Annotated in this window: 23 protein-coding genes; 19 read left to right on the top strand and 4 right to left on the bottom strand. The window is 35.3% G+C overall.

Features of this window, described 5'->3' with window-relative positions; translation table 11 throughout:
* The 5 genes from ACFX4W_RS01205 to ACFX4W_RS01185 form a co-directional block, all read left to right on the top strand.
* The coding region (locus ACFX4W_RS01205; RefSeq protein WP_483879981.1) for an Alp7A family actin-like protein at positions 1 to 294 on the top strand (294 nt) is incomplete at its 5' end.
* Positions 295 to 311: 17 nt separating this feature from the next.
* Complete coding sequence (locus ACFX4W_RS01200; RefSeq protein ID WP_165574643.1) at positions 312 to 686, top strand: hypothetical protein; 375 nt, start codon at positions 312 to 314, stop codon at positions 684 to 686.
* A gap of 352 nt (positions 687 to 1,038) precedes the next feature.
* Complete coding sequence (locus tag ACFX4W_RS01195) at positions 1,039 to 1,710, top strand: hypothetical protein (protein ID WP_377559095.1); 672 nt, start codon at positions 1,039 to 1,041, stop codon at positions 1,708 to 1,710.
* A gap of 594 nt (positions 1,711 to 2,304) precedes the next feature.
* The gene (locus ACFX4W_RS01190; RefSeq protein ID WP_377559093.1) at positions 2,305 to 2,832 is read left to right on the top strand and encodes a spore coat protein; all 528 of its coding nucleotides are present in this window, start codon (positions 2,305 to 2,307) and stop codon (positions 2,830 to 2,832) included.
* A gap of 727 nt (positions 2,833 to 3,559) precedes the next feature.
* Positions 3,560 to 4,567, top strand: coding sequence for a sialidase family protein (locus tag ACFX4W_RS01185; protein ID WP_377559091.1), 1,008 nt, complete (start codon positions 3,560 to 3,562; stop codon positions 4,565 to 4,567).
* Positions 4,568 to 4,855: 288 nt separating this feature from the next.
* Here ACFX4W_RS01185 and ACFX4W_RS01180 read toward each other — a convergent pair whose 3' ends face one another.
* Positions 4,856 to 5,704, bottom strand: coding sequence for a transcriptional regulator (locus ACFX4W_RS01180; RefSeq protein WP_377559089.1), 849 nt, complete (start codon positions 5,702 to 5,704; stop codon positions 4,856 to 4,858).
* 1,029 nt (positions 5,705 to 6,733) lie between these two features.
* On the opposite strand from ACFX4W_RS01180, the gene ACFX4W_RS01175 reads away from it, so the two are divergent.
* From ACFX4W_RS01175 to ACFX4W_RS01165, 3 genes are all read left to right on the top strand, one after another.
* The gene (locus tag ACFX4W_RS01175; RefSeq protein ID WP_377559087.1) at positions 6,734 to 8,122 is read left to right on the top strand and encodes a replication initiation protein; all 1,389 of its coding nucleotides are present in this window, start codon (positions 6,734 to 6,736) and stop codon (positions 8,120 to 8,122) included.
* 185 nt (positions 8,123 to 8,307) lie between these two features.
* Complete coding sequence (locus tag ACFX4W_RS01170) at positions 8,308 to 9,240, top strand: tyrosine-type recombinase/integrase (protein ID WP_377559085.1); 933 nt, start codon at positions 8,308 to 8,310, stop codon at positions 9,238 to 9,240.
* Positions 9,241 to 10,286: 1,046 nt separating this feature from the next.
* Positions 10,287 to 10,862, top strand: coding sequence for a MerR family transcriptional regulator (locus ACFX4W_RS01165; RefSeq protein ID WP_377559084.1), 576 nt, complete (start codon positions 10,287 to 10,289; stop codon positions 10,860 to 10,862).
* A gap of 128 nt (positions 10,863 to 10,990) precedes the next feature.
* Here ACFX4W_RS01165 and ACFX4W_RS01160 read toward each other — a convergent pair whose 3' ends face one another.
* Positions 10,991 to 11,695, bottom strand: a complete 705-nt coding sequence (locus ACFX4W_RS01160; protein ID WP_377559082.1) for a hypothetical protein — start codon at positions 11,693 to 11,695, stop codon at positions 10,991 to 10,993.
* Positions 11,696 to 11,748: 53 nt separating this feature from the next.
* Entirely contained in the window at positions 11,749 to 12,294 is a 546-nt protein-coding gene (locus ACFX4W_RS01155) for a hypothetical protein (protein WP_047749683.1), read from the bottom strand.
* Positions 12,295 to 12,802: 508 nt separating this feature from the next.
* On the opposite strand from ACFX4W_RS01155, the gene galE reads away from it, so the two are divergent.
* The 11 genes from galE (at position 12,803) to ACFX4W_RS01100 (ending at position 45,869) form a co-directional block, all read left to right on the top strand.
* Positions 12,803 to 13,816, top strand: a complete 1,014-nt coding sequence (gene galE / locus ACFX4W_RS01150) for a UDP-glucose 4-epimerase GalE (RefSeq protein WP_377559080.1) — start codon at positions 12,803 to 12,805, stop codon at positions 13,814 to 13,816.
* Positions 13,817 to 14,073: 257 nt separating this feature from the next.
* Entirely contained in the window at positions 14,074 to 35,328 is a 21,255-nt protein-coding gene (locus ACFX4W_RS01145; RefSeq protein WP_377559078.1) for a carboxypeptidase regulatory-like domain-containing protein, read from the top strand.
* Positions 35,329 to 35,828: 500 nt separating this feature from the next.
* Positions 35,829 to 37,229 carry a glycosyltransferase gene (locus tag ACFX4W_RS01140; RefSeq protein WP_377559077.1) on the top strand — a complete coding sequence of 467 codons (1,401 nt, stop codon included), beginning with the start codon at positions 35,829 to 35,831 and terminating at the stop codon, positions 37,227 to 37,229.
* A gap of 137 nt (positions 37,230 to 37,366) precedes the next feature.
* A complete protein-coding gene (locus ACFX4W_RS01135) occupies positions 37,367 to 37,990 on the top strand; it encodes a GNAT family N-acetyltransferase (RefSeq protein ID WP_377559075.1) in 624 nt (207 codons plus the stop codon).
* 24 nt (positions 37,991 to 38,014) lie between these two features.
* On the top strand, positions 38,015 to 39,142 hold the full coding sequence (rffA, locus tag ACFX4W_RS01130; RefSeq protein WP_377559074.1) for a dTDP-4-amino-4,6-dideoxygalactose transaminase: 1,128 nt from the start codon (positions 38,015 to 38,017) through the stop codon (positions 39,140 to 39,142).
* Between the two features lie 287 nt (positions 39,143 to 39,429).
* Entirely contained in the window at positions 39,430 to 39,672 is a 243-nt protein-coding gene (locus tag ACFX4W_RS01125) for a hypothetical protein (protein ID WP_377559073.1), read from the top strand.
* Complete coding sequence (locus ACFX4W_RS01120) at positions 39,666 to 40,136, top strand: hypothetical protein (protein ID WP_377559071.1); 471 nt, start codon at positions 39,666 to 39,668, stop codon at positions 40,134 to 40,136. Before ACFX4W_RS01125 ends, ACFX4W_RS01120 begins: the two co-directional genes overlap by 7 nt.
* 735 nt (positions 40,137 to 40,871) lie before the next feature.
* Positions 40,872 to 41,279, top strand: coding sequence for a DDE-type integrase/transposase/recombinase (locus tag ACFX4W_RS01115; protein WP_377559069.1), 408 nt, complete (start codon positions 40,872 to 40,874; stop codon positions 41,277 to 41,279).
* Between the two features lie 500 nt (positions 41,280 to 41,779).
* Positions 41,780 to 42,790, top strand: coding sequence for a beta-propeller fold lactonase family protein (locus ACFX4W_RS01110; RefSeq protein WP_377559067.1), 1,011 nt, complete (start codon positions 41,780 to 41,782; stop codon positions 42,788 to 42,790).
* Positions 42,791 to 43,686: 896 nt separating this feature from the next.
* Positions 43,687 to 44,532 carry a DUF7164 domain-containing protein gene (locus ACFX4W_RS01105; RefSeq protein WP_377559065.1) on the top strand — a complete coding sequence of 282 codons (846 nt, stop codon included), beginning with the start codon at positions 43,687 to 43,689 and terminating at the stop codon, positions 44,530 to 44,532.
* Positions 44,533 to 44,657: 125 nt separating this feature from the next.
* A complete protein-coding gene (locus tag ACFX4W_RS01100) occupies positions 44,658 to 45,869 on the top strand; it encodes a glycosyltransferase family 2 protein (RefSeq protein ID WP_377559063.1) in 1,212 nt (403 codons plus the stop codon).
* Between the two features lie 120 nt (positions 45,870 to 45,989).
* Here the strand turns inward: ACFX4W_RS01100 and ACFX4W_RS01095 are convergent.
* The coding region (locus ACFX4W_RS01095; RefSeq protein WP_377559061.1) for a hypothetical protein at positions 45,990 to 46,280 on the bottom strand (291 nt) is incomplete at its 5' end.

Raw genomic sequence — 46,280 nt, 5'->3', positions numbered from 1 at the left:
GCTCAAATTACATCTTCTCTAAAAGACTATGTAGAGATTTTATTAGCGAAGTTAAATGATGTAGCGCCACCACCAGCCAATAAAATTCGTAAATATGTATATAGTGGCGGTGTCGCTCCTACACTAGAAGTAGCCATTATGAATAGCATGAATGAAAAAATCGGTGAAGAACGCACAGAGAAATATCATAAAGTTCCAGAAGATAGTCGTCACTTGAATTTATTCGGCTTAGAAATTCGAAGCATTGGATATCTTCAAAAGAAACAAGCAGAGAAGAAAGCCGTTAAATCCTAACAGCGTAGGTGATAACCATGTCAGAGCGTCAGAACGCCTTTACGATTAAAACCAATCAGTTGAGTGATGAAGTCTATGACATCCTTGCAAAATATGCAAAGTCTCGAAAATTAGGGGACTATATTTCATCTTTAATTGTTCGGGACCTCCATCGTACATCTAACGACCAAGTAGATACGAGGCACAGAACAGAAGAACTTCTTGAGCATATCAATTCCGAATTACGGGAGTTAAAACAATTAGCTCAGGCTAATGGGTTCGCGGGTAAACGAGAGGATATCGAGGAGAAGCCTTCAGAAAACCACACTATCAAAGAAGGAAAAATTGCAGATTTAGAACACGTGTCCGGATCTTTAGATGATGATGACCTCGAAGAATTTAACGATTTCTAAAGGGGAAAGCACTAGATATATTAATATGCGAGTGCTTTTATGCGCTACATTGAATCTTTGCTATTAAAGTTTAATTATATTAGTACTATATATAAAAGCTATCCATTAAATGGATAGCTTTATTTTTTTACTCACCATAATAAATGTTCTAGTTTTAGATAGAGATGTAATCAAAAAAAGTATTTGATTCACAAGAATTCTTTTACTTTTTCAATAAATCGTTTAATACGGGTTTTTATACATTCAACTCTTACTAAATAAAAGGAAATGAACAAGTTCTCTAGAATTTATATAAATAAAATTTCATTATATAGCAAACACAAAGAGAACATATTAGGAACGGGGGCCAACTATGGATATCAAGCAGGATACAATAAATGCTGAAGAAATGGCCAAGCGATTAAATACAACTTCCAGCAATATTAGAAAATGGTGTATTGAATTAGAAAAACAGGGTTATGAGTTTGTCAAAGATACTAGGCGGAAACGTTACTATTCTAGTACTGATCAAACTTTATTATCAAATTTAAAATATGCTATTCAAGAGAAAAAACTGCCTTTAGAAATAGCTGCCATGACTGTTGTAAATGGGTTTGATAGGAAGCGTTCCTCCTCAAGCACACAAGAAGAACACATAATAAATAAAAAAAATAGCCTTGAGCTTACTGTTTCCCAAGAACATAATAATCACACAACAGATGCAGTATTAAATACAATAAAAGTACAATTTGAACAACAACAATCCATTAACAATAAATTATTAGAAATGCTAGACCATTATAAAGATGCTCTAAAAATATTAAAAGACGAAAGAAAAATAGAACAAGAACAGATGAACAAACAGTTAAAAGGATTAGAAGAACGTTTGGCTAAAGAAATAAGTCAACAAATTAATAATAGAGATAAATCGATAATGGATTATATACATCAGTCACAAAAACAAAATCAACAACAATTGTTAGAAATTGCAGCTGCAAAAGAAGGGAAAACAAAAGGTTTTTTCACTCGTTTATTTAGTAAATAACCCTTTGATTATGTATGAAGTGTTCTTAACCAGGCACACAAGAGGACTTACTTTCTCATTAACAAGAGGTTGACCTGGCCGCCTTAAGGCGGCCTTTTAGCTTTTATGAATAAAAAGTTAATATCCACAAACAATCGCAACTTTCAAATCAAAGTCGTATGTAATGTAAAATTGAAAGACTAATGACTGATGATTATTATGGCATATTATTTAGTTGTTTCATTTCCTCCAATAAAAAGCCCTTGTCATTGCTTCTTATTCAATCCTCCTCCATGGATTATAGTCTCAACTCTAGAAATGCGATCATGTATCTTATCCCCTTTTGAACAATTCACTGATAAAGTCTACTCAATGTATTACCCCAATAGAAAGTAGTATTGAAAAATAAATGCAAGGGCTCCAATAATTTAAAATTCCCCCCCTCCTTCAAAGAAAATCTTATATTTAATTAATAAGAACAAAAGATATATTTACTCATACAAAAATTTATAAATATTTAAATTCAAAAAGAAAAAAGTAAAAGGGACAAGCATACAAGCAATTTTTTAAATTTTTCATATTAATAAAATATCAATATATAAAGGAGGGTAAACTTTGGGTTCTTCCAAAAAGGGAAATCGTCACCGTGGTTCTCATAAGTGCTCCGATCACTGTTGTTGTCTTACTCCAAAGTCTTCAAGAAAAAAAGAAACAGGCTATAGGAAAAGAAAATCAACATGCTTTGAAAAAGATACATCATTTCACAAAAAAGATAATAAACCCCATTCACTTGTTGGATTTGAAGCAAACCAAGAATTTCTTAGCAATCAACTTTCTGATTCAATAATTATTGTGAAAAATTCTTGTAATGTTGATGTTAATTTGACAGATAGACAAACGATATTAATCTTTCAAACATTTATACAATTGTTAGCGATCTTTTTGCTATTAATAGGTTTAGATACCAATTCAATTAAACTATTTATAGAGGAAGTTTCGCAAATTGTAAAAGTGATACAGGAAAGCGAACAAAAAGTAATTATTAAAAATAGCTGTCATGTTAATGTCAGGGCAACGCATACAGATACAGTAATTTTTTTACAAAGTTTTTTGCAAGCCTTAGCAGTTTTATTAGCTGTCTAAGATTATTTAAAAATTTAATTTATATATCTAAAAATAAGCTTTTGACTAAACTATAACGCAAAAACAATGGAAGTTAAGGAATTTAATACTATACTCTATATCAACTAAAAGCGTACAAGCTAATAAAAAAAGGAGAAAAAGCCTTTAGAATTATAGAAGCAGACAACTGTTTATTTTAAGGGCTTTTTTAATTAAAAATGTAATGATATCGCCAGATAAATATAAAAGCCTTAAAAATGTTAGTTGAATAAGTTATAACGTCAATAAAGAAAGGAAGATTGAGATAAAAAAGTCTAAAAGAATTTACATCACTGATCCAACAGACAATGGAATTTCTGAGTATTCTAATCCTATTAATAATAATGAGTGTAAGTGTAATCATCCAAAAATTGAAAGACAGGTCAATACACCTGATGATGGAACTACCCAAAGTGAAACAAGTTTAGCATATTTTAAAAATTTTATACTATATGGATTTAATGACCTTTCCGGAGAAAATGGAAATGTTTCAGCGTATGCCTTCTCAAACGATTTAGGTAATACCTGGTCTAGAAGTAGAATACTACCCCATAACCCAGGTGGAACAAATGGCGGAGACCCTGTAATAGCTGTAGACAAAAATGGTATTTTCTACTATGGCCAAGTTGGAGTAGAGACCATAGACGGTAATGCAGAAGGAGTAATTAGTGTATCTACAGGAACTGTTAATCGTAAAGGAAGAATAAGTATGAACCCTCCTCAAATTGTAGGGAGAGGCAAAAATCCAAAAGCTGACGCTGGGTCTCAAGATAAAGAATGGATTGCTGTAGGTCCTGACAGAAATAATCGAGGAAATGAAGCACTATATATTGCATGGACGGATTTTACTCCAGGAAGGGATACTACTAATATTCGCTTTTCAAAATTTACAACGGGACGACACATAACTCCAATTATTGAAAACAAGGATATTGTTGTCGGAAACGGTAAATTTGTTTCAGGTTCGTTTGTCGTAGTAGACAAGCGCGGTACAATTTATGTTTTTTATGAAGAAGTAGCTAAGAATGGATTTGGTGTACTAGGTCAACCTAACAGGACAATTCGCATGACTAAATCAACTGATGGTGGAAATACGTTTCCTATAGATGTAGCCGTTTCAACACCATTTGCAGCTGCAGCTACAACAACAAGACCATGTAATCGACCATCAATAGCCGTTAATAGTTCTAGACAAATTCGTATGAATGAATTCCCCCATGCTGCCATCGGTCCAGATGGTACTCTATACGCAGTATGGAATGCCGGTAGAGTTATAGGCAGTAGAACCTTTATCAATGTATTTTTAGCCTATAGTAAAGATAAAGGAGCTAGTTGGAATCAAGTTAACGTTAGTCAAAATATTGCCTATTCATTTTTCCCAAGTGTAACAGCTAATTGTGTAGGTGCCCATATTCAATATAGTCGCTTTAACGATCCGAATTTAGTAGGAGGCACGGGCAATGGAACATTCGGCATATTTATGAAAACCTTCTCTCTTCAGACAGGAGTAAGCAACGAAAAAGTTATAAGTAACCCATACTCTCGAGTACCTGTTACAATTAATTCGGAATGTTATATGGGAGACTATAATCAGATTATATCCGGCCCTGGCAGCTGCTTATTACATTCTTGGGGAGATAATCGTAATATTGTAAATGGTCAACTCAATCCCGATGTTTTTTTTGCATTAACCTCTCCAAATAAAAATCCCCAATAATGTAACTCCCTTTTAAAAAGAGTTTAATCCTTCCAAACCATACTATATAAGATAGACGCCCAATAAAATTTATTATTTAAGATTATGTAAAGTTGATTACACCCTACATTATGGACAGCAAATTATGATATTTATTTACCTTTCACTTAGGAGGAACAATACTCCCTGTTTCTCCTATTAATGCATAATATACAACTCTTTAATTACATAAAAACATCCCTTTTAAATAATTCTTCCGCAAAATTCCTATGTTAAAACCACTCTACTAAGTTAACCTTCAATTAGCTTTTATTCTAAAAAGTTATAAAATAGTGCACTATTAGAATTTCGCTGAACTTCTCTTCTACGTTCCACCGCAAATAAACCTCTAAGTGTTCCATAAAAATAAGCTGTAAAAGTGTTCTTTATTCGCTTTTTCTTGTAAGCGAAAATTGTCTCTTTAAATGCTTGAATAGCCACAAAATCTAGATGTTCTAAAGGTTGCTGAAGACCGCTTATTCTATAAGCCACTCGCACTTTCCCCCATAATTCATAAATATGGTCTGCGTAAGGAAAAAAAGGTCTTACAGCATCTTTAAAAGCTGTTGGAATAAAAGACGGTACATAATCCGATGAGAGTTTATAATTAATATTATTACGTATGTATTTATTTAAATCTTTTAAAGATAAATTATAGGTAGACTGTTTTTTTGTATCTTTATTCTTACTCTCCCAAGTGTTCTCATTATTTTCTGTTTTAACATCTGCTTCAACATTAGACTCTAAATCAAGCTGTAAATACTTAACCCAATAACTAAAATAAGGGTGATTTACAAATAAGTGCACTGGATTTCCCTTTCCATTGTTACGAGGACAGCGACGATAAACGGTAACAATTTGTCCTTGTTTTCGTAATTCTTTTAAATGACGATCGATTGTGCCTTTTGACTTTTCGTAGGTTTTACCTAAGTATGTACTGCCTGGGAAGCAAAATCCTTTTTCTGCAGCAAACCAACAAAGGCGGTCTAAAGCTTTTCTAGTTCCTTCGTGGAGACGATAAAATTTCTCTCCATAAAGGTTGATAATTTCTTTAAGTAATTTTCGTTTCATTGATTGATGTTGAGAACGGTTTTCTGTGAAACTCTGATAACTTTTCATATAATCAAATTCTTCTGTCGTAAGCATACGCGTAGTAGACATTAGTCTATCCTCTCCTTTTCAGGAACAAAAAAAGACATCGCATCCCAGAAAATAGGAAAACGATGTCGGATTTTTTGACAGACTACGCCCTTGAAATAAATCTAATTATCCGATAAAATAAAGGCGTAATTAAATTTATGTATTAGGACTTCGACAGGTGTTTTCCCTAGGTGTTTTAGGGTTAACGGTGTAAGGGTGTTGGCGCACCACTTGCACACGTTGGAGTCTTTTTATATTCCGCACTGTTTTGGTGACTCTATTATACCGTCTATTAATCTTATAATTCAATAAGAATTCATGAACTCCTCATAAAACCTCTGTATTTTAACTATGATTAAAAGTTACTTCGTTTGGATATACTCCTAATATTCTAAAAAACTCACTACAAATGTATCTGTTTACTTAATTATTAATCTTGAAAGTTGTAAAGTAAAAAAACAACTACTCTCTTATGTTGTTTTACTGTTTTACATATTGTTTTATATATTTGTTTTATTGTTTTATTGTTTTAGACCGTCTATAGACACTGGTATTACAACGTTTATAAGCCTAAACTATCACTAATTTTGCGCGAACTATCACTAATTTTGCGCGAACTATCACTAATTTTGCGTGAAACTATCACTAATTTTGCGTGAAACTATCACTAATTTTGCGCGAACTATCACTAATTTTGCGTTGGAAATGCAAATATGGCTTAAGTATCACTAATTTTGCGTGGACAATCTAGATGTGCTTTAAGTATCACTAATTTTGCGTTGAAAATGCAGACATGCCTCAACTATCACCAATTTTGCGTATTAAAATGAAGATTGAGTTTAATAAATCAAGAATGAGTAAGGTTTCTAAAGTCAACAAACCTCATGAAGTATCACTAATTTTGCGTGATATTTAATTTCTAAGGACAGATTGCTCTTTAACATGCAATTTACACAGTATCACTTTTATGATATTTTAGTGATAGTTTAGAAAAATATGGGGGATTTTATGAAGAAAACGACTGTCGTTCAACCATATGATCTGGAAAGTATAAATATAAAAAATTGGGTAACTAAATCAAACATCCTCATTGAGAGTACATATAAATTGTCTTTACAAGAGCAAAGAATTCTTTTAATCATGGCATCTAAAGTGCAGCCGAATGATGAAACGTTGAAGACCTATAGATTTCGAGCGAAAGACTTTATCGAAATCGTAGGCAATAAGAAAGGAACAGGTTTTTACTCTTATTTAAAAGAAATCGTGAATGGCCTTCAAACAAAAATTCTTACGATAAAAGAAAAAGGCAGACAAAGAAATTACAACTGGGTAATTACATCTATTTATGAAGAAAACGAAGGATACATAACATTACAGTTTCATCCTAGCTTAAAGTATCTTTTTTTAGAGCTTAAGGAAAAATTTACATCGTATCAATTAGAGAATGTAGTGAGGCTCAATTCGGTCTATTCCATTCGTATTTATGAACTGCTTAAGCAATATGAGCGTCTGCGAAAAAGGGAATTGACTCTTGAAGAATTACGTCATTTTTTAGCTATTGAACCTACTAAGTATAAACAGTATGGCCATTTTAAAAGTAAAGTATTAGCAGTAGCTCAAAAAGAAATTAATAATAAAACAGATATCCACTTTGAATTCGTGGAAGTAAAGACCGGTAGAAAAGTAACATCCATAGAATTCATTATTACCAGTTCCCCTGCATTGAATGATTCTAGCTCTATTCAAGAGAAAAAACTAGAATTAAATCAATCCTTATCGAAGTTAGAAGACAATACAAACAGCCTTGAGGATGATTTAGCGGGCTTAGGGGTTAAGCCGGAAAAAATAGAGTGGCTTTTATCAGAATTTACAAAAGAACACCTAGAAAGAAATATAAGATACACACAAGATCGTTTAATTATAGGAGATGTGACTCATCCTCATTCCTACGTAGTAAAGGCGATTCAAAAAGATTATGCCAAGCTTTCACACGAATCAAAGCTCCTTCAGTCTAAAAAGATTGCAAAAAAAGAGTTAGTTCCAGATTTTATGGTAGCAGCTAGAGAAAAACAACAAACTTTTAACGAGTCTACATTAAAAGACAAGCAAGAATTGTTCCTTGAAGAGGTTGGAACTCAAATAGAATTTGAAGAGAGGCTCCTTCAGTTTCAAGAATTAAAAAGAATGCTAATTTTAAGTTCAGATGAACCTAATCAAGAAGAAGTTAAAAAAGCTCAAGAAGCAGGTTTACAAGAAGTCATTCGGAATATAGAAGAGGACTTAAAAAAGCGTCAAGCCTTAGAGCTAGAGCCAAGGCTTGTTAAGGATTTTAAAAATAAAGAACTAAAGAAAATCTATAAAGAATTTTTGCAAAGTAAAATTTCAAATAAAACTTAGATCAAATATAGAAGAAATCAAAAAGCATGCCTTTAAGGGTATGTTTTTTTGTTTATTTTTTTAAACAAAACGGTAAATTTAATATATCGAATGTAATAAGAGAAGCTTCTATTTAGTGAGCGTGTTAATTATTTTTGTTATAATAATAGTATATTAAATTTACCTAAAGAAAGGATGTGTTTTATTTGGATAGGTTTCTTCTCCTTCAGAAATTCCTTTGTCATTTGAACGAATCTAAAAAAAAAGCTTCCACAATTTCAATGTATAAACATGATTTAAAAAGTTTTTTTGAATGGTTAAATCATTATCATCCTAATATCCCCCCGAAAAGCTTACCGCAGGACAAAAAATATTACGATGAGTACTTTAGGTATCTAAAAGAAAAAAACTTATCAGAAGCCAATCTGAGGCGTGTGGCATCACATTTGAATGGATTGTTAAAATATTATAACCTCACAAGTTATATTGGTCTTTTACAAGGAACAAACAAAAAACAACGTGAATTAACGGATACTGACTTTATAACTGAAGCTGACACGTTGCTTCTTTTAGATTCTATTATAAGCCATAAACACCTGAGTGATATTCAATCCCAAATACACAAATATATAGGGCCTCGTAATCATTCCATGTTTGTCCTTATGATTCGTTACGGCCTAACTGTTAATGAGGTTGTATCTCTCAATATAAAAGACATTAATTTTGGACAAAATACATTAATGGTTAAAAGTAGTAAAACAAATCGTATATTAGAGCTTTCTAAAGATGATAAAAAAATCATATATAATTACCTATCAACAATACCTTTGCTATTTAGACCTAAAGACTATACAGATGATCCATTATTTATTTCTTTTCATCCTCAAAAAATGGTTTATTGGTATGATTACAGTTTAGATAGACCTAAAAGGATTAGTGTAATTGGCACAAAACGTATGATTGAAAGAGAAGTTAAACGTTCAGGTATAAAATCAAATGTAAGATCTACTCACTTCCGAAACAGCTGTATTCTTAACAAGATTCATGAGGGGTATTCCAACGAACACATTATTTACTACTTTGGATTGTCTAGCCGCCATGCTTTATATCGATTCAAGCGATATTTAAGAGTAAAATAAAAAAATAAGTTAAACTTATTTTTTTATTTAAATCCTTTTATATCAATAATTATAATTTAACAAGTTAAACTTAAATGCGGATTCTATTCAGTGGATTCTAGAAAATAAAAACAAGTTCAACTTTAGTTAAACTTGGTGATTCACACTTTTAAAATTCACTTATTCGAAAATTAAATTATTATGGCATTGGTTTGCCCGATTAGTATAAATCATTAGCTTAAAAGCCATACGTCAAAATTATAATAACCAAATTTATTTACTATTATCTAGAATGTAATTAGATTTATTAATCTTGATTAAACACTAGAGAAAGTACATTCCAGATTCGGTGTAAACCCTTGATAATAAAAGGTTTGTTGTATTTCTAGATTTCGTTGTGAAATTTAAAAACCTTGAAAATAAACTATAAAAAAGTTAATGTTAGTTTTACCCTAAGAAGATATTTATATAAGGGTTGCGCAATCCAAAGAGTATTTCCATTAAATCACTACATTAGGGTAAAATTCTTAAGGATCTATCACTGATATTATTTTATAAAAAACACTTATATAAATCTTGACTTTAAACTAGAGAAAGTACATTCTAGATTCGTCTAAATCCTTTTTGTATCAAGGTTTTAGATGTTCTAGCTTTTGAATTCTAAGAAAAGAATATGTATATTTTTTAATGACAAAAGGAACCTGCTAAGTTATCAAATACATTTATTTGGAGACGCTTGTAAAATAAAGAATTCATTAATAAAATTAACGTATTGATTCTTACATTAAGTTTTTGAACTACATATATAACTTGTCTATTATGAAAAAAATCGTTTCACTCTTGCAAAGTTCATCATTTCATCTAGAATTAAAAAAAGAATAAGAGTTGACGTAAAAGAAAAAATATACATAAAAGAACAGGAATTTAAAGTGATTAATAGAATTTTACTAGAAATATAAAACTTGAATAACATCTGGTACAACTACGTTCTAGAATCGTAATTAACATTGATATATCAACTTTAAAGTTTATCTAGATTTTTATATAGAAAGGAGAAACCTAGAAAAATGTCTAAAAAAAATGAAGATGAAATTGTTTACACGCTGAAGGACACCGTAAAGCTAACTGGTTTAAGTATAGATCTTATTCGCTTATACGAGAAAGAATTCAACCTCCAAATTCAACGCACAGAAGGCGGGCATAGAAGATATAACAAACAAAACATTGATTTATTAACCGAAATAAAAAAAAGAATTCAAGAACAAAATTGGAGCTATAAGATGATAAATCAATGGCTTCAAGGTGAAATTGTGCCCGAAGCAGTTGAAGTTCAATCGAATCTTGAGAAGAAAATAGAATCTCTTGAAGATAAAGTTCAAGAATTGCTTAATCGCTCTGAAAAAGATGAGCAATTTCAACTAGCACTTATCCAACGATTAGATGAACAAGGGAGTCTTATAAAGAAACTTACAGAAAAGCTAGACCATCAAGACAAATATATTGAAAACAACCTAGAAAAACGAGACGAAAAATTGACTAGTGCCATACGTGAAATTAGCGATACAAAAAAACTAATCGCGGCCGCCCAAGAAAATCTAGATTCAAAACCAAAAGGATTCTGGAGTAAGATTTTTGGCGGTTAATATGTAACTTAAACTATAAAAGCAGCAGGATTTTTTGTACATTACAGAAAATCCTGCTGCTTTTATAATTTATTTTTAGTGATTAAATATTGAATTTCGAAACTTTATGGTTAGTTGCCAGAAAAAATTTATGATTGGTAAACAATTCTATAAGGTCTTGAAGGGGAATTTACAGGTGAGGCAGCTTTTACTAATACAGTTTGTCCATTTGATGGAATCCTATTTTTAAACACATAAACTCTGGTTTCTCCGCCTGGGGCACCACGTCCTCTAGAAGCTTTTCTTGGAACGATATTTCTTTCGTTATTTGGATCAAGTATCCAATGAGAATACCATAGCTGTCGTAGAAACTGTCTATTGGTACTTTGAGGGCGTTCATCAAATACACAGTGATTAATTTGCCCTGTCCAATATAAGTATCGACCATTAGAAATTCTCCATTCGTTACCTGATCGGTATCTAATTCCTACACATTCTCCAGGATAAATAATATTAGGGATGTTATAATGATTAGCCCTTTGGCAATTAGGGTCGTTATATCCATTATAAGGTGTTACCCTGACCATTTGTATCTGATTCCTTCTAAAATAAAGATATTGTTGAGTTACTTGTCCTGTAGAACTATCAACAGCCAAATGACTAAGAAGAATACCATAATAAGATTGAAGTTTTGTAGTATCTATACTTGTAGTGACATTTAACGTATTAGAAGTAGCATTTATAACGCCACCTACCAACCTTCCATTATGAACACAATATCCATTTCTACATGAAGCGCCACTGCTTGCTCTATATAAAACTCCTACACAAGATCCACGGTTTATTATTGCCAATTGTTTTCACCTCCACTATAAGAGATTTTATGATTCGTTTGAAATTATCGTCCCTACATGTCTCTAGGACCATAGCGATACTGCGGTTCTGTTTGGTAATAATATCCACTTCTTACTTGAGCAATCCAATTTTGAAATATCTCTCTCCATTCAACTCGATTAAAGAACTCATCAAGTGGTTTGGTAGAGTCCCATTCGATGATCTGGAATGGAGTGACAGCTGGATTCCATACGCCTACGCTATTGACTCCTTTTTCTTTGATGAGCAGGAGAGGTAATCCTCTTTGATAACCCATACTAGGTTCTATTTGTAAAAAAGGAGCGCCTTCCCATGATGGTTGTGGTAGATTTTCTCCTGTATTTGTTTGTGTATAATTAGCAAAAACTTGCTGCATATTGACTGCAATTAATCCATAACTTGAGAGCACCAATCGTCGTACGTTTGTCAATGTTTTTTCAGGATATTGCTCTGTATCGGGTAAAGTACGTGGAAAAAGTAAAACATTCTCAATTTCTCGAATGAGACGTCGGAGAAATCTCGATTGAATAGTATTAAGAGAGGAGGGGTGGCTCAGAAATACAGGTATTCTAAAAGCCATGTCAGCTGCATTATCGATTCCATTTTCCTCTTGTGCCTCCCTATATTCCTTTTGAGAGTTAGGGTAACGCTCATTTAAATAATAATTGCCATCTCTAGAATTGTAGTGAGTGTAATATTTTTTGATTGTAATCTTCCTTTCTTCATGAACTCTCTATATTTTATTCATTTTTATAAAAAAGAAATGTGTGCTTGTCCAAGGTCTTTAGTAACATTTTCACTTAGCTTTTTCAGAGTTAATATTATAGGTTAAAAATTTATAGTTAAAGCAAGCCATAATAACGGTTAAATTATCTTGAAAGTGTAGTAAGTTTGTCCAAGCAAAAATACATAATTAAGCATTTAATATACTAGAGAATTCAATGCATAAAAGATAAGGATACACCATTCTTTTAGAACCTGACATTATAAACAATCAGCACTAATCCTGTTTGTAATAATCTGGGATTGTTAGGTTTACAAACTCTCTTACAACATACAAAATCAAAGGAGCATACGGAGGAATATCTGTGAGTATATTGGTAACCGGAGGAGCTGGATACATCGGGAGTCACACTTGTTTTGAACTCCTCAATGCCGGCTATGAGATTGTAGTAATAGATAATCTTTCTAATAGCAAACCTGAATCATTGAAACGGGTATCCGAATTAGCTAAAAAAGATTTCAAATTCTACAATGGAGATTTACTTGATGAAAAAACTGTAGAGAAGGTTTTCTCTGAAAATAAGATTGACGCCGTTATTCATTTTGCTGCACTAAAAGCTGTTAATGAATCAATAGAAATTCCCCTTCATTATTATCATAATAACGTCACTGGGACCTTAATTCTTTGTCAAATAATGAAAAAACACAATGTTAAAAAACTAATATTTAGCTCATCTGCAAACGTTTATGGAATACCAAAACATGTACCAGTTACTGAGGATTCTCCACTAGGACCAATAAACCCTTACGGACGAACAAAATTGATTATTGAGGGAATTTTAAGTGACTTATATATTTCAGATCATAATTGGAGTATTAGCCTTTTGAGATACTTCAATCCAATTGGAGCGCATGAAAGCGGAAGGATAGGGGAAGATCCCTCTGCCATTCCAAATAATCTAATGCCCTATATTAATCAAGTTGCGATAGGAAAAAGAGAAAAGGTTAATGTATTCGGCAAAGACTATAATACGCACGATGGGACAGGGATAAGGGATTACATTCATGTTGTAGATTTGGCGAAGGGGCATATAAAAGCTTTAGAGAGAGTTCTTGGAACTACAGGCATTGATGTATTTAACCTCGGAACAGGAGTTGGATATAGTGTAATCGACCTTATTAAGAGTTACGAAAATATAACATCTCAAAAAATTTCGTATAATTTCACCCACCGGAGAGCTGGAGATATTGATAAATGTTATGCAGATACGACTAAAGCTAAAGAAATGCTAGGATGGCGACCAAGCAAAAATCTCAGCGATATGTGTCGAGACTCCTGGAATTGGCAGAAGAACAACCCAAATGGCTATATAGAATAAAACCTTTAATAACTAAAAATATAATTCAAATTATTCTCTGACTTCATTTACAAAGTTTGTATTTTGAAGTCGTTTTTTTATTTATACATATCTTAATAATTGTTTTTTAAGAGAGAACAATTTTCTATTAAAGATTATTTTGTATAAAATCAGGCCTCCTTATGCACGAAATTACTATTATATCCGGTTCTAAATTGTAACATCTTAGTTGTTAGCCTAATAAAATGTAAGGTTAATTTATGTAAGGAGGTAATACAATGGCTTTTCCCTCAAACAGCCAATTTCAGCCCATATTGATAGGGGATCAACCTATATTTGATATGGTAGGGGACCAATCTCCTGCTTCAACTGACCTCGTAGGCAACACGCAATTTCCTGCAGCATTCTTTGCATATGATGCAACAAATGTTTATTTTAGAATTCGTGTTAATGAGGATCCGAGAAACTCCAAATTAACCGGATTTGCGAATTATGGTTGGGGAGTACTTATTAATACTTCGGGAGATTCTGGAGTCTATGACTGGCTTGCTAATATTAACGGGCTAGATAATACTATAAATTTAATTAAAAATACGACACGGGTTTATAATTCATGGAATGATCCTGCAGAAGGAACAGATGGACGTGGAGCCCCCAATTTTTCGCGTCCAATTGTCAATTTTGATGTAGCTCGAGCTACATTAACCAATGATGGATCAAATTTTGGTGGAAACCCTGATTATTTTATAGATTTTCAATTCCCAGTTGCAAATTTTTTCTCACTTCTTGGAATTACCGCTTCAACTCCAATTGGATTAGTCATTTTCACTTCTACAAATGCAAATAATTATAATAAAGATTCTTTACAAGCTGGTGAGAATTTTCAATTTGTTCAATCAATAACAAATCCAACTCCCCCAACAGCTGTAGATGTTCGGGCAGCTTTGACTGTAACTAAAACGATTACCTCCGGTCCAACCTCTCTCTTAACAGGTTCCTTAACAACATGGATCCAAAGGATAACAGTAACAAATACAGGCCGAGATATAGCAAGGAGCGTAGTCGCAAACGATGTCTTTGGTATCGATCAGCTATCAAGTGTAAGTAATATTACACCTTCAAGTGGTTCTGCTACTCTTAATACGACTAATAAGACATTGACATGGAATATCGGCAACCTCACTGCGGGACAGAGTGTTACGCTAACTTATACAGTGGTAGGGACATTTTCTACAGCGGGCACAAGAAGGCTAAACACAGTTACTGTTTCTGCCACTGACAACTTTACCGGCTCTCAACTGACTCCGGTTACGGCTGCTAATGACGTAACGGTAGCTGCAGCTGCAGCAATCACGGGAAAGGTAACCTCTGGGCAGACTGGTTTACCTCTTAGCGGAGTTACTATAGAACTTCGCAACCAAAGCAATGTATTAATATCTACAACTACAACTAACACGGAAGGAAATTATAGCTTTATCCAACTTGCTGCAGGTACCTACAATCTAAATTTTGCAGCTTCAAGCTTTATTATAGCAACGCGTACAACAACGATTACTGCTGGACAAACGCAAAGTTTAAACGTGATTTTACAGCCTCAACCTGGAAATGTTACAGGCACCGTATTATCTCAAGATGGAACGCCAATAAATGGAGCAACAATTAGATTAATTGATCAATTTAACACTGTTATTACGACAGTTACAACTAATACTCAAGGACAATATACAATTCCCAATGTTACTCCAGGACAGTATTCAATAACAGTAAGCGCGTCAAACTTCCAATCACAAAGCCGAGGGGTCACTATTAATTCTGGGCAAACAACTGTTTCAAACTTTACTTTAATCCCTTCACCAGGAACAGTGACAGGAACAATTACAAGTTCTGCAGGTACACCAATTGAAGGTGCTGTTATAGAAGTACTTGATTCAGGCAGTAATGTGATTTCGACCGCAACTTCAAACGCCCAAGGACAGTATACAATCAACCAACTTGCTCCTGGCACGCTCCGATTAAGAGCGACCGCTCAAAACTTCCAAACTTCATTACTAGGTTTTACTATTCAAGCAGGACAGACGACAACTCAAAATATCGTCCTTCAAGCATCTCCTGGCACTCTGACAGGTACTTTAACTGATGCCCAAACAGGTAATCCTCTTATAGCGGCATCTGTAAACGTGGTGAATCAAGCTGGCGTTACTATTGCAACAGCCACGACCAATGCCCAGGGACAATATACTATTGCAAATCTAGCTCCTGGGACCTACACTGTAACATTTGGACAGCAGGGGTATGCAAGTCAGACCGTCGGCACAGTTGTTAGAGCTAATACAACAACCACACTTTCCACAGCTTTAAACCAAAATGTAGGTGTTATCACTGGAACGGTAACAAATAATGAAGGTGCTCCTCTTATTGGTACAGTTATCAATGTATTTTTAAATAACAACTTAGTAGCCTCTGTTAACACTAATGAAGCAGGAACGTATACCATTCCTAACTTGGCTCCAGGCAATTATACAGTAAATGCACTCTCGCAAAACTTTCAATCTCAAGTAAAGGGAGCCCAGGTTTCTGCCTTTCAAACAACGACTGTCAATTTTACTCTTATTCCTAATCCAGGTGTTTTAACTGGAACAATTATTGATACAAATGGTGATACAGTTTCAGGGGCAGTTATTAACATAAGAACTAATACTGGAGGAGCAGTAATCGGAAGTGCGGCAAGTGATCAAAGCGGACTATATACCGTCCCTAATTTAGCCCCTGGAACCTATATAGTAACTGCAACAGCTCCTAACCTTCAAACTTCAAGTCAAGGTACTACTATTCAATCTAATCAGACGACTACTTTGAATTTCACGCTTGCATTTAGTCCCGTTACTGTTACTGGAACAATTCTAAATCAACAAACAGGAGAATCAATTGCAGGTGCACAAATACAAGTGCGAGTCTTAGATGGAAATGGTGCCGTTGTTGCAAATGTATTAGCTAACCAGCAAGGTGTTTTTGAAGTTCCTCAACTTGCTCCAGGTACCTATACTATTTTTGCAACGGCTCCTAATTTCCAAACAAACTTTGCATCCGTGAACGTGCTTCCAGGAAGTCAGCCGAACATTCAGATTTCGCTTATCCCAAGTCCTGGATATATTACTGGGCAAGTTGTAAATATAATAACAGGCGATCCTATTGGTGGTGCCACAATAAGTGTGGTTAATCAGAATAACGTCCAATTACAGACTGTTTTAACAGATAGTCAAGGAAATTACACAATTGAAGGCCTACCACCTGGAAGTTATAACATCGTAGTAAGGGCCACAGACTTTCAATCTAATGTTACAGGTGCAATTGTTTTAGCAGATGCTACCACAACTGCGACTATAGCTTTATCTCCTTCACCTGGAACTATTATTGGAAACATATCTCCAAATCAGCCGAATACAGTTGTTCAACTTTATAATACGAACAATATCTTTATACAAAGTACAATTGCAGATAATAATGGAAACTATCAGTTTCTAAATCTAGCTCCTGGTAGTTATATTGTAAAAGCACAAAGTCCTAACTTTATAACTCAATCGGCAGGGGCCTTAGTTTCCTCAAATGTAGCAACCACGGTGAATCTTATACTCCCTCCAAACCCTGCATCTATTGCAGGAGTTGTTACGGATATAAATGGAAATGAAATTCCCAATGCAATAGTTCAGGTTCTAGATGCAAATGATACCATTATTGGAACAGCCGGAACGGATAGTAATGGAAATTATTCAATCGGAAATCTCCCACCAGGTTCTTTTACTACTGTGGTAACTGCGCCAAATTTCGGTAGTCAAATTGGCGGAATTACCCTACAACCCGGCGATGTCATTACAGACATAGACTTTAGTCTCGTTCCTAATCCTGGTGGAATCAGCGGCCTTATTACAAACGAGACAAATGGAGAACCGTTAACAAATACAAGTGTTATAATTCGACAGACTGTTGGATCAGGTACTGCCATTGCTACTGTTACTACAGATTCTTCAGGAAACTTTTTAGTTCAAGGGCTTGCGCCTGGCAGCTATACTATAACAGCGTCGTCTCCAGGATTTGGCACAAAGACTGTAGGCGCATTGGTTACTAGTGATTTAACATCGACAGCTAATATCAAACTCAGTGAACTACCTGGCTCAATTCGTGGGCAACTCATCGATTCTGCAGGAACCGCGATTAACGGGCAGAATTTACAAATTCGACTTCTTGATCAAAATGGCGTGCTGTTACTCACAGAACTTGCTCAACCTGATGGAACATTTGTATTCTCGAATATTACCCCCGGTAATTACATTCTTAATGCTACAGCTCCTGGATTTCAGGCAAACACAGTTGGTGTTCAAGTTCTCAGGGACCAAGAGACTTCCACGTTTGTACCACTTAAACCTTCTCCATCAATATTAACAGGGCAGGTCATTAATGAACAAACGCTTACAGGTATACCTGGAAGCATTATATCAGTTATTAATCCGAATACCGGGCTGTTAGTAGGAAAAACAACATCAGGGCAAGATGGAACATTTATTCTAGAAGATTTGCCAGCAGGTCCTTTTATAGTAACGGGAAATGCACAAAATTTCGGAACAGATTCTAAAGCGGTTATTTTAAATGCTAGTCAGACAACAAATACAACCCTTACGCTTACCTCTAATCCTGGAAGTGTTTCCGGTTTTATCGTTAATCGTATTAATGGGGAACAACTCCCAGCTGCAAGTATTCAAGTATTCGATCAAACCGGCGCAGCTGTCGTTTCAGTTGCATCTGATCCAACAGGAGAATTTCTTGTTTCCGGTTTGGCACCTGGGCAGTATACGGCAATAGCCACTTCACAAGGGTTTACAAGTGGAACTATCAGCTTTACGATTATTGCTGATACACAGTCTATCGCAAGCTTTGCTTTAGAGCCAAATCCATCGTCTATTACAGGGCAGGTCATTGATATAACAACTGGCCAACCAATAGTTGGTGCTGATGTTATCGTTCGTCAGTTCACTTCTACAGGCCCTATTATCTCTACTACACAAACTGACTCAAATGGATCTTATATACTTTCCAACCTCCCACAAGGTAGTTTTACTGTCATTATTATTGATCCGGACTATAGTTCTCAGTCATCGTCCGTCACACTTACACCTGGGGCAACAATTAATCTTAATTTTAACTTGCAACAATTACCTTCAAGCATTCAAGGAAATATTATTAATCAAGACACCAGTGAGCCACTAATTAACACTCTTGTTCAACTCATTGACAATAATGGAATTTTTATTACACAGGCTCAAACAGACATTAATGGTTTCTATCAAATAACTGGTTTTAGTGCTGGCCAATATACACTATCTTTTATTAATCCACTATTCCAATCCCAGACAGTAAGCTTTATTTCTGAACCGGGTGAAACGTCTGTGGTAAATGTAGAATTAGTTAGCAATCCTGGAGCTATAACAGGGCAAATATTTGATTCTCAAACATTAGCTCCACTCATTGGTGCATCAGTTCGTATTTTCCCTGCTTCAAGCTTAACCCCTATTGCTACATTAGTAACGGATAGTACAGGTCAATATTTTTTAACGGGTTTATCTCCTGGAGCGTATACTCTCACTGCTTCATTTGGGACCTATGCCTCTTCGTCTACTGGTATCACTGTACTTTCCAATCAAACAATTTCATCAGATATTATTTTGACTCCAGATCCATCAACCGTTTCGGGAACTATTACATCCGACACTGGATCTCCTATTCCAAATGCTACTGTAAGGATACTTGATCAAAATGAAACCGTACTTGCCACAGTCGTTACAGATGAACTTGGAAACTATTCTGTTACTGATTTACCACAAGGAAATCAAAAGATTATTGTTACTGCTCCAGGGTTCGCCACTCAACTTGGAGGGGTCACTTTGACTCCAGGTCAAGTAGCAACAGGCACTGATTTTGTCTTAACAGCTAATCCTGGTAGTATTACTGGGCAAATAGTGAGTGCTTCCACAGGCACGCCAATTGTAGGAGCAATTGCCATTGTCAGAACTGTTGCTGGTATCTCTGTAGTTGTATCCTCAACGGCAACCGATGAAGTTGGAAATTATACCGTAACAGGTTTAAAACCCGGCTCTTACACAGTCACTGGATCTGCTACTGACTTTGCTCTTAATACCGTTGGAGCAATCGTAGTCAGTGATCAAGTCACGCAAGCAAATATAACTTTATCTCCTCTGATGGGAACGATTTCTGGAAATATAATTGATATTCAAGGAATTCCAGTCACAGGCTCTAATATTCAACTTCGGGTATTTGATCAAAGTGGTCTATTGCTTCAAACATTAGTCGCACAGTCTGATGGTTCTTTCTTAATAAATAATTTACCGCCTGGATCATACCAATTAACCATCTTAGCACCAAACTTTGAAGCTACTACGGTTGGGGCCGTTGTGACTGCTAATCAAATTACAACGCTTACTGTTCCTCTAACACCGAACCCGGGAACGATAAGCGGTCAAGTCATTAACGAAGTAACAGGGGACGCGGTTACTAACGCCATAGTATCTATTACCAAAATTAATGGTCTACCAATTGGTAGTGCAGTCACGGATAGCAATGGAAACTTTTCTATTCTAAATTTGCCCCCTACCACTGTTACTGTTTCAGCAGTAGCACCTGATTTCGGTTCATCATCTCGTTCTGTTATTTTAACTTCAGGAGAGACTGTTACTACTACGTTAAGTCTGGCACCAAATCCTGGTACCATAAATGGGATCATTACAAGCGAGCAAACTGGAGAAATCACCGCCGGAGCAACTGTCCAGATATTTGATTTCACTTCTGGACTTGTAGCCACTGTTGTTTCAGATAGCAATGGCTTTTACCAATTTGCAGGTCTTACCCCGGGTCTTTATCAAGTAGTTTCCAGTGCCGACAATTTTGGAAGCAACATACAAGATGCTCAAGTGTTCTCAAATCAAACAACTATTGTTAATTTGAGTCTAGCTCCAAATCCTGGTTCTATTTTTGGTACAGTAGTGAATGAGCAAACAGGAGAATTTATCGTTGGAGCAACTATTGTTGTTCGACAATTTTCACCTACTGGACCTATTGTGCAAACAATAGCAACAGATAGTAGCGGCCAATTTACTGTTTTAAATCTTGAGCCTGGTACGTATACAGTAACAGCTTACAATCCAAATTTTGGAGCACAAAGTGCTACCGCATTAGTTCAATCCAATGTACTTTCGACTGTTTCACTTGCTTTAACACCGAATCCAGGAACAATAGAGGGACAGATCACTTCCATCCAAACCGGTACACCGCTTGTGGATACACAAGTTCGCGTTATTGATAATAACGGAGCTTTAGTAGCAGTGATTCAAACAGATATTAATGGAAACTATAGCCTTCAAGGATTAAAACCTGGCACATATACAATTGTATTTTTAAATGCTGTCTTTCAAAGTCAAACATTTGGCTTTAGGGTAGGAGCAGGGGATTTATATACGCTTAACGCTGCCTTAGAACCAAATTCTGGATTTATTACAGGGACAATTTTTGATATTCAATCTGGTACTACTTTAGCAGGGGCAGCAGTGCAAGTTTTCCCTTCACAAAGTTTGATTCCAATTGCAAGTGCAGTGACAGACCAAAGTGGTTCTTACAACGTACTTGGCTTGGAACCAGGAGAGTACACTGTCGTTGCTAATGCCCAAAATTACGCAAGAGCAGTCGTAGGTGCTACCGTATTTTCAAATGAAACAACAGTCGCAAATCTTCTTCTGCTGCCTAATCCGGCAACAGTAAGTGGAACTATTAGTACACCTGATGGAATTCCTATCCCTGGAGCTATAATTCGAATTGTTGATCAAAGTGAAAATCTACTTGGGACCGGTATTACTGATCAAAATGGCCTTTTCACAATTGGCAACATCCCTCCAGGATTCCAAAATGTTATTATCTCTGCTGATGGATTCAGCAATCAATTAATTGGCATTACTCTTGGTCCAGGTGAACTAATAACGGATTTCAGCTCGCAACTTACACCAAATCCAGGATCCCTTGATGGAATAGTTGTTAATGAACAGACAGGAGAAGCAATTGCGGGTGCCAATGTTATCATTCGTCGTGCAGGTGCTACCTCTATTATCGTTGCTAACACAACGACGGATTTGCAAGGAAACTATCGGTTAGATAACCTTTCACCCGGATCCTATCTAGTAACAGCTACTGAGCCAGGCTTTGGAACAAACACAGTGGGAGTAATAATTATTAGCGATACTGTAGCTACTGCAAATGTTTTATTAACTCCACTCACTGGTTCCGTTACCGGTACAGTGGTTGATCCACAAGGCAATCCAATTACGGGTAACAATATTCAAATTCAAGTATTTGATCAAAATGGAACACTTCTTAAATCTCTAACAGCGAATAATACCGGTTCGTTTACAATATTAGATCTGGCGCCAGGGTCGTATGGATTAACGGTTACTGCACCTAACTTTGCAACTAATACATTAAGTGCAAATATAGTGTCTGAACAAACTACAGATGTGACTGCTGTTTTACAACCAAATCCAGCTTCAATATTTGGGCAAATTATTAACCAAACTACAGGAGAGCCTGTCGGCGGAGCCATGGTAACAGTTACTTTGCCGAATGGAATTGTTGTTGGAGGCACAGTTACGGATCAAAATGGTTCATTTGTTGTGAATAATTTACCATCTCAAACGCTTGTTATTTCAATTACGGCTGATAATTATGGCAGCAGTTCTCAATCTATTATTCTTACTCCCGGTCAATCAACCGAAACAAATATTGGTTTATTACCTTCTGTAGGAGTACTAAGAGGAACTGTATTTAACGAACAGACAGAACAACCTATTGCCGGAGTAACCCTTGAAGTCTTTGATTTTACAAGAGGGATGATCGCTACAGTTGTGACTGATACGTTTGGATTCTATGAAGTTCCTAATCTTTTTCCAGGTTTATATCGTTTGATTGCAACAGCTAAGGGTTATGGTGCTATTGTTCAAGAGGTAACTATAAGTGTAAATCAAGAAACAGTTTTAAACTTCTTCTTGCCACCTGACCCAGGTACAATTCAAGGAACAATTACCAACCGTCAAACAGGAGAACCACTTTTAGGCGTCTCTATCATTATTCGCCAGTTTTCACCTACTGGACCAATTATTGCGTCCCTGTCAACAGATCAAAACGGGCAATTTGTTATAAATAACTTAGCACACGGATCATACGCGGTAGTTGCTCTCGATCCTGATTTTGGAAGTCAAGCTGCTTCCGTTTTTGTGGAGTCAGATGCTGTTTCAGCGGTTTCTGTTTCTTTAGTTCCCAATCCCGGTATTGTTCAAGGAATAATTAGCAATGAGCAAACGGGTGAGTCTTTAACTAATGCATTTGTACGGGTTTTAGATAATAACAGAGTGATTATACAGGAGGTTCAAACTGATACAACAGGAGCCTATAGAGTAGAAGGGTTATCACCGGGAGAATATTTATTAATTGCTGTCTCGCCTAATTTTCAAAGGGAAAGTGTAGGATTTATCATTGCGTCAGGAGATATTAATGAAGTTAATGTAGCCCTCCAACCAAATCCTGGTTTTATCAGTGGAAGAGTTACTGATAATCAAACAGCATTACCATTAGACGGAGCTACAGTTCAGGTTTTCCCTGCTCAAAGTCTTATTCCTATTGCCAATGCAGTTACCAATCAGATTGGTACGTATCAAATTCCTGGTCTTGCACCAGGCGAATATATCGTAGTTGCCACTGCACGTGACTATACGCGTGCTGCCACGGGAGCAATTGTGCCCGCTGATCAAACGACGAGGGCAGACCTTCAACTATCATTGAACCCTGCCACTATTAGTGGAACAATAACGGATTCACAGGGAAATCCCATTGAAAATGCCACTGTAAGAGTCATTGACCAAAATGAAACAGTATTAGGAACAGCCTTGACGGATCAAAATGGAAATTACGTAATTAGTAATTTACCACCTGGTTCTCAAACTATTATTGTCACTGCTCCCACCTTTTCAAGTCAAGTTAGTGGAGTCACTCTTGGCGCTGGTGGTTTAGAAAATGTAAGCCTTGGACTCACTGAAAATCCAGGAATTATAACAGGCCAAATTACTAACGGACAAACGGGAGATCCTATAGTAGGTTCGATTGTTCTCCTTCGTACTAGTGGAGGGATTGGCTTAATTGTCGGATTTGATATTACCGATGAAAATGGTACGTATTTTATTACCGGTGTAGCTCCTGGAATATATACCGTATTGGCAACTGCAAATGGATTTGGTATTTCAAACGTTGGAGCAATTGTCCAAAGTGATATCACAACTAATACCGATGTTGCTCTAGTACCAAATGTGGGGGCAATCACAGGTGTCATTACAGACTTACAGGGTAGTCCTATTCTCGGAACAGACACGCAAATTGAGGTATTTGATCAGGGAGGGACTTTATTAAAGACATTACTTGCCCAGTCGGATGGGACATTTGCAGTACTGGATTTACCTCCAGGCAGCTATAACTTATTAGTGACAGCCCCTAATTTTGCAGCTCAAACTACTAGTATAGTGATTGTTTCCGATCAAACAAATGAGTTAAATATTTTACTAACACCTAACCCAGCATCTATTAAGGGGCAAGTCCTTAATGTTGCGACAGGCTTGCCAATCAACGGTGCGATTTTAACAGTAACGGACTCTAATGGCATCGTTGTTGGATCTGGAACAAGTGGCTTAGATGGCAATTTTACAATTAATAATTTGCCTCCCAATACTTTAATTATTTCAGCAGTAGCCCAAACCTTTGGAAGTGATTCAAAAGCCGTCATCCTTACACCAGGAGGAGAAGGAACAACGACACTTACTTTAACGCCAAATCCCGGAATCCTTCAGGGAACAGTTATCAATCAAAGAACCGGGCAAGTAATACCTGGAACTACTTTACAAATTTTTGATTCAACAAGAGCTCTTGTTGTTACCGTACAAACAGATCAGAATGGATTTTATCAAATTCAGACTTTATCACCAGGTTCATATCGAGTGATTGCAACTATACAAAATTTTGGTTCAGTATCAGGAGACACTCAAGTAAATCCAGAGGCTGTAACGGAGTTAAATTTCACACTTCTTCCTAATCCTGGAACAATTACAGGGGTAATCTATAATGAGCAAACTGGTTCGCCTATTGCAGGGGCAAGTATTGCAGTACGCCAATTCTCTCCGGTAGGCCCTATTATAGCTACCACTACAACTGATTCTCGAGGCCAATTCACTGTTCTTAACCTCACGCCAGGGGCTTATACTATTGTTGTCTCTGAACCAAACTTTGGATCGCAGGCCTCCTCAACCTTAGTGCAGTCAGATCAGGTATCCACTGTCTTAGTAAATTTACCTCCAAATCCCGGAATCATTCAAGGTGTCATTACGAGTGAGCAAACGGGGCAACCTATAGTAAATACACTTATACGAGTAGTTGATGTTAATGGGATTACGATTGCTGTTACCCAGACGGACATTAGCGGAAATTTCCAAGCGCAAGGATTAGCGCCTGGAACATATAGCCTTATAGCTACAAATCCTGAATTTCAAGGCGAAACAGTTGGCTTCTCAATTGAACCGAATCAGACCATTACTCAAAATATTTCATTAGCCCCTAACCCTGGAATACTTACTGGAACAGTAAGTGATTTACAAACAGGTGTGGCTTTGTCTGGAGCAGTTGTACAACTATTCTCTACAGGAAATCTTATTCCTATTGAGAATGCAATTACCAATCAAAATGGAAGTTTCATTGTAAGAGGTCTAGAACCTGGAGAATATAACGTGTTAGCCAGAGCTACAAACTTTGGTTCTGTAGTCGTAGGAGCTACAATAACACCTGGAGATACTACAAATATTACAATATCATTAGCTCCTCTATCTGGGTCTATTTCTGGGCAAGTTACTGATTTTTCAGGAAATCCCCTCTCCAATGCTACATTACGCTTACTTGACAGAAACCAGAATGTTGTTGGAATTGGAGCAACGGATATCAGTGGTGCTTATACAATTAGTAATATTGCGCCTGGAACGTATATCCTTGTGGCATCAGCACCTGGATTTGGAACAAGTAACCAGGGAATTACCGTTGGACCGGAACAATTTTTAACAGGTGTAAATATTCCTCTTGAAGCAAACCCAGGTAACATTACGGGGCAAGTTGTCAGTGGCGCTACTGGTAATCCTGTTATTGGAGCCACTGTAACAGTTCGTAGTCTTCAAGCTGTTGGTGGAATAGCGGTGCAAGTCGCAAATACAGACCAACAAGGGAACTATGTGGTTTCAAATCTTAGTCCAGGATCTTACTCTGTCACAATTAACCAACTAGGATTTGGACTACAAACAAAAGTAGTTACAGTATTTAGTAACCAAACAACAAATGCAGATTTCACCCTTATTTTAGATACAGGAAATATTTCAGGTTTGGTAAGCGATACGAGTGGAAATCCGATTACAGGATCGAATATCTTTGTCCGTTTATTTGACGAGAATCAACTCCTGATACAATCAATAACAGCGTTACCTAACGGTACATTTACCATTTCAAATTTAGCACCAGGAGCTTATTTCGTCAGTGCAGAAGCTCCTAACTTTGGAGTGAACACTGTTTCTACCGTAGTTGTAGCTAATCAAACTGCCAATGTTACCATTCTATTAACACCAAATCCTGCTACAGTAACAGGGCAGGTATCAAACCAGCAAACAAGTACGTCACTTAAAGGTGTTTCAGTTACAGCAGTAGTAAATGGGCAGATCGCGGCAAATACTGTAACAGACCTTAATGGAAACTTTCAACTTACCAACCTACCATCAGGGGAAGTTACTATTATAATATCGACACCAAACTTCGCAACAGAGACACAAACGTTAACTCTTACACCAGGCGAAACAGTATCTACTGATGTGTCTCTTACTCCTCTTCCAGGCACAATTACAGGTATTATTACTAATGAGCAAACAGGTGCCCCAGTTCAAGGTGCCATCATTACAGTTCGCCAATTCTCACCAGCTGGACCTATAGTGACAAATACAACAACTAATACTCAAGGACAATTTTCAACAATTAATTTACCACCTGGAACCTATACAATAATTGCCGAAGCAACTAGTTTAGGCACTACATCAGCTACAACTGTTGTCGTTCCTAATACATCTTCAACAGTGAATATTGGGCTTGCACCTAACCCAGGAACTATTCAAGGTACAATAACGGCTGCGGGCACTGGATCGCCAATTCCAGAGTCCAGAGTACAAGTGATTCGAAAAGATGGAACAATTGTTAATGAGGTAATAACAAACGAAGCTGGTTCCTTTAATATCACAGGTCTCACACCGGGTTTTTATACGTTAGTAGTTACAAAGTCTATTTTTCAAGGAAAGACTGTAGGATTTCAAATTTTCTCTGATCAACTTACCACTGTTAACGTTATTCTTCAACCAAACCCTGGTACATTGACAGGAAGTGTTACCGACTCATTTACAGGTAGACCAATTTCCAATGCATCTATTCTTGTCTTTCCGTCCCAGAGCCTAACACCTATTGCGCAAGCAGTAACCGACCAAGCTGGTTTATATACAATCGCAGGGGTAGCTCCGGGCGAGTACGAAGTTGTAGCTGCAGCTACGAATTTTGCTAGACGCGGCACTGGGGCTTTAATTCTTTCAAATGAGTCAACAATCGCAAATATTCAATTGTTCCCAAATCCTGCTACAGTTTCAGGAACAGTCTCAACTCCCGAAGGTGCACCAATTTCTAATGTATCTATTCAAATTCTGGATCAAAATGAAACAGTCTTAGGAACCGGTATTACTGATCAGAATGGAAATTATGCTATTTCAAATCTACCTGAAGGTACACTAACAATCATTGCCTCATCCTCAGGTTTCGCAACTCAACTTACGGCAGCAACAGTAACAGCTGGACAGATATTATCAAATGTAAACATACAACTTAATCCTCTTTCTGGAAATCTTTCTGGAAAAATAATTAATAGTGTGACAGGGGAACCAATCATCGGAGCAATTGCTATAGTACGTACGATTGGTGGAACAAATATCGTAGTCTCAACTGATACTACTGACACAGATGGAAATTACTTTATTGCTGGCCTTTCTCCTGGAACCTATTCTGTGGTTGGATCAAGTACAGGTTTTGGAACAGTGACGATAGGAGCAATTGTTCAAGCAAATCAAACGGCTACTGCAAATCTAAGCCTTCCTCCTCTAACAGGAACAGTAAGTGGAACTATAACGGATTTAAGAGGCAACGCTATTACGGGTTCAAATACTCAGATTCAAGTATTTGATATAAGCGGTATTTTACTAAAAACACTTCTTGCGAATGCAGATGGGACTTTTAATGTTATTGATTTAATTCCTGGAACGTATTTAATTCAAGTAACAGCCCTAAATTTTGCCACAGCCATTGCCAGTGCCAGTGTAGCAGCTGAACAAACTACAAATATTATCGTGCCACTCACTCCCAATCCTGCAACCGTTACGGGGCAAATTATTAACAAACAAACTGGGGCATCTTTGTCTGGTGTAATTGTAACTATAACAGATCTTAACGGTCTTATTCTTGGTAATGCTGTAAGTGATATTAACGGCCAATTCATCATCCGGAACCTCCCTCCAAATACAGCAGTAATTACAGCTACCGCAACGCAGCCTGGTTTAGGCTCTGCTTCTACATCTGTCCAACTTGGCCCTGGTTCTACTAATAATGTGACACTTTTCTTAACTCCAGAAGTAGGCAGTTTAACAGGTACCATTCGGAACATCCAAACCAGCGAAACAATTGCAGGGGCTACTGTCCAAGTATTTGATTTCACAAGAGCTCTTGTAGCTACACTCGTAACAGATCAAAATGGCCAGTATCTTTTAGAAAATATTACGCCTGGAACTTACAGAGTTCTTGTATCTAATCAAGGTTTTGGAACACTTGCCCAAGAAGCAGTCGTTATCGTTAACCAAGAAATCATTTTAAACTTCAGTTTAACACCTAACCCTGGTACCATATTGGGAACAGTCCTCAATCAACAAAACGGCCAGCCACTCGGTGGAGTAGGTGTCGTTGTACGACAATTCTCTCCAGCAGGACCAGTGGTCGCTAATTCAGCAACAGATGGAAATGGAGTATTTACAATCCCTAACCTTGCTCCTGGCACTTATACTGTAATTGCAACACTTCCTAATTTTGGAACTAGCGCAGCATCAGTTGAGGTAATTACTAACTCTTCATCAACCGTTAAGCTTGCATTAACGCCTAATCCGGGTGCTGTTCAGGGAGTAGTAACAAATGCAGCATCAGGTGCGCCTTTACCAAATACGTTTGTTCGTGTAATTAATAACAATGGAGTTATTGTAGCGGTTATGCAGACCGATCCTAATGGCCAATATAGAGTACAAAATCTTGAGTCAGGAACTTATGCAATGATTGTTATTAACTCATCCTTTCAAAGACAAACAATAGGATTTATGGTAGCTGCGGGGCAAACAAATATAATTAATGTACCGTTAGAGCTAAATCCCGGATCAATAAATGGTACTATTACAAATGCACAAACAGGACTCCCTCTCGCTGGTGCTACTGTTCAATTATTCCTTTCTCAGAGTTTAATACCAGTAGCAAATACCGTAGCGGATGAAGACGGTGTGTATGGCTTTAATGGTCTTGAACCTGGTGACTATATTGTGACAGCTAACTCCACAAGTTTTGCGCGCGGCGTGCTTGGTGCAACAGTCTTGCCAAACGTTCAAACAACAGCAAATATCTCGTTACAGCCTAATCCGGCCTCAGTTTCAGGAACAGTTACGGATCAAAATGGTAATCCTCTATCGAACGCGACAATAAGAGTCGTAGATGAAAATGAAACAGTCTTAGGCACAGGTGTTTCGGGTTTAGATGGAGCTTATGCAGTAGGTGGATTGCCACCTGGAACGTATGGAATTATTGCTACAAAAACTGGATTTTCAACTACTACAAGCGGTTTAACGTTGATTGCAGGGGAGATTCAAACAGGAGTTAATTTTATTCTTTTAGCTAATTCAGGCACACTAACTGGAATTGTCACTGATTCGTCAACTGGAACCCCTCTACCTGGCGTAACAGTTACTATCCGAAATATTCTAGGATTAGTAGTAGCTACCGCCTTTACCAATGTAGACGGCCGTTATATGATTCAAAACCTTGCTCCAGGGGAGTATAACGTTTCCTTTTTTGAAAATGGATTTGGCAACTTTGTGTTAGGAGCACAAATCACTACTAATATAACAACAGTCCTAAATACTGCTCTTTCACCTCTAGTAGGAACCATCCAGGGTCAGATATTAAGTGAACAAGGAATACCAGTTACAGGAGAAAGCATTCAAGTAAAAATCTATAACGAAAATTTAGTATTGATCCGAACAATTCTTTCTAATTCTGATGGAACATTTAATGCCCTTGACTTATCACCGGGAACCTATTTAGTAAATGTAACGGCCCCTGGGTTTGCTTCTAATACTGTGTCTGCTATTGTCCGTGCCAATGAACAAACATTAACTACAATTAGATTGGGGGCTCTACCGGCAACATTAACAGGTAAAGTCGTTAATGCAGAAAATAGAGAAGGAATAGCTGGATCCCTGATTGTGATTACACGTTCAAATGGTGTGGTTATAGGAACTGCCATAAGCGGAGAAAATGGAAGCTTTTTAATTTCGAACCTACCAGCTGGCTCATTTATTGTCACAGCTCAAAATCAAAAATTTGGAACTTCCTCTATCGGAGTTACTTTAGTTGCTGGGGATACAACTACAACACTTTTATCATTGTCACCTAACCCTGGACGCCTATTAGGGCAAGTCACAAATGAATCAACTACAGTACCAATTCCAGGTGCTATTATTCAAATTTTTGATCAAAACCGTTCTTTTGTCACTTCCGTTGTAACAGATGCTCAAGGGGCTTTTACTGTGTCAAACCTTTCTCCTGGACAGTATACAGCTGTTATAAATGCTGTTGATTTTGGAAGTGAGTTTAGAGAATTTATGATTAATGCTGGAGAAGTTACAGTCATTTCAGCAAATCTTTCACCAAATCCTGGAATAATCCAAGGAACGGTAACTTCCGTAGAAAGCAGCCAACCAATTTCGGGTGTCAGTGTTGTGATACGCGCTTTAAGTCCTGCAGGTCCAATTGTTGCTACTACGGTAACTGATCAAAATGGGTTTTACCAGCTAACAGGTATCGCGCCTGGTTCATATACAGTTATTATTAGTGGACCTCCTACATTTGGTTCTGAAACCATTTCAATACTGCTTGATTCAGGAGAGGTTGAAACTGTGAACCTTACACTCAAGGCTCTTCCAGGGTCCGTTCGAGGTAAAATTACCGATGAAGCAGGTATTAGTCTTACTAACGCTCTAGTACAGTTATTCGATGAACAAGGTTCGCTAGTACGTCGAGTCCAAACAGATAATAACGGAAACTACTTTATTAGAGGCTTTACACCAGGAACTTATAAAATTACAGCAAGCCAACAAAACTTCCAAAATGCATTCACTAATTTTAACGTTGAGCCTGACGAGTTAGCTACTGTGAACCTTGTACTAGTATCAAAACCAGGCAACATTAACGGCACTATACGCAATGCTGTTACAAATCAATCCATTCCTGGTGCAATTGCTCAACTTTTTCCAAATCAAAGTTTAACCCCTATTGCAACCACAGTAGCTGATCAACAAGGAAACTATCAATTTGTTGGATTGCAGCCAGGGAACTATACAATCGTAAGCTCGGAATTTAATTTTGCAAGTGCTTCATCTGGAAGCACCGTTATTTCAGATCAAACAACTACTACAAATCTATTTTTACAACCAAATCCTTCCTCTATTTCAGGTATTGTTACAACCACTGAAGGCACACCAATTAATGATGCTTCTGTTCGCATCTTAGATCAAAATGAGACTATTATTGGGTTTGGTGTAACGGGTCCCGATGGACGGTATGCAATTAGCAATATTCCAGCAGGAACGTTTACAATTATTATTTCTGCTCAACTATTCCAATCACAGTTGTCCAGCATTACCTTAAATCAAGGGGAATCTCGACAAGATGTTAATTTCACTTTACTTTCAAACCCTGGATCAATAACAGGTACAGTCACAAATATAAATGGAAATCCTTTAGCTGGTGCCGTCATTACCGTCCGAATTTTAGAATCTACAGGTATTATTATAGGATCAACTGTAACTGATCAAGGAGGCCATTACCAGGTTAATAGCTTAGCTCCAGGCTCATACGCTGTAACAGTGAATTTGCCAGGACTTGAAACAAAAACGGCAGGAGCCCTGGTACAATCTAATACAACAACTATTACAGATTTTGTATTAACAGGCCTCACAGGTTCAATAAGTGGCGTTGTTTTAAATAATTTGTCACAACCTATTATTGGATCTAATGTTTCAGTTTCATTGCTTAATCAAAATGGTATTCTAATTTTCACAACAACTGCAAGTTCTGATGGAACTTTCTCCTTCTTAAATGTTGAACCTGGAGACTATATTATCGTTGCTTCTGCTTCCGGTTTCATTAATGGTACAGTTGGAATTAATGTAGAAGCTGATAGAAACGTGTTTACTACCCTTTTATTGCAATCAAGTCCAGCTAGAGTTACTGGTCGAGTAATTAACTCAGTTACAGGTGAAGGAATACAAGGAGCATCTGTTACTGCTACTTCCAATGATGGGGAAGTTATTGCTGTGACAACCACTAGCGAGGATGGCTTCTTTACTATTCAGAACCTTCCTCCGGGATCTATAGTTATTACAGCTAACTCAGTAGGCTTTGGCGCTGATTCTAAAGGAATTATTTTAGAATCAAATATTACGAGTACTACTACATTGTCCTTAAACCCATCGCCTGGTTCTCTAATAGGTTCCGCCATTGGTGAAAATGGGCAGCCCATTGTAAGAGCAACAGTTCAAGTATTTGACATCACAAACGGCCTTGTTAGTACAGTAATAACAAACAATTTTGGTCAATATGCTATCTCCGGACTTACTCCAGGAAATTATCGAGTCGTATTTAGTGCTCTTGGATTTGAACGTTTAGCTGCTGGTTCTACAATCATTGCAAATGAGACGACTATATTAGATGTTCAATTGGATTCATTATTTGCAACGATTTCAGGAACAGTTATAAATGCTCAAACTAGCACACCTATTGCTGGAGCCTCCGTAACGATTCGCTATCAAAGTGCTTCTGGTCCTTTAGTGGTGACCGCACTTACTAACTCATTAGGGCAATTTGTGATCCAAGGTATTACTGAAGGTGAAGTTTCTGCAGTGGCTACCGCATCGGGTTTTGGAGCACAAGGTCTAAGTGGAGTTGTAGTTGCTGGTCAAACACTCACATTTAACTTTCAGCTTCTACAGCAATCTGCAATAATTCAAGGAAATGTAACAAATAACACTACAGGGGAAGACTTAACTAATACTAGAATCCGCGTTATTAATAACTTAGGTGTAGTCATTGCCACAACACAAACGGATATTAACGGTAATTATTTCATTCCAGATCTTTCACCTGGATTCTATCAAGTGGTTGCACTCAACGTGAGTTTTGAAGCACAAACACAAGGTATCACTCTTGTACCAAATCAAGTAGGAATTGTAAATTTCTCATTATTAGGAAACCCAGCAACATTGAGTGGAAGAGTTATAGATGCCGAAACAGGGTCACCTATTGTCGGGGCACTTGTTGAAGTATTTGATGCTTTTGGAGTACCAATTGCATTTGGATTAACGAATCAAAACGGTCAATATATTATTGAAGGGTTACCTCAAGGCTTATTAACAGTTACTGCATCAGCACCTGGATATACTTCAATAACTGAACAGATTGAATTTGCGCCTAATCAAAAAGTCGAAAAAGATTTCTCCTTAACACGTCCTTCTCCAGTTTTAGGTACGATCGCAGGTCAAGTCGTAGACGCTTTAACAAATACACCTATTTCAAATGCCCGTATTGACATTGTAAATAGCCAAGGCCAACTTGTTACTTTCGTATTTACAAACGAAAATGGCCAGTATGTGGTTCAGGGGTTACCGTCAGACACTTATACAGTATTTGCTAGTGCTACTAATTATGTAGATCAGCAGCAAACAGCGCTCATTAGAGAGGGTGAATTTGTATTTGTTCCTATGAATTTCCAACTTGTTCGCGTTAATCAGTTTGGAACAATTACCGGCCAGGTAACCAACTCGGAGACTCAGCAACCAATACAAGGAGCCTTAGTGGAAGTTTTGAATACTCAAGGAAAAGTGATTGCCACCATCCGGACCGATAAAGATGGGAACTTTACCATTAGAGGGTTGTCACCAGGCAATTACGCACTCCGTGTATCTGCTGAAGGATTTGCTCCATCTATTAAGCAAGTAGTTGTAATGGCAGGAGATATAACTTCAGTCTCAGTTTTACTAACCCCTACTTCAAATGTTGGCAGTATTTTTGGGAGAGTAATTAATAAAGAAACCGAGCAATCAATACAAGGAGCTCTAGTCGAAGTTTTAAACGGTCAAGGAGATGTAGTTGCAACTGATCGTACAGACAGTTTTGGTAATTTTACTATTAGAGGATTGCTGCCAGGCACTTATCCACTCCGTATATCCTCTAAAGGCTTCATACCACAGACTCAACAAATAACTATAGTAGCAAATAAAACTACAGAAGTTAATGTATATTTAACTTCAAACCTAATTAGTATTATTGGAACTGTTCTGGATAAAAAACTTGGAATACCGCTAGCTAATATTCTTATTGAAGTGTTTAATGATCAAGGAAATCTTATTGCTAGTGCCCTAACTGATGCTAAAGGTAAATACACAATATTTAACTTACCAGCAGGTGTATTTACGGTGAAGGCTAGTTCTAATAATTACGTTTCAGAATCGAAGGTTGTCAACCTAACATCAGGAGAGACTGCAGTAGTCAATTTTACTCTTATCAGAAAACAAAGATTTCCTTGGCCAATACCCATTGATCCTCAACTAGAAAATCCGATTCAAAAAACACCTCAACAAAGAAATGTGGTTCAAGAAATATTAGATCAATTATTTGAGATAAGTACAAATATAACTTCAATCTGGATAAAAGATTCCTACAGAGTTAAAATTCAATTAACAGAGACGCAAACTGCTACTTCACTCCACCTAAGCTTGCAATTAGTAATTTCATTCGTGATCAACTCCATATTTGATGATATAAATGTTAATGACTATTCTAGAGAAAACAGCGACAGTAAAAGATCTAATATAGAGCAAATAACTAATAAAGAGATTACTATCGACAACTCTAAGGACGTTACAATACTAATTACAGACACAGAATTTATATTAAGTATTGAAATTTTGCTACAAATACTTTTAGTGTTGCTAGTACAACTTGATGTTATCTAATCTATAGGGAAATATTTTTAAAATTCCAGTTTTAAACACAAGTAAAAAAGCTAACGAATTTAGTTAGCTTTTTTACTTTTTTTTATTAGATAGGGACATTTAAGATAATCTTTAAACAACTAGTTGCTTTGCCCAGTTAGAACCAACCATTTTATCATTATGGAGATTTGATTCAAGAATTTGAACAAAAAAATTAAGTCTGAATTTACTTTTCTCATTTGACTCTTAATTTCTTGAGGGGGTTAACAGCCGAGATTACTATAATTTTCTTAAACTCATGATTGTATCTTTCACCCGCACATCTACGTTCCATTTCAGACAAATACCCTCAAAAAAATTATAAGGATTTAATTAAATAGCGTCTATGCAACTATAACAACTCCACAAAATAATGGCAATTATTATTTTATTACATATGAAGGTTAAATTTATTAATAATATCTTAACTTTTTCATAAATTATCTAGATGAAATATTTATTAATTGAATAGGAGTATTATTATGAACACTCAAATAGAAAAAAACAGAAGAGAATTTGAAAATTCAATGAATAGAATCCAAAAATCACCACAAGACTTGAATACCCAAATGTCAATTGCAAGGGAAGCAGCTACCAAAGCATGGCTTGCGCATCCAGGATTTTACTTTCACAATCAATTAGAAGAAGAGTTACTTTCCTTAGGACAAAAATTTAAATATGTACCTAATAAAAATGTAACTCTAAAAAAAAACACCACAAAGACTTGCTATTTACATGTATTAACTACAGCTTATCCAACAGGTGGACACACACGTTTAGTGGAACGTTGGATTAGAGCACGAGCTCATTACAATGAAGTTCACTCTATTATTATAACTGACCAAGGGCTCGGAATACCCTCTTGGCTTTCAGAAGCTGTTCAATTAACTGGTGGTAATTTAATTATTATTCCTTTAGGTTTAAGTGTAAGTGAACGATCCCAGTTTTTGAGAACTGTTGCATATCGTTGGGCAGATAGAATAATATTGCATATACATCCTAATGATTCAATTCCTCTTATAGCTTTTGGAAATACAGAAGGGCCCCCAGTTATATTTTTAAATCATGCCGATCATGTATTTTGGTTAGGTGTAGGTATTTCAGACCTAATAGCGGACCCCAGAGTTCCGGGCCAAGAAATTTCGCTATCTAGAAGACAAGTTAAACAATCAGAGATATTACCTTTACCATTGAACAGTAAACAATTACTTTCAACTAGCCAATACAAAAAAAAATTCGGAATTAACGAGGACACGGTTGTTTTGCTTACAATTGCCTCTGCATTTAAATTTATTCCATTTGGTATATTGAATTACATGAAGGTGATGACTAATATTATAAACCAATGTCCAGATGTAATTCTATATGTGATAGGAGCTGATAAGAATAATGAATTATGGCAACAAGCAATAAGTGCTACAAATGGAAGAATTATTGTTCAAGGAGTATTAGAGGATATTGAAGACTACTACGGAATAGCGGACATTTTTGTAGAAAGCTTTCCTATGAGTTCACCAACAGCTGCCTTAGATGCTGCGCTATATGGGGTGCCCGTTGTTAGATCTCCTAAACCTCTATCCAATATTCTTACTATAGAATATTATGATGGAATGAATCAAAATGCGTTAAGCCTTAATGAATATAGCGAATATCTAATAAATATTATTAATGATAAGAAATTAAGAGTAACCCAGACAGAAAGGCAAAGAACAGCTGTTTCAGCAAAACATATAGGGAAGGGGTGGAATGATTATTTAGATAACCTATTGACAAAGATTCCTTCCAACCATTCCATTGGTTTTTCAAACCAGATCCCATCTAATATAGATTACACATATGATGAAATAAGAGCACAAATGCAACTATTAAATGGGGGAGGTTAACACTCTTTATTTTTGAAAGTGAGGGATAAAAAATTCATAAAATTTTAGAATGGGATTCTAACTTTTTTGGATTTAAAGTTGCTATATATTCTCCTAGTGATACAGATAGAATTACTTTTCTTAGTGAAATAGAAAACATGAGAAAACAAGGAATTACCTTAGTTTATTGTATTGAGGAAAAAATAAGTCCGCTAATAGAGACATATGTAAAATCAGTTGGTGGATATTTAGTAGACAATAAATTAACTTATAGGAAAGAAATAAAGAAAAAAAATATACAACAAATTAATTACCCAAATGGGTATACAGTAGAACAATATAAAGAAGGCATTCCAACTGCAAAAATGAACAATCTAGCAATTGAAAGTGGTATACATTCTAGATTTAATAATGATCCTAAAATTAACTCTAATGTTTTTAAGAAACTATATAAAACTTGGATGTATAATTCCGTAAATAAAACTATCGCTAATGAAGTATTCATTGCTAAAGATAATAATAATATCGTAGGAATGATGACATTAAATAAAATAAAAAATGAAGGCCGTATTGGATTAATTGCTGTTGATTTTTTGAATAGAGGGCAAGGAATAGGAAGTTCCCTCATCCACCAGGGTGAATTATGGTGCATATCAGAAGGTCTTGAAAGTTTTCAAGTTATTACTCAGCAAAAAAATAAAGAAGCTTGTTACCTATACTCAAAAAACAAATTCATACTGAGGAAAAGTGAAACTGTATACCATATCTGGCTAAATAATTAGGGCTTTAATTTTAAGGAGGAAATAATGATTCCTTTTAATGTTCCTGCTGTAACTGGAAATGAAGAGAAATATATTCTTGAAGCCATTAAGAATGGAAAACTTTCTGGAGATGGAATTTTCACCTCAAAGTGTCATAAGTGGTTAGAAGATTACTTAGGATGTCCTAAGATTTTGTTGACAACTTCTTGTACTCACGCCTTGGAAATGGCAGCACTTTTGATAAACATTAAAGAGAATGATGAAGTCATTATGCCTTCTTATACATTTGTTTCCACAGCAAATGCTTTTGCATTAAGAGGTGCGAAAATTGTTTTTGTAGATATTCGAAAAGATACTATGAACATTAATGAAAAAATAATTGAGGAAGCAATCACCTCAAAAACGAAAGCAATTGTACCAGTTCACTATGCAGGTGTTTCATGTGATATGGATTCTATCTTAAAAATTGCCAAAAAATACAACTTATTTGTTATAGAAGACGCTGCTCAAGGAGTTATGAGTAAGTATAATAATAAAGCTCTCGGGTGTATTGGTCATATAGGTTGTTATAGTTTTCATGAGACAAAAAATTATACTTGTGGAGAAGGTGGAGCATTAGTTATTAATGATCCAGAACTAATTGCACGAGCAGAAATTATTCGAGAAAAAGGAACAGATCGATCTAGGTTTTTTCGAGGACAAGTAGATAAGTATACTTGGGTAGACATTGGTTCTTCATATTTACCCAGTGAACTCAATGCTGCATATTTATTTGCTCAATTAGAAAAATCTTTAGAAATTAATGCTGAGAGATTAAAGCATTGGGATATCTACTATAAAAACCTCCAACCTTTAGCCGAGAAGAGAGCTATTACCTTACCTTTCATTCCTAGTGAATGTACTCATAACGCTCATATGTTTTTTATCAAAGTGAAAGATTTAAAGGAACGAACCATGCTTATTAAATATTTAAAACAAAATAATATCATGAGTGTTTTCCACTATATCCCTTTACATTCATCAAAGGCAGGGAAACTAATGGGAAAATTTCATGGAACTGATAAATATACTACATCAGAAAGTGAAAAGCTTATTAGATTACCTATGTTTTTTAAATTAAAGGAAGAAGAAATACTTTATATTTGTCAATGTTTACATCAATTTTATAAATAGAGGTTTATTAAACCTTAACTAAATTTATAAGTTAATAAGCTATTTAATTAAATGTATTTCATTTAATTTTCCAATCAGTCTAACAGTAGAAGATTCTATATGTCATTTTGTCCTTTGTCTAACTTTATTGTTATATTTTTCTCAATGTATAGAAAAAAACCAATAAAGTTAAGGATTTTATAGACATCTATTTATTTCTTCTCTAAATAAAAGAATATTCTCTATTTATTCCTACATTGACTTTACTTTTAACAATGTAGATAAAGTAACTTAAAGGAGATTAAATAATGGAAAAAGAAAATAAATATTTAGTCACTTTTCTTCATTTACCTAAAACTGGAGGTACAACTCTCCGTAATATTCTAAGAACACAATATCTTCCAGAAGAGATATTAGACTTGCCTAGCACTAACGATTTCATAGACTGGAGGATCTTACAAAAAAATAAGAAAATAAAATGTATATGGGCCCATGTGCACCTAGGAATATATCTAGAAATACCATTTGAAAAAAAATTTTCACTATGTTAAGAGATCCTATAGATAGAATCATTTCTTTTTATTACTATTGGTTGAATTGTGGACTAACAAGCAAAAGTTTAGAAGAATTTGTTAATTCAAATGAACCACAACTTTTTAATCTTCAAACAACTTTCATTTCTGGTAAGCCCTTAGGAATAGAACCAGATTTAGAAGTTGCAAAAAAGAATTTAACTGAAAAGATTTCCACGTTTGGGATTATGGAAAATTTTAACGAATCTCTCTTTTTATTAAAAAAAGATTTTGGTTGGAGCAATTTAAATTATGAAATTGCTAATGTTACTCCTAACAGACCTAATAAAAAGCAGCTACCTTCAAAAATTATAGATGCTATAAAAGAAAAAAATGAATTAGATATTAAACTATATACGTATGCAAAGAAAACTTTTAAAGATAGACTTAATCTCTTGGATTCGCATACACAACAAGAATTAGGAGACTTTATAAAAAAATAGCTGAATGACCTAAGGGATATAATTTTTCCATTCGTTCAAACATGTAAAAATTCCAATTACATCACCTCATCTATCTTAGAATATTTTCAAAGGATAAGAGAATGCATATTGGATATTCTTAATTTCTCATGATATAAACACCTTTTAAATCTTAACCAATTTTTGAATTATGGAAAATCTTGAAGTTATTATAGTTTCATGGACACCATTTAATTAAGTACTTATAATTTTTTTGAGGGGATTTGTCCGAAATGGAACGTAGACGTGCAGGTGAAAGACTTTTCCCCTATTCGTTCAGAGAAAGAGGACCTGACACCAAAAGAGTTGTCCGAAACCCAGAAAAAACCCTTCACTTAAAACAGGAAGTAGAAATCCTAAAAAAGGCTGTGATCATATTCTTGAAAAAGTAATCAAAGCAGAGCTCAACGATTTTATCGAGGAACACAAAAATCAATACTCCGTCCCGAAAATGTGCAAAGTAGCAGCTACCATGACTTTCTTGAAAAAACAACGTCCAAGCGTGAACTGGAAAATAAGGCTTGCTATAGCGTCCGAAAATTCATAAAACCTCATTAAACAGAAGTTTAAAGCGTGTCCAGTGTTTAATGAGAGAAGTGGGCATCCGTTCGATTACCAGGAAAAAATACCGTCCGTCCCTCTCAAAAGAAAAGGTTGTGCAGCTGGATAATCTTTCAAAAAGAGACTTCTCTACCAGTACAGCACGACCAATGAAAAATGGGTGATGGATATTACGTATATTCCTACGGTAAGAGACTGGTACTATTGGGCCACTGTATTGGATCTCCATCTCAAAAAATCGTTACTTATTCTTTTTCTCCTTTCATGACATTACAATTGGTAATCGAAGCACTTCAAAACGCCTGTTTTTCTCAAAAATCCCAAAAGGGGTTAATTGTTCATACTGATTTTGCCTCACAATATACTCGCAGTGAATTTACTCAGCATGTCCCAAAACACGGAATTAGGCATTCTTTCAGCCAGAAAGACTGTCCTTATGACAATGCCTGTATAGAATCATTTCACGCCATTCTAAAGAAAGAAGAAGTTTATCGTACTCAGTATGCAAATTACCGTGCAGTGAAGCTTGCCGTGTTTCAGTTTATAGAGACCTGGTATAACTGAGACAGAATTCATAGTATCCTTTTTACTTTCACTGACACAAAAACCCAATCAATATAAAAATTAATTCATATACTATCATAGTACTTGTCCTTAAATAAAAGGAGATGAAATAATGTCTCATTGTAAGCTATTTACCAATATTAAATTAGGTCAAAATCTCTTTATAACATTAAAGAATGGTAGACAAATTTGCATTAAATTTTTAAATTTTGAGGAACTTAAAGGCTGTGTGAAGGGGATAACATCCGACGGAGTAATTGTTAGTTTTGACTGTAAATCAGTATTAAATTTTTGTACATCTTGTCCTCCTCTAACGTCTACAACCACTACTTCATCTACAACCACTACTTCATCTACAACCACTACTTCATCTACAACTACTGATGTTAGAAATTTAAATTTTATCAAGAAAACAAACTTTGGATATTTTAATTTTCAATAGATATTTCTTTTTATTGGAATATATTTCATGTTAATTAAATATAAGAAAGGGTTTTTTCATGTTTGTATATATAGCTAATACCAGGTCGAATAATATTTCAATTATTAATGCTAAGACAGATAATACAATAGCCACTGTACCAGTTGGGGAATTTCCCATAGCATTAGTCGCTAAGTCAAATCAAAATTTTGTGTATGTATCCAACTTCTTTAGTAATAGTGTTTCTGTCATTAATACAAATACAAATTCAGTAATTTCTACTATTGCAGTAGGGGCGAATCCTCGAAACCTAGTCATAACGCCAGATGAAGAACTAATTTATGTAGCTAATCAAGGCTCAAACAATGTTTCTGTTATTAACACTCTGACAAATACAGTAACTGCAGTAATTTCAGTTGGAGATGCTCCAAACTCTTTATCCGTCACACCAGATGGAGGAATGATTTACGTTACAAATTTATTCTCCAATACTGTCTCTGTTATTGATAGACATTCAAACTCGGTAATCTCTAATATTTCTGTTGGTCAAAATCCTTTTGATTTAGTGATAAGTCCTAATGGCCAACGTATTTATGTGACCAATCAATTCTCTAATACTGTCTCTCTCATTAATAGGCACACGAATACAGTAGAGGCAACTATTCCAGTAGGAAATGCTCCTCGATCCTTATCAATTACACCAGATGGAAATGAACTATATGTCACAAACTCCAACTCAAATGATATCTCAATTATCGATACTACTAGTAATACTGTTACTAACCTAATATTAGTGGAAAATTTTCCGTTAATTGTAAAAATTACACCTAATGGAGAATATGCTTATGTAACTAATACAGGTGATAATAACGTTTCAGTTATTAATGTATCTACTAAATGTATTATAGCTACTATTCCCGTTGGATTAAACCCTCAATCTATAGCCATCACACCTGATAATAAGAAAGTTTATATTCCTAATTCCTCTTCTAACACTGTCTCTGTTATTGATACGAAGTCTAACAATTTAAATAAAACCATTCAAGTTGGCTTAAGCCCTTTTGCAATTTATATTGCAAGAAATATATAATTTATCGAAAATGTTTCATTTTAGTTTATAGGGAATTCCTAATTATTAAATTAAAATAATAACGAAAGCAATAAGTAAATGCTAATAATTTTAGCTTTTGTAAGCTAAAATTATCAGCGTAGTTTCAATATTCTATGAGTCACGACATTTTATACTGATTGGGATCAAAAGATCCATTAACCATCCACAGTTTTATCTCATTATAGACTTGATTTGCATATCTTTTAATTGAACAAAAGACCTTTATAAAGCTGAATGCTTTTTGGTCTCTTGTTTGCTCTAGCGTCCATCTCGTATTCAATATTATTAAGTTAGATATGTTAATTTAAAAAAAGTTTTTTAGTAATAATTATTGTTTGATTAAGAAGGAATTATAACCCATAAGAATTAAAGCTAGCTCCACATTAAATTATTCGTTTGTAAATAGAAATAACACTTGCCATCATATCATTAAAATATCCACGTTTTTTGCAACGCATCTTACAGTTAGATTGTATATACATAGCAGTTAGACGCTTCTTCTACAATAAGATTAGCAAATCTATAGTTATCTAAAAGTATACATTTTATAAAAATACCTCTTTCTAAATACACCTTTCACTAAAAATTTCATACGATAACAAAGTGGAAAATTCCAAAAATATTAATTAAGAGCAGTTAAAGGCTATATTTAAACATAAACTAAGACAAAAATGGTTAAGCATAACAAAAATTCGAGGGCGTTATGAAACAATCTATCATAAGTTTTGAACGAACAATTCATAATATAATTGGATCAAACAAATAGGCAATAGGGATTTTTATTTGTACAGAAACATATGTTTAAATGTACTATCTAAAGTTTCTTTAGATTTTATTCGAATTAAAAACTGAATTTTCCGAAAGAAGGTGTGTTAATGAAAAGAGCTGTTGTAGTTTTTGTAGAGGATAATCCGCATTTATTACTTCAATTAGGTTGCTTATATACATCTATAAATTATATCCAATCAGAAGATACCGATTTAGTAGTGTTTGGAACAAAAGAAGCTTTAAATAAGATACCAAGTGACTGTATAAAAGTTCAAGTCGGAATAGCCGATAACCCTCCAGAATTTTTAAACTATCGTTTTATTAACTCAATTAGTTGTTTAGCAGGTGAAGAAGCTACATTTTTAGATGAATATGATTATATTTTAAGGACAGATGCAGATACTTTTTTAACCCCTGCTTGGAATTCTTATTATCCCACATCCTACACAGTAGGACGAGGTGGGTATGTTAATGATCAAAAAACCATTTCAAACCTTAAACAGTTAGCTTCCAAACATAATCTCCGCCACCAAGGTTTTCATAATTTAGGATCTACACACTATGGAAACCCTCAAACAGTTAGAGAAGTGTGTAAGATTGGAGTTTTTCTTTCTGAAAAACTTTTGACAGAAGAATTTAAAGAGGATGAAGGCAAATGGCCTAGTTGGTATAAAGGAGTTGCAACAATGTATGGTTGTGAAATTGCAGTTAACCATCTAGTAGATAATATAGAAGTTGATACACAAAACCTGGACTATGGAAGTGCATCTGAAGATTCCATTTATTCTCATTCACATATACATTGTTGGCACACAGATAACATGTTTTCCAAATTCCATTTTACAGCCGGTAATTATGATAAATTAAGTACAGAGAACTTAGATATTAATAAAATCAAAGACTATTGTCTATTTATAGCATTAAATTCCAAAAAGCTTTTTCCTCTTAAATAGCAATTAATAAAGCAACTAATCTAAATAGTGTTGTAAATTATTATTCGTTTCTTAACTCAATTAAAACATTAATAAATTTATACTATGTATTTTTGGGGTTAAGGGATAGAAAGGAGTTAATTAATTTGTCTTATTATAGTTTTGTGATTCCATGCTACAACAAATCCCAATTAACTGAACAAGCAATTACTACTTTAATAAAATCACTTAACAATACACACCTGGAAAAAGGTATCGAAATCATAGTGGTAAATGATGGATCTATAGACGATACAAAAAAAGAAGTCAATAAATTAAAAAAAATATATGATACAAATAAAATTAATATAATTCCCATTAATTTAGAAATAAATATGGGGTATCCAGTTGCTGTAAACATGGGCCTCGCAGAATGCAAGGGAAATATTATAAGTATATTAAATAATGATTTGATATTTCCTGATCATTGGTTTGATGGAATTGTAAATACATTAGAGAATGACGACTCTATAGGGATGGCTGTTCCTTACTTGTCCTATGCTTATGGCCCTCAAGGTCTTGGATTAAGTTTTAATTCACCTGAAGAAATGCAAGAGTATGCAGAAAAATTTATGAGAGAAAACAAAGATAAACTTATATACGCTCATAAAGTAATTGGAGCATGCATGTGTTTAAAAAAAGAGCTATTATCATTAATAGGTGGAAATGATTTTTGGTTTGGAATGGGTCTATATGATGATGATGATATATGTTTAAGGGCAGGGATTGCTGGCTATAAAATAGCAATTGCTGGTTCTTCTTTCGTCCAACATATTGGAACAGTTTCCTTGAACCAAGAACCTATAAAGTTAAATGCAGCTTTTGAATCTAATGTAAGTAAATTTTGTATAAAATGGAATAGAAATGGTTTTAGTCATGCTGATCGGAAAGGTATCATTGAAAACGTTGTATATAATAAAAATGAGCATTTTATTCCTTTTAAACTAGAACATTTCAAGCAAAACTACAACAAAGTTATCAAGCAGGATGATTATAAAAAGATACTATTCGTAGCAGATTGGACTAATAAAGACTCTCAATGGAAAACTAAATTATTAAATATTATAAATGATTCTATATTTACTGAAAAGAAGGGGCATTTACACTTCTGGATTCCAAAAACATATTTTCCAGAAAAAGAATTAGAAACTGCATTAAATACTGTACTAGGAGATAATTATCCATTTATAAAATATATCTTTGATGATATTTACCCTTCTAACATATTAGGTTTTTTAAAGGGTTACAATAATTTTATAGAAGTAGAGAATGATTATGTTAATCGCTACTTTTATTATCTTTTCAAAAATTCACAATGAGAATAACTTGCATGGTAGTAAATATACTGTAAAATAAAATATTTTTTATTGAGTTGTATAATTAAAAAACACAAACAGGAAGAGGACCAGTCTCATAAAATAATTAATAGTTACTGGTTCTTACAGAACTAAAGAGGTGATAATAATGTCTTTATGTAAAAAATTCAAAAAATTAGTACCTGGAGTACAAATTTTCGTAACGTTTAGAAGTGGAAAACAAATTTGTTTGAATTTTACTGATTTTTGTCCTATTACAGGACGTGTTACAGGTCTAACTGCTGAAGGAATTATAACATTTAATTGTGAATCCGTTCTAAGTATAAGTACAACATGCCCTCCTCCAACAACGACAACCACTACTTCTACAACAACGACAACCACTACTTCTACAACGACAACCACTACTTCTAC

It is taken from the genome of Priestia sp. YIM B13489, assembly GCF_042787645.1.
GTDB lineage: Bacteria > Bacillota > Bacilli > Bacillales > Bacillaceae_H > Priestia > Priestia megaterium.
This window is presented reverse-complemented; position numbering and strand designations above follow the sequence as displayed.

Bases quoted from the DNA above. Each gene is read 5' to 3' on its own strand.
- ACFX4W_RS01200 (WP_165574643.1), top strand. From the start codon at position 312: ATGTCAGAGCGTCAGAACGCCTTTACGATTAAAACCAATCAGTTGAGT.
- ACFX4W_RS01115 (WP_377559069.1), top strand. From the start codon at position 40,872: ATGGGTGATGGATATTACGTATATTCCTACGGTAAGAGACTGGTACTA.
- ACFX4W_RS01105 (WP_377559065.1), top strand. From the start codon at position 43,687: ATGAAAAGAGCTGTTGTAGTTTTTGTAGAGGATAATCCGCATTTATTA.
- ACFX4W_RS01185 (WP_377559091.1), top strand. From the start codon at position 3,560: ATGAACCCTCCTCAAATTGTAGGGAGAGGCAAAAATCCAAAAGCTGAC.
- ACFX4W_RS01155 (WP_047749683.1), bottom strand. From the start codon at position 12,294: ATGGCTTTTAGAATACCTGTATTTCTGAGCCACCCCTCCTCTCTTAAT.
- ACFX4W_RS01145 (WP_377559078.1), top strand. From the start codon at position 14,074: ATGGCTTTTCCCTCAAACAGCCAATTTCAGCCCATATTGATAGGGGAT.
- ACFX4W_RS01165 (WP_377559084.1), top strand. From the start codon at position 10,287: ATGTCTAAAAAAAATGAAGATGAAATTGTTTACACGCTGAAGGACACC.
- ACFX4W_RS01120 (WP_377559071.1), top strand. From the start codon at position 39,666: ATGTTAAGAGATCCTATAGATAGAATCATTTCTTTTTATTACTATTGG.
- ACFX4W_RS01135 (WP_377559075.1), top strand. From the start codon at position 37,367: ATGAGAAAACAAGGAATTACCTTAGTTTATTGTATTGAGGAAAAAATA.
- ACFX4W_RS01195 (WP_377559095.1), top strand. From the start codon at position 1,039: ATGGATATCAAGCAGGATACAATAAATGCTGAAGAAATGGCCAAGCGA.
- ACFX4W_RS01180 (WP_377559089.1), bottom strand. From the start codon at position 5,704: ATGAAAAGTTATCAGAGTTTCACAGAAAACCGTTCTCAACATCAATCA.
- ACFX4W_RS01110 (WP_377559067.1), top strand. From the start codon at position 41,780: ATGTTTGTATATATAGCTAATACCAGGTCGAATAATATTTCAATTATT.
- rffA (WP_377559074.1), top strand. From the start codon at position 38,015: ATGATTCCTTTTAATGTTCCTGCTGTAACTGGAAATGAAGAGAAATAT.
- ACFX4W_RS01140 (WP_377559077.1), top strand. From the start codon at position 35,829: ATGAACACTCAAATAGAAAAAAACAGAAGAGAATTTGAAAATTCAATG.
- ACFX4W_RS01175 (WP_377559087.1), top strand. From the start codon at position 6,734: ATGAAGAAAACGACTGTCGTTCAACCATATGATCTGGAAAGTATAAAT.
- ACFX4W_RS01125 (WP_377559073.1), top strand. From the start codon at position 39,430: ATGGAAAAAGAAAATAAATATTTAGTCACTTTTCTTCATTTACCTAAA.